At 69.6% G+C, this 57,671-nt stretch carries 52 protein-coding genes (1 of these 52 running past the window's edge); 27 read left to right on the top strand and 25 right to left on the bottom strand.

Features of this window, described 5'->3' with window-relative positions; all coding sequences use genetic code 11:
• The 6 genes from ACTWQH_RS18970 to ACTWQH_RS18945 form a co-directional block, all read left to right on the top strand.
• Positions 1–989: the 3' portion of a GlxA family transcriptional regulator gene (locus ACTWQH_RS18970; RefSeq protein ID WP_443287808.1), read on the top strand. Its footprint begins 61 nt before the window's first position; only the last 989 of its 1,050 coding nucleotides appear in the window; its start codon lies off the left edge, out of view; the stop codon is at positions 987–989.
• A 34-nt stretch (positions 990–1,023) separates the two neighbouring features.
• Positions 1,024–1,746, top strand: coding sequence for a hypothetical protein (locus tag ACTWQH_RS18965; protein WP_443287807.1), 723 nt, complete (start codon positions 1,024–1,026; stop codon positions 1,744–1,746).
• A gap of 196 nt (positions 1,747–1,942) precedes the next feature.
• The gene (locus tag ACTWQH_RS18960) at positions 1,943–2,545 is read left to right on the top strand and encodes a sigma-70 family RNA polymerase sigma factor (protein WP_443287806.1); all 603 of its coding nucleotides are present in this window, start codon (positions 1,943–1,945) and stop codon (positions 2,543–2,545) included.
• Positions 2,546–2,740: 195 nt separating this feature from the next.
• The gene (locus ACTWQH_RS18955; RefSeq protein WP_443287804.1) at positions 2,741–4,171 is read left to right on the top strand and encodes a PepSY-associated TM helix domain-containing protein; all 1,431 of its coding nucleotides are present in this window, start codon (positions 2,741–2,743) and stop codon (positions 4,169–4,171) included.
• A 52-nt stretch (positions 4,172–4,223) separates the two neighbouring features.
• On the top strand, positions 4,224–4,439 hold the full coding sequence (locus ACTWQH_RS18950) for a heavy-metal-associated domain-containing protein (protein ID WP_443287802.1): 216 nt from the start codon (positions 4,224–4,226) through the stop codon (positions 4,437–4,439).
• A 705-nt stretch (positions 4,440–5,144) separates the two neighbouring features.
• Positions 5,145–5,663, top strand: a complete 519-nt coding sequence (locus ACTWQH_RS18945) for an AAA family ATPase (protein WP_443287801.1) — start codon at positions 5,145–5,147, stop codon at positions 5,661–5,663.
• Positions 5,664–5,709: 46 nt separating this feature from the next.
• On the opposite strand, the gene ACTWQH_RS18940 is transcribed toward ACTWQH_RS18945, so the two are convergent.
• From ACTWQH_RS18940 to ACTWQH_RS18920, 5 genes are all read right to left on the bottom strand, one after another.
• A complete protein-coding gene (locus ACTWQH_RS18940) occupies positions 5,710–7,767 on the bottom strand; it encodes a family 43 glycosylhydrolase (RefSeq protein WP_443287800.1) in 2,058 nt (685 codons plus the stop codon).
• Positions 7,768–7,906: 139 nt separating this feature from the next.
• Positions 7,907–11,341: a putative Ig domain-containing protein gene (locus ACTWQH_RS18935; RefSeq protein WP_443287799.1), complete on the bottom strand. Its 3,435-nt coding sequence runs from the start codon at positions 11,339–11,341 to the stop codon at positions 7,907–7,909.
• A gap of 193 nt (positions 11,342–11,534) precedes the next feature.
• Entirely contained in the window at positions 11,535–12,494 is a 960-nt protein-coding gene (locus ACTWQH_RS18930; protein ID WP_443287798.1) for a carbohydrate ABC transporter permease, read from the bottom strand.
• A complete protein-coding gene (locus ACTWQH_RS18925; RefSeq protein ID WP_443287797.1) occupies positions 12,491–13,429 on the bottom strand; it encodes a carbohydrate ABC transporter permease in 939 nt (312 codons plus the stop codon). Before ACTWQH_RS18925 ends, ACTWQH_RS18930 begins: the two co-directional genes overlap by 4 nt.
• A gap of 10 nt (positions 13,430–13,439) precedes the next feature.
• Positions 13,440–14,768 carry an ABC transporter substrate-binding protein gene (locus ACTWQH_RS18920; protein WP_443287796.1) on the bottom strand — a complete coding sequence of 443 codons (1,329 nt, stop codon included), beginning with the start codon at positions 14,766–14,768 and terminating at the stop codon, positions 13,440–13,442.
• Between the two features lie 466 nt (positions 14,769–15,234).
• Here ACTWQH_RS18920 and ACTWQH_RS18915 point away from each other — a divergent pair, with 466 nt between their 5' ends.
• On the top strand, positions 15,235–16,329 hold the full coding sequence (locus ACTWQH_RS18915; protein ID WP_443287795.1) for a LacI family DNA-binding transcriptional regulator: 1,095 nt from the start codon (positions 15,235–15,237) through the stop codon (positions 16,327–16,329).
• A gap of 119 nt (positions 16,330–16,448) precedes the next feature.
• A complete protein-coding gene (locus ACTWQH_RS18910) occupies positions 16,449–17,465 on the top strand; it encodes a hydroxyacid dehydrogenase (RefSeq protein ID WP_443287794.1) in 1,017 nt (338 codons plus the stop codon).
• 109 nt (positions 17,466–17,574) lie between these two features.
• Here the strand turns inward: ACTWQH_RS18910 and ACTWQH_RS18905 are convergent, their stop codons facing one another.
• Entirely contained in the window at positions 17,575–17,829 is a 255-nt protein-coding gene (locus ACTWQH_RS18905) for a hypothetical protein (RefSeq protein ID WP_443287793.1), read from the bottom strand.
• 201 nt (positions 17,830–18,030) lie between these two features.
• On the opposite strand from ACTWQH_RS18905, the gene ACTWQH_RS18900 reads away from it, so the two are divergent.
• The 6 genes from ACTWQH_RS18900 to ACTWQH_RS18875 all read left to right on the top strand — a co-directional run bounded on the left by ACTWQH_RS18900 (position 18,031) and on the right by ACTWQH_RS18875 (position 25,338).
• Complete coding sequence (locus ACTWQH_RS18900; protein WP_443287792.1) at positions 18,031–19,311, top strand: alginate lyase family protein; 1,281 nt, start codon at positions 18,031–18,033, stop codon at positions 19,309–19,311.
• Positions 19,312–19,718: 407 nt separating this feature from the next.
• A complete protein-coding gene (locus tag ACTWQH_RS18895; RefSeq protein WP_443287791.1) occupies positions 19,719–20,132 on the top strand; it encodes an RIO1 family regulatory kinase/ATPase domain-containing protein in 414 nt (137 codons plus the stop codon).
• Between the two features lie 147 nt (positions 20,133–20,279).
• On the top strand, positions 20,280–22,067 hold the full coding sequence (locus tag ACTWQH_RS18890) for an ABC transporter ATP-binding protein (protein WP_443287790.1): 1,788 nt from the start codon (positions 20,280–20,282) through the stop codon (positions 22,065–22,067).
• Positions 22,064–23,938, top strand: coding sequence for an ABC transporter ATP-binding protein (locus tag ACTWQH_RS18885; protein ID WP_443287789.1), 1,875 nt, complete (start codon positions 22,064–22,066; stop codon positions 23,936–23,938). The genes ACTWQH_RS18890 and ACTWQH_RS18885 overlap by 4 nt, the downstream gene beginning before the upstream one ends.
• Before the next feature lie 192 nt (positions 23,939–24,130).
• Positions 24,131–24,643 carry a GNAT family N-acetyltransferase gene (locus tag ACTWQH_RS18880; RefSeq protein WP_443287788.1) on the top strand — a complete coding sequence of 171 codons (513 nt, stop codon included), beginning with the start codon at positions 24,131–24,133 and terminating at the stop codon, positions 24,641–24,643.
• Positions 24,644–24,723: 80 nt separating this feature from the next.
• Positions 24,724–25,338, top strand: coding sequence for a DinB family protein (locus ACTWQH_RS18875; RefSeq protein ID WP_443287787.1), 615 nt, complete (start codon positions 24,724–24,726; stop codon positions 25,336–25,338).
• A gap of 261 nt (positions 25,339–25,599) precedes the next feature.
• Here ACTWQH_RS18875 and ACTWQH_RS18870 read toward each other — a convergent pair whose 3' ends face one another.
• From ACTWQH_RS18870 to ACTWQH_RS18855, 4 genes are all read right to left on the bottom strand, one after another.
• Positions 25,600–26,532, bottom strand: a complete 933-nt coding sequence (locus tag ACTWQH_RS18870; protein WP_443287786.1) for an alpha/beta hydrolase family esterase — start codon at positions 26,530–26,532, stop codon at positions 25,600–25,602.
• Positions 26,533–26,887: 355 nt separating this feature from the next.
• Entirely contained in the window at positions 26,888–28,048 is a 1,161-nt protein-coding gene (locus tag ACTWQH_RS18865; protein ID WP_443287785.1) for a lactonase family protein, read from the bottom strand.
• An 82-nt stretch (positions 28,049–28,130) separates the two neighbouring features.
• Positions 28,131–28,349, bottom strand: a complete 219-nt coding sequence (locus ACTWQH_RS18860; RefSeq protein WP_443287784.1) for a hypothetical protein — start codon at positions 28,347–28,349, stop codon at positions 28,131–28,133.
• A gap of 75 nt (positions 28,350–28,424) precedes the next feature.
• Positions 28,425–28,556, bottom strand: a complete 132-nt coding sequence (locus ACTWQH_RS18855; protein ID WP_443287783.1) for a hypothetical protein — start codon at positions 28,554–28,556, stop codon at positions 28,425–28,427.
• A gap of 184 nt (positions 28,557–28,740) precedes the next feature.
• Here ACTWQH_RS18855 and ACTWQH_RS18850 point away from each other — a divergent pair, with 184 nt between their 5' ends.
• Complete coding sequence (locus ACTWQH_RS18850) at positions 28,741–28,938, top strand: hypothetical protein (RefSeq protein WP_443287782.1); 198 nt, start codon at positions 28,741–28,743, stop codon at positions 28,936–28,938.
• Between the two features lie 55 nt (positions 28,939–28,993).
• On the opposite strand, the gene ACTWQH_RS18845 is transcribed toward ACTWQH_RS18850, so the two are convergent.
• The 3 genes from ACTWQH_RS18845 to ACTWQH_RS18835 form a co-directional block, all read right to left on the bottom strand.
• Positions 28,994–29,539 carry a GrpB family protein gene (locus ACTWQH_RS18845; RefSeq protein WP_443287781.1) on the bottom strand — a complete coding sequence of 182 codons (546 nt, stop codon included), beginning with the start codon at positions 29,537–29,539 and terminating at the stop codon, positions 28,994–28,996.
• Positions 29,540–29,697: 158 nt separating this feature from the next.
• Positions 29,698–30,735: an endonuclease/exonuclease/phosphatase family protein gene (locus tag ACTWQH_RS18840; protein ID WP_443287831.1), complete on the bottom strand. Its 1,038-nt coding sequence runs from the start codon at positions 30,733–30,735 to the stop codon at positions 29,698–29,700.
• 23 nt (positions 30,736–30,758) lie between these two features.
• Positions 30,759–31,316 (bottom strand): M15 family metallopeptidase, encoded by a 558-nt coding sequence (locus ACTWQH_RS18835; RefSeq protein ID WP_443287780.1) that lies wholly within the window; start codon positions 31,314–31,316, stop codon positions 30,759–30,761.
• A gap of 165 nt (positions 31,317–31,481) precedes the next feature.
• Here ACTWQH_RS18835 and ACTWQH_RS18830 point away from each other — a divergent pair, with 165 nt between their 5' ends.
• From ACTWQH_RS18830 to ACTWQH_RS18820, 3 genes are all read left to right on the top strand, one after another.
• Positions 31,482–32,117 (top strand): response regulator transcription factor, encoded by a 636-nt coding sequence (locus tag ACTWQH_RS18830; RefSeq protein ID WP_443287779.1) that lies wholly within the window; start codon positions 31,482–31,484, stop codon positions 32,115–32,117.
• On the top strand, positions 32,110–33,219 hold the full coding sequence (locus ACTWQH_RS18825) for a sensor histidine kinase (protein ID WP_443287778.1): 1,110 nt from the start codon (positions 32,110–32,112) through the stop codon (positions 33,217–33,219). Before ACTWQH_RS18830 ends, ACTWQH_RS18825 begins: the two co-directional genes overlap by 8 nt.
• Before the next feature lie 120 nt (positions 33,220–33,339).
• Complete coding sequence (locus tag ACTWQH_RS18820) at positions 33,340–33,489, top strand: FCD domain-containing protein (protein ID WP_443287777.1); 150 nt, start codon at positions 33,340–33,342, stop codon at positions 33,487–33,489.
• Here ACTWQH_RS18820 and ACTWQH_RS18815 read toward each other — a convergent pair.
• The 7 genes from ACTWQH_RS18815 to ACTWQH_RS18785 all read right to left on the bottom strand — a co-directional run bounded on the left by ACTWQH_RS18815 (position 33,470) and on the right by ACTWQH_RS18785 (position 39,976).
• Positions 33,470–34,636: an iron-containing alcohol dehydrogenase gene (locus ACTWQH_RS18815; protein ID WP_443287776.1), complete on the bottom strand. Its 1,167-nt coding sequence runs from the start codon at positions 34,634–34,636 to the stop codon at positions 33,470–33,472. The two genes, ACTWQH_RS18820 and ACTWQH_RS18815, sit on opposite strands and share 20 nt — an antisense overlap.
• Before the next feature lie 32 nt (positions 34,637–34,668).
• Positions 34,669–35,553 carry an alpha/beta fold hydrolase gene (locus ACTWQH_RS18810; RefSeq protein WP_443287775.1) on the bottom strand — a complete coding sequence of 295 codons (885 nt, stop codon included), beginning with the start codon at positions 35,551–35,553 and terminating at the stop codon, positions 34,669–34,671.
• 10 nt (positions 35,554–35,563) lie between these two features.
• The gene (locus ACTWQH_RS18805) at positions 35,564–36,127 is read right to left on the bottom strand and encodes a DJ-1/PfpI family protein (protein WP_443287774.1); all 564 of its coding nucleotides are present in this window, start codon (positions 36,125–36,127) and stop codon (positions 35,564–35,566) included.
• 760 nt (positions 36,128–36,887) lie between these two features.
• A complete protein-coding gene (gene vanX / locus ACTWQH_RS18800; protein ID WP_443287773.1) occupies positions 36,888–37,496 on the bottom strand; it encodes a D-Ala-D-Ala dipeptidase VanX in 609 nt (202 codons plus the stop codon).
• A complete protein-coding gene (gene vanA-Sc, locus ACTWQH_RS18795) occupies positions 37,493–38,533 on the bottom strand; it encodes a D-alanine--(R)-lactate ligase VanA-Sc (protein WP_443287772.1) in 1,041 nt (346 codons plus the stop codon). Before vanA-Sc ends, vanX begins: the two co-directional genes overlap by 4 nt.
• Positions 38,526–39,482, bottom strand: coding sequence for a D-lactate dehydrogenase VanH (vanH, locus tag ACTWQH_RS18790; protein ID WP_443287830.1), 957 nt, complete (start codon positions 39,480–39,482; stop codon positions 38,526–38,528). Before vanH ends, vanA-Sc begins: the two co-directional genes overlap by 8 nt.
• A gap of 293 nt (positions 39,483–39,775) precedes the next feature.
• On the bottom strand, positions 39,776–39,976 hold the full coding sequence (locus tag ACTWQH_RS18785; protein ID WP_443287771.1) for a hypothetical protein: 201 nt from the start codon (positions 39,974–39,976) through the stop codon (positions 39,776–39,778).
• Between the two features lie 124 nt (positions 39,977–40,100).
• Between ACTWQH_RS18785 and ACTWQH_RS18780 the strand changes: the two genes are divergently transcribed.
• Together ACTWQH_RS18780 and ACTWQH_RS18775 are read left to right on the top strand one after the other, a co-directional pair.
• Positions 40,101–40,277 carry a hypothetical protein gene (locus ACTWQH_RS18780; protein ID WP_443287770.1) on the top strand — a complete coding sequence of 59 codons (177 nt, stop codon included), beginning with the start codon at positions 40,101–40,103 and terminating at the stop codon, positions 40,275–40,277.
• Positions 40,278–40,461: 184 nt separating this feature from the next.
• Positions 40,462–41,817, top strand: coding sequence for a UDP-N-acetylmuramoyl-tripeptide--D-alanyl-D-alanine ligase (locus tag ACTWQH_RS18775; RefSeq protein WP_443287769.1), 1,356 nt, complete (start codon positions 40,462–40,464; stop codon positions 41,815–41,817).
• A gap of 571 nt (positions 41,818–42,388) precedes the next feature.
• Here the strand turns inward: ACTWQH_RS18775 and ACTWQH_RS18770 are convergent.
• The gene (locus ACTWQH_RS18770; RefSeq protein ID WP_443287768.1) at positions 42,389–43,519 is read right to left on the bottom strand and encodes a lipid II:glycine glycyltransferase FemX; all 1,131 of its coding nucleotides are present in this window, start codon (positions 43,517–43,519) and stop codon (positions 42,389–42,391) included.
• A 311-nt stretch (positions 43,520–43,830) separates the two neighbouring features.
• Positions 43,831–44,103, bottom strand: a complete 273-nt coding sequence (locus tag ACTWQH_RS18765; RefSeq protein ID WP_443287767.1) for a hypothetical protein — start codon at positions 44,101–44,103, stop codon at positions 43,831–43,833.
• Between the two features lie 367 nt (positions 44,104–44,470).
• Here ACTWQH_RS18765 and ACTWQH_RS18760 point away from each other — a divergent pair, with 367 nt between their 5' ends.
• Together ACTWQH_RS18760 and ACTWQH_RS18755 are read left to right on the top strand one after the other, a co-directional pair.
• Positions 44,471–45,352, top strand: coding sequence for an SAM-dependent methyltransferase (locus ACTWQH_RS18760; protein ID WP_443287766.1), 882 nt, complete (start codon positions 44,471–44,473; stop codon positions 45,350–45,352).
• Between the two features lie 404 nt (positions 45,353–45,756).
• Entirely contained in the window at positions 45,757–46,302 is a 546-nt protein-coding gene (locus tag ACTWQH_RS18755; protein ID WP_443287765.1) for a DUF2231 domain-containing protein, read from the top strand.
• 121 nt (positions 46,303–46,423) lie between these two features.
• On the opposite strand, the gene ACTWQH_RS18750 is transcribed toward ACTWQH_RS18755, so the two are convergent.
• Positions 46,424–47,098 (bottom strand): calcium-binding protein, encoded by a 675-nt coding sequence (locus ACTWQH_RS18750; RefSeq protein ID WP_443287764.1) that lies wholly within the window; start codon positions 47,096–47,098, stop codon positions 46,424–46,426.
• A 593-nt stretch (positions 47,099–47,691) separates the two neighbouring features.
• Positions 47,692–48,153: a VOC family protein gene (locus tag ACTWQH_RS18745; RefSeq protein ID WP_443287763.1), complete on the bottom strand. Its 462-nt coding sequence runs from the start codon at positions 48,151–48,153 to the stop codon at positions 47,692–47,694.
• A 126-nt stretch (positions 48,154–48,279) separates the two neighbouring features.
• Between ACTWQH_RS18745 and ACTWQH_RS18740 the strand changes: the two genes are divergently transcribed.
• Positions 48,280–49,278: a helix-turn-helix transcriptional regulator gene (locus tag ACTWQH_RS18740; RefSeq protein WP_443287762.1), complete on the top strand. Its 999-nt coding sequence runs from the start codon at positions 48,280–48,282 to the stop codon at positions 49,276–49,278.
• Between the two features lie 350 nt (positions 49,279–49,628).
• Here ACTWQH_RS18740 and ACTWQH_RS18735 read toward each other — a convergent pair whose 3' ends face one another.
• Positions 49,629–50,600, bottom strand: a complete 972-nt coding sequence (locus tag ACTWQH_RS18735; RefSeq protein ID WP_443287761.1) for a multicopper oxidase domain-containing protein — start codon at positions 50,598–50,600, stop codon at positions 49,629–49,631.
• A 197-nt stretch (positions 50,601–50,797) separates the two neighbouring features.
• On the opposite strand from ACTWQH_RS18735, the gene ACTWQH_RS18730 reads away from it, so the two are divergent.
• The 4 genes from ACTWQH_RS18730 to ACTWQH_RS18715 form a co-directional block, all read left to right on the top strand.
• A complete protein-coding gene (locus ACTWQH_RS18730) occupies positions 50,798–53,221 on the top strand; it encodes a ThuA domain-containing protein (protein ID WP_443287760.1) in 2,424 nt (807 codons plus the stop codon).
• A gap of 53 nt (positions 53,222–53,274) precedes the next feature.
• Positions 53,275–55,227 carry an OmpL47-type beta-barrel domain-containing protein gene (locus ACTWQH_RS18725; protein WP_443287759.1) on the top strand — a complete coding sequence of 651 codons (1,953 nt, stop codon included), beginning with the start codon at positions 53,275–53,277 and terminating at the stop codon, positions 55,225–55,227.
• A gap of 333 nt (positions 55,228–55,560) precedes the next feature.
• Entirely contained in the window at positions 55,561–56,967 is a 1,407-nt protein-coding gene (locus tag ACTWQH_RS18720) for a hypothetical protein (protein ID WP_443287758.1), read from the top strand.
• 70 nt (positions 56,968–57,037) lie between these two features.
• A partial coding sequence (locus ACTWQH_RS18715) for an AMP-binding protein (RefSeq protein ID WP_443287757.1) occupies positions 57,038–57,671 on the top strand: 634 nt, incomplete at its 3' end.

The raw sequence follows: 57,671 nt of genomic DNA, 5'->3' as shown, positions 1-57,671 counted from the left end.
GCCAGGCGTTCGCGATGGCCCGCCTCCCCGACGGCTCGCGCCCCTACGACATCCGGGTGTGCGGCGACGCCCCGGTCACCGCCACGGCCGCGGGCCTCGCCTGCTTCGAGCTGATCCCGACCGACCCGCTCCGGGCCGCCCTGAACGCCGACACGCTGATCGTGCCCGGGGTCGCCCACGACGCCCAGACCCGGGAGCGGAACGATGAGGTGATCGACCTGCTGCGCGCCGCCGCGGCGCGGGGCGCCCGTGTGGCCTCCATCTGCACCGGGGCGTTCCTGCTGGCGGAGGCGGGGCTGCTGGACGGCAGCACCTCCACCACACACTGGAAGGCGGCGGCGCGTCTGGCCCGCGACTACCCCGAGGTGCGGGTGGACCCCGCGGTGCTGTTCGTGGACAACGGCCAGGTCCTCACCTCGGCGGGGGTCGCCGCCGGGCTCGACCTGTGCCTGCACATCATCAGCCGCGACCACGGCGCGGCGGTCGCCGCCGAGGTGGCGCGCGGCCTGGTCGTCCCCCTGCGGCGCGACGGCGACATGGCGCAGTACCCGCGCCACCCAGGTCCCGCCGACGGCACCCGGCGGGATGCGCTGCCGTCCACGCTGGAGTGGCTCCACCGCAACCTCCACCGGCCGCTCACCCTCGCCGTCATCGCCCGCCAGGCCGGGATGAGCGTGCGCCACCTGCACCGCCGTTTCCGCGCGCAGACCGGCACCACGCCGCTGCGGTGGCTGCTGTGGGCGAGGACCGAACGCGCCCGCGAGCTGCTGGAGACCACCGACCTCCCGATCGACCATGTCGCGGAGCTCAGCGGCTTCGGCTCCGCGGCCTCGTTGCGCGCCCGCTTCCGCGAGCAGTTGGGCACGACTCCGGGGGCCTACCGCAGGACCTTCCGGGCCTCCCATCGGCTGGCGGGGAAGACCATGGTGCGCAGTGTGGGGGGCGAGAAGGCGACCCGGGAATTGTCGCGGACTCGACAAAAATCGTGACGCGGGATCCCACGGATGCGAGGATGAGGCCGCCATGACTGCCGGGTGGTGCTCTCGCACGGTACGGGCCGCGGTGTTCGCGGTCGTCTGCGTGCTGCTCACCGACCTGGGCCACACGATGATGTCCGACGTGCCGGTGCCCTGGTGGGCCCTGGCCGCCGGGGCCGCGGCGACCGGCGGTACGGCATGGTGCCTGGCCGCCCGGGAACGCGGACTGCTCGCGGTCACGTCCGTCGCGGTCGTCGCCCAGGCGGTGCTCCACTCTTTCTTCTCGCTGGCACAGGCGCTGGTACGCCCGGCGCTGCCCGGCGATGCCTCCGTGGCCCGGCAGTGGGCGTGGTACCTGCTGTCCGGCTCGCCGGGAACCGGCTCCCCGCACGGCTCCATGGGGCCGATGCACGACATGGCGGGTATGGGCGGGGCAGACGGATTGGACACCACCGGTCCCGCGGGCCACATCGCGCACATGGGACATGCCGTGGGCGGCATGTCCTCCTCCGGCGTGCTGGCCGCCCACCTGCTCGCCGCGCTGCTGTGCGGCCTGTGGCTCGCGCACGGCGAGCGCGCCGCCTTCCGCCTCCTACGAGTCCTGGCGGGATGGCTCGTCGCACCGCTGAGGCTGTCGCTCGCGCCGCCCGCGCCCCCTGCCCGGCCGCTCCTCCGCGCCCGCCGGACCCCTTCGGACCGTGCGCCGCGCAGGCTCCTCGTCCACGCCATCACTTCTCGGGGGCCGCCCGCCGGGGCCGCTGTCGTCTGACGGCAGCCGCTTGACTTCAGGCCGGCACCGCCGCGGTTGCCGACGGCACCTGGCCACCCCCCGCCCCGGGCAGCAGGCCGTGCGCCGTCGTGTGCGTGCGGCCGCACTCCCTCACCGGGCCCGCCACGGATCTCGTGCGGGTCCGGATGCCGGATTACCCGGATCAACCGGATTACCCCGAGAAGGACATCACGTGATGAGTTCCGCCCTTCCCGCCTCGCGCGCGGACGCGATGGAGGAGGCGATAACGGCCTGGGCGCTCGCCGCCGGAGACGGCGACCCCGAGGCCGTCGAGCACTTCATCCTTGCCCTCCACCACGACGTCCGCCGCTACGTCACCTACCTCGGCGTGGACCCGCAGGCCGCCGACGACCTGGCTCAGGAAACCTTTCTTCGGGCGCTGCGCAGCCTGCACCGCTTCGAAGGCCGCTCCTCCGCCCGCAGCTGGCTGCTGTCCATCGCCCGTCGCGCGGTCATCGACAGCCTCCGCCACGCCGCGGCTCGGCCCCGCCTGTCGCACACCGACGACTGGCAGCGCGCCGCCGAGCGCGCCCAGCCACGGGGCCTGCCCGGCTTCGAGGACGGCATCGCGCTCGGCGAGCTGCTGGCCGCACTGCCCGACGAGCGCCGCGAGGCGTTCGTCCTCACCCAGCTGCTGGGGCTGCCCTACGCGGAGGCGGCCCGCGTCAGCGCCTGCCCCGTCGGCACGGTCCGCTCACGCGTGGCCCGCGCCCGCGCCTTTCTGATCCAGTCGCTGCACGACGCCGAACGCCGGGCGCCGGCGGACGCCGCCGCCTGACAGACCGCCAGCCCCCTGACCGGGCCGCGATCACGACCCGGTCAGGGGCATCACCCGCGAGCGGCGACACGGAAAGTCCCTAGGGTGTGAGCCACGTCACATTCCCGTTTCAGGAACCTTCCCAGCCGCTGGGCCGACTGGTGAGTGTCACGGTTTCCCCGGCCGTGCGTCCCCCCACGACGCAGGAGCATCCCCATGCCCGCCGAGCCCTCCACAGCAACCCCACCCCCCGAAACCGAAGCCGGGCAACAGGCCCCGGCTCCCGCACCCGCGACCCCGTCACCGCTTCGCGCGCTGCGCCCCCTCGTGCTGCGGCTGCACTTCTACGCGGGCGCGTTCGTCGCCCCCTTCCTGCTGGTGGCGGCGGCGACCGGACTGCTCTACGCGGGCTCGTTCCAGGCCGAGAAGATCCTCTACGACCACGAGCTGCGAGTCCCCGCCGGCGCCACGGAACTCCCGATCAGCCAGCAGGTCGCCGCCGCCCGCGAGGCCCACCCCGACGGCACGGTCAGCGCCATCCGCCCGTCCCCCGAACCCAGCGCCACCACCCGGGTGCTGCTCTCCGGCGTGGCGGGCGTGGACGAGGACCACACGCTGGCCGTCTTCGTGAACCCCTACACCGGGGAGGTGCGCGGCGCCCTGGAACAGTACGGCTCGACCGGGGCCCTGCCCCTGCGCACCTGGATCGACGAGCTCCACCGCGACCTCCACCTGGGCGAAACCGGCCGCCTCTACAGCGAACTGGCCGCCAGCTGGCTGTGGGTGATCGCCGGCGGCGGGCTGGTGCTGTGGCTCAGCCGCCGCCGCGCCCAGCGCAAGCTGCGCGGCAGCAGCGGACGGCGGCGCTCCCTCGCCCTGCACGGCTCGGTGGGCATCTGGGCGGCGACCGGGCTGTTCTTCCTGTCCGCGACGGGCCTGACCTGGTCCACCTACGCCGGGGCGAACATCGGCGACCTGCGCGAGGCTCTTGGCCAGACCACCCCGACGGTCACCGCCTCGGTCCCCGGCGGCGGGCACGAGGGCCACGAGGGCCACGGCTCGTCCGCCGAGACGGGCACGGCCCCCGGGTCCGCCTCCCCTGTCAGCCTGGACGCCGTCCTGGCGACCGCCCGCGCCCAGGGCCTGTCGGACCCCGTGGAGGTCGTCCCGCCTGCCGACAACTCCTCGGCGTACGTCGTCCAGCAGGTCCAGAGCAGTTGGCCGACCCAGCAGGACGCCATCGCCGTCGACCCCGTCACCGGCGAGGTGACCGACATCCTGCGCTTCGCCGACTACCCGCTGCTGGCCAAGCTCACCGGCTGGGGCATCGACGCCCACACCGGCGTCCTGTTCGGCCTCGCCAACCAGATCGTGCTGGCCGCGCTCGCCCTGTCGCTGATCTTCCTCCTCCTGTGGGGCTACCGCATGTGGTGGCAACGCGGCCGCGGCTCCGCCTTCGGCCGCCCCATCCCGCGAGGCGCCTGGGCCCAGGTCCCGCCGTACGTCCTGGTGCCCTGCGCCGCGGCGATCGCGACGCTCGGCTACTTCGTCCCCCTGCTCGGCATCCCCCTCGCCGCCTTCCTCACCCTGGACATCCTCCTGGGGACCATCGCCCGCCGCCGACGCGCCAGGCACACCCCAACCTGAACACCCCACCAGGGGCATCCGCACCCCACCCACCGACACACACCAAGGAGCCATGGTCGAGAAGCGCTACACCGTCACCGGAATGAGCTGCGGGCACCGCGCGGCCAGCATCACCGAGCAGGTCTCCCAGGTGCCCGGCGTCACCCAGGTCGCCGTCGACCTCGCGGCAAGCACCGTCACCATCAGCGGCACCCACCCGAATGACCCCTCGGTACGGACCGCGATCGCCGAGGTCGGATACGGCCTCACCGACCCGACTGCCACCTGAGAACGGGCCCTTTGCGTCGGGGCACCGAGCATCCACAGCTCACGGAAAGTGACAACAGTTACGCCACCGCGAAGACAGCCTCACCGCTCATCGTGATTGACCCCTGATCGCTTGCATTTCGCCCGTCTCAGGACGGGATGATCACCGGGGTGCGGCGAGTCCGCCGCTGGGCGCTCTGCCGTCAGCACGAATGAATGAATCATCCGCCTCAACGCCACGCTGGCGACAGTGAGCACCTCCTTGTCGACTCCTGAAGCCCGCCTGCGCGATCGTGGCCAACGCGTGGCCAACAGCAGATGAGACCAGGCACAACGATCCACGTAGAGGGCAAGAGAACGTGAGCCTCCTGATCCGTTGTCATCAGAAGAAACCGCAGGTCAGGCGCCGGTCGCCCTGGTGTCGGGGTTGGCAGTTCAAGTCCCCCTCCGGACACCAGCCATTTCCCCACGGGATGCCCGTGGGGATTTTTCGTGCGCGTTGCCGCTGGGGGTGGCGGTGACCGTGACGGACGCGGCGCTGATGGCGCAGCGCAGCCGCAGGTCCCGCGCCAGCCGAGCGACTCCATCGCGCGACATCGCGTCACCCGGCGTGGATGGGCGGCGGCGAGACCAGCTCACCACAAGAACGGCACCAAGCCACGGCGCACGCCAGCGTCCCCGGACTGACAACGGACATCGGTTGTCAGTCGTCGCGTACGGTTGGGCGATGTTCCTCTGGCCGAATGGCACGTTCGGCGTGGGCAAGACCACCACGGCACAGGAAGTCGTCTCCCGCGTCCCCGACGCCAGGCTCTTCGACGCGGAGAAGGTCGGCGAGATGCTGGGGCACGTCCTGGGAGCGCCGGAGGGGGACTTCCAGAACCTCCCGCCGTGGCGTGGCCTGGTCGTGGAGACCGCCCGGCAGATCCTCGACCACGCCGGGGGGACACTCGTGATCGCCCAGACCGTGCTTCGGGAGCCGTACTGGCGGGAGATCCGACTCGGCCTGACGAAGGCCGGCATCCCCGTCCGCCACTTCGTGCTCCACGCCGACCACGACACCCTCGTCCATCGCATCGAGACCGACACCAAGCCGGACATCGTTCCGGGCAGCCCGTGGCGCCTCGGGCACCTCGCGGCCTACCAGCAGGCCCTCCAACGGCTACGGCAAGAAGCCACAGTGATCGACACGACTCACATCCCGCCAACTCGCGCAGCGGGTCACGTTCTCGATCACGCCAGGTGACCCCGTGAAGGCCGTCCCATCGGCTCGTAGATATAGATCAAGCGTGTCACAGGTGCGCCGCGACGCGGTGGAAGGTCCATCGCTGGTGGGAGCCGCCGGTGTCGCGGTACTGGATCAGCGCGACACCGTCGGCCGTACTGCCTCCGCCGACGTCGAGCACCTTGCCACTGTTGCGGTTGACCACGAGGAACACGCCACCGGTCTGCGGGCGCAACTGCCACTGCTGGCTCGCCCGGCCGTCGGCGGTCGCCTGCACGACCAGCGCGCCGCCCGCCGACGAAGACCCCGCCACGTCGAGCACCTTGCCGCTGCCGACGCAGGTGATGGTGTGGTAGCCGTCCCCGGTGGACTGGAAGGCCCAGCGCTGGTTAGGTCTGCCGGTGTCGGGCCACTGGATCACGGCGGCGCCGTCCGCGTTCGACGCACCGGAGACGTCGGCGACCTTGCCACTGCGCACGCTGACGCACGTGTGGGCCCTGGTGGGTGCGATGGTGTACTGCACCGAGTCCACGTCGACGTGGCCGGTGCCGTTCGGGCTGTAGGTGTAGATGCCGACCCGGTCACCGCGGTAACCGCCCCAGGTGAGCTGGCAGGTGTCACCGAACGCGGTGAACGTGTTTCCGTCGAGGCTGTAGGAGAAGCGGCTGACCCCGTTCACGTCCCACGAGGTTCGCAGCCACACGGCGTTCTGTGTGATCGCCGGACCGTAGGTCAGGCCGCCGCCGACGTTGTGCGCGATCGTGGTGGTCGTCCCGGAGCGCCGGACACCCAGCCCGGCGTAGGTCGCCGCGTAGTGGCACAGCCCGGCGTGCTGGCCGTCGCCGAGGCCGGCCAGTTCGAGGCGGACCGTCACCGTCGCGCCGCCCGCCGTGCGCAGCACCCGCTGGGTGAGCGTGTTCCCGGCCTTGGTCAGGTTGTCGGCCGCCAGCGGTGCGAACGCCTTCAACCACAGGTAGCCGGGGCGTTCGGTCAACGACCACCGGTCCGCGCGCGGCTGGTGGTGCCACTCCCACTGCGGCCTGAGGCGGGTGTCGGTGAACAAGTCGCCGGTCACCACGGGGGGCAGCGCGTCGACCGGCATACCGGGTGTGCCGCCGGCGGGCACCTGGCCCGTCCACACCATGGTGCCGATGCCGTCCGCGCCCACCGAGCCCAGGATCGGCCAGCCGTCCACCCAGGTCACCGGCAGCAGGGACAGCACGCGCCCCTCCCAGCCGCCGTGGCCGTGGTGGGTCACAAAGAACCAAGCGCCGTTGGGAGCCTGCACCAGCCCGCCCTGGTTGGGCTCGCGGTCCACCGAGGCGTTGACGTGCAGCAGCTGCCGGGTCTCGAACGGGCCGTAGAGGCTGGAGCCGCGGTTCATCATGAGCACCCGGCCCTCGGACTTCACCTCGCTGAAGAGGTGGTAGTAGATACCGTCGATCTTGTACAGCTTGTTGGCCTCGCTGCCCCGCGACTGGTGGATGACCGTGGACGGGCCCACCAGCGACTTCCCGTCCTCGGACAGCTTGAACAGGTGCACCGTGTAGGCGTCGGCGTAGTGCGTGGTGGCCAGGTAGCCCTGGCCGTCGTCGTCCCAGAACGGGCACACGTCGTTCCAGCCGGTGGTCCGCCACAGCGCGTGCAACGGCTCCCACGGCCCGGTCGGCGACGGAGCCGACGTCATGAAGAAGCCTTCGTCGGGCGTGTTGAAGTACACCCAGTACCGCCCCGCGTGGTGGCGGATGGCCCCGGCCCACACGCCACGGCCGTAGCGGTTCATCCGGTCCCAGTTCAGCTCTGGTCCGATGCGGGTGACATCGTCGACCGCGCCGCCGAGCGTCCGCCAGTTGACCAGGTCCTTCGAGTGCAGGACGGCCATGCCGGGCGAGTACCCGAACGTGCTGGTGATGCCGTAGTAGTCGGCGCCGACCCGGATGCAGTCCCAGTCGCTGAGGTCGGCCGGGATGATGGGGTTGACGTAGGTGCCGTCGCCCTGGTCGCCCCACGTGCCAGCCGGAGGGGTGGCTGCCGCCGCCGTGCCTGGTGGCAGCAGGCCCCGCAGCAGAAAGGACCCGGTGCCGACCGCGGCGACCCGGCCGAGCTGTCGTCTGGTGATGTCCACGATTCTGTCCTTGGTCAGGAGCCATCACGTGCATTGGCGGAACGGACCTTGCGAGTGACTGCCCAGGTGAGGGCCAGGAATCCGTTAGCGCTCCGTGAGCGCTAACGGATTCGTCGGTCGTGCGCACCTTCGAGTCGACCTACGCGTCGACGATGTCGCCGTAGAGCTCGACCTCGGAGAGGTTGCCGTTCCAGTTCGCGGCGTTGTAGATCCGCAGGTACCGGTAGTGGTCCTCGCCCGAGGGCGTCTGGTAGCTCCAGCCGTTCGCGACGGCCCCGGTGAGCGGTTCGGTGAGGTCGGTCCAGGTCTGGCCGTCGTTCGACCCCTGCACGACCGTGCCGTTGGCCCGCTGCGGGTGGCTGGCCCGCGGCAGGATCAGAACCAGCTCGGGCCGCATGGCCGCGTCCGCGCCGAAGTCGATGTCGTAGTACGCGCCCGGTCCGGTGTTCAGGTCGCCGTATGTGTCGGGGTCGCCGTCGAAGAGCAGGTAGCCGACCTCGTCGGCGCCCAGTCCGTCGCCCGGCCACTGCTTGTCGGAGGCGGTGACGGTGGCCAGCCCGGCAACGTCGATGAAGCGTGCGTGGTCCACGATGTAGAGCTTCGATCCGTCGGTGGTGCCGTAGAAGGTCGGTCCGGCCCTGCCGTCGGAGCCGGTGTAGTCGACCGTGAGGGTGACCGGGCCGGCCTCGACGTCGTCGAGGGCGACCGAAGCGTTCCAGTTGACGCCGTCGTCCGAAGTGGCCGCCGCCGATGTGCCCATCACGCCGACGGTGAGTGAGTCGAGCGGCTCCTCCGCGGTGACCGAGACGTCGACGGTGTCGCCCATCGCGATCCTGCCCGCGACGGCCTGGTCGGAGCTGATCGAGGTCGCCTCGATCAGGTTGCCGATCTCGTGGCGTTCGCCGTAGATGTGGAACTCGGTCATCTCGAACAGGCCCCGCACGATCCCGTAGAGGACGTCCGGCTGCGGTTCGAGCATCTGGACCTTGATGTATCGGAACTGGTCGTCCTGGAGGTCCTCGGCGACGTCCAGGGTGTTGAAGTCCTGGGTGAACTCCGTGACCCCCGGGGTGAGCCGGGTCCAGTTGGTGCCGTCGTTGGAGCCGAACACCGTCGAGTTGGCGAGGCGGTCGGCGAAGATGTTGCTCTGGAATCCGAACTTCGTGGCCGAGACTCTGAAGTCGGGGCCGAAGTCGAAGGTGTGCGACAAGTTGACGGCCTGGGGGTAGACGGTGCCGGTCTGTTCGTCGCCATCGACCATGCTTTCGATACGGTCCCCGGTGGTGGAGGAGGCGACGAGCCCCGGGTAGTCGAGGCTGCCGTCCAGATCGGTCCTCGGCGAGAGCAGGCGCAGTCCGTCGACGGCCGCGACGAGGTCGGCCAGCGCTGCCAGGTATTCGGCGTCGGAACCGTGCTTGCGCAGATCCTCGGCGGTGTCGTCGGCGTCGGTGTAGGCGGCCTCGGTCGCGGACTCGTACACGGCCTTGGGGTCGTGCCCGTCCTCGGCGAGCGCCAAGGCGCCCTTGCGGTCGTCGGCGGCGGCCAGGGTGAGCTGGCGGGCGGCGGCGTTGGTGCCGTCGTCGGCGGCGACGGTGACCGTCCAGGAGCCGGCCTCGGCCGGAGTCCATGTCAGGGTGCCGGAATCCGGGCCGAGTTCGGCGCCGTCGGGGAGCCCGGTCGCGGTGTAGGCCGTGCCCTCTGCAGCGGTCGCGGCGAGGTCGACGGTGACGTCGGCGCCGGCCCAGCCGACGATCCGGTCGGCCGCGTCCTCGGGGAAGACCGGCCCGGTGAGCTCGGCTTCGGCGTTGATGTTGATGTGGTCGAGGTCGACGGTGGCACCTTCGGTCTCGATGAACAGGATGTCGTCCATGGGTCCGTCGACCGTGACATAGCGCCATTCGCCGCCGGTGTCCGGCACGATCATGGGGTAGTCGCGTTCCAGGCTTTGGCCGTTTCTGGCGGTGCGCAGGTGGATCACGGCGTCGCCTTCGGTGCGCACGAGGAAGCCGAGCCGCGGGCGGCCGGCCTGGCCGCTGAGGTAGGCGATCTTCGCGCCGTCGGCCATGCGCACGTAGCCGTCGCCGGTCTCGACGTCCCCGGCCAGGTGCGTGTAGCGGTCCTCGACCTCGTAGATGTTGGGGTTGTCGCCCAGCGGCGGGGTCGACTCCCCGGCCGCCTCGGCGGGCGCGAACAGCCACGCGTCACCGCCGCCGTCACCGCCGTCCCAGTGGTTGCTCACCGTTCCGCCGCGGTGGTACAGCGGGCCGGGGCGTTTGGCGTAGGCCTCGGCGAAGTAGGGGGCCATCGCCTCGACGTCCTTGCCGAGCGTGAACTTGTAGTAGTAATAGATCTCCCAGAAGCTCGCGGTCGCGTATCGGCCGCGGTAGCCGTCGGCGATGTGGTTGTAGGTGTCGCGGATCGTGCCGTCCGGCGAGATCGCGTAGCCAACCGGCGTCCACTCGGTGTCGTAGCCGAGCATGAACTGCCAGAAGTAGTCGGCGGCATGCAGGATGCGGTCGTCCAGGAACTCGTACGGCCCCACCGCGTCCTCGGCGGTCGAGACCGTTCCGTCGACCGGGTCCACCTTGGTGTCCTGGGCGAGCAGCATGCGGGCCAGGACCGCGAAGTTCGTGAGATCGCCGCCGCCGTGCGCCTGATCGCGGCCCATCTCGACATGCTGCACGTGCGGGTCGTCGATCGGCTCGCCGGTCCTGTCATTCGTGTCGACCCAGCGGAGCAGCCGCGCGATGGAACCGTTGAAACCCTCGTCCTTGGCCGTCGAGTTCACGGTGAACCACTCGACCTTCTCCTCGTACAGGGCGGTGTCGTCCATGAAGATCGCCCCGGCCATGGAGCCCATCAGCGGGTAGTTGTGCTGATTCATGAAATGGTCCGGAGAGGACATGAACGTCTCGATGGACGGCACGATGAGGTTCTCGGTGAGGGCCTGGGTGTCGGCCTCGGTCCACGGGTAGGCCTCGTCCTCGCCGCAGCTGGTGTAGCGCAGCAGCTCGGCGGCGGAGACCATGCGGAAGAGCGGGACGCCGGTGTATATGTGCGAGTCAGTGGTGTACTCGTACTTGGCGGGGTCCATCTGCGCCCAGATGCGGAGGATGCCCAGGGCGTTCGCGCGGTGGACCTCCTTCCCGGTGAGCACGTACATGACCGCCTGCGTGTAGGCCTTCAGACCGTCGGAGACGAAACGCCCCTTCATGCTCGCGTTGAACGCGTCGGAGGCAGGCTTGGTCGGGTCGGACCCGGCATTGGACGAGCTCACGTTCTCGCCGGCCGCGGAGGACCGCTTCATGGCCTCGAACGAGGAGGTCCACGGCTCAGCGCCCGCGGCGATCTGCCGGCGCGCGTTCTCCAGGACCGGCTCGGTCAGGCCGACGCCGGGGTGGGCGAACCCCTGATCGCTGACGGTCGACTGGAACGTCACGTCGCACGTGCCGAGATCCTGCCCGTCGGCTGACCGGCCTGCCGCGAAGAGGAGTCCGGTGACGAGCAGGAGCACTGCGGCGAACGCACCGAAGCGTCGGCCGTGGCCGCCTGCGGCGGCAGCAGTCTGATCCACAGAAGGCACCTTCTTCGTTGAAGTGAAGGATGTGAGTACGTGTAGGGAGAACGTGATGCGGCAGCCGCGGTGCGGGCTTGAACTCCTTGAACGCCACCACCAGGCCGAGCTGCTTTGAGGCCGCGGACGTTCGTGAGGCGAACGAGGGCATGCGGGGATGAGGGGGCGGACGCCCGCCGGCGGGCGTCCGCGGTCACTTCAGGCTGCCGAGACTCACCCCCGTGCGCCAGAATCGCTGCATCGAGACCATCAGCACCACCATCGGGATGAGCGAGATGATCGAGCCGACCACGACCATGCCGGTCAGGTCGACGGACTGGTCGCTCTTCACCTTCAGCCAGGAGTAGAGGCCGAGCATGACGGTCCACTTCTCACTGCTGCGCAAGAAGACCAGGGGGCCGAAGAAGGAGTTCCACATCCCGACGAATCCGAGCAGGAAAATGGTGGCCGCACCCGTGGACATCAGCCGGGCGCCGATCTGGAAGAAGATGCGGTACTCGCCCGCGCCGTCGATGCGGGCCGCCTCCAGCAGCTCGTGCGGAATGGCTCCCTCGGCGTACACCTTGGCGAGGTAGACCGAGAAGGCGTTGAAGAAGCTGGGGACGATGATCGCGGTCGGCGTGTCGATGATGCGCAGGTCGGTGTAGAGCAGGAAGGACGGAATGGTGAGCAGCGCGCCGGGCACCAGAAAGGAACCGATGATGCAGCCCATCAGGAAACCGCGTCCCCGGAAGCTGTACATCGCCAGGCCGTATCCGCACGCGACGGATATCAGCGTCATGCCTGCCGTGCCGACGATGCCGTAGAACAGGGTGTTCCACATCCACGTCACGAAGATCCCGTCCTGGTAGGTGAAGAGATCCTCGAGGTTCTGCATGAGGTTGAACTCGGCGAACCACAGGCCGTTGGAGGTGTAGAGGTCCCGTTGCGACTTGGTCGCGGAGACGATCAGCCACCAGACGGGGGCCAGGGAGTAGAGGGTGAACAGGACCAGGCCCGTGATGATCAGGGCCCGGGTCCGCCGGGTGGTCCGGGCCCCGTCCGCCGCCGTCCCGCGCGCGGCGCGGCGGCGGACGGGGGTTTTCCGCCGCCGTCCGGTCGATGGTGTGGTCGGCCCCGGCGGGGTGGCCTTCGGGTGGGTGGCGGTGGTCATGCGGTGGGCGCCTTGTTCGTGAGCCGGTAGAAGAGGGCCGAGACGGTGCCCACCACCAGAGCCAGGATGATCGACAGGGCGGCGGCGTAGTTGAACTCGCCCTGCGCGAAGGCCCAGTCGTAGATGGCCATGATCGGTGTGAAGTCGCGGGTGACCGTCTCCGGGGTCATCGAGCGGAACAGCACGGGGTCGCTGAAGATCTGGAGCGTTCCGATGATGGCCAGCACCGTGGTGAGCACCAGCGTGCGGCGGACCATCGGAATCTTGATCGACCACGCGACGCGCCATTCCGACGCGCCGTCGACGTACGCGCTGTCGTAGATCTCGCGCGGCACCGACCGCAGCGAGGCGTAGATGATCAGCATGTTGAAGCCGATCGCGCCCCACGCCATGAGATTCCCGATCGAGACCCAGATCATCTCGCCGCTGTAGAAGTTGGCGTCGATGCCGACGGCGTCGAGCATCGGCGTGAGCGGGCCGACGTCCGGGCTGTAGACGTAGACCCAGATCAGCGTGGCGACGATGCCCGGAATCATGTACGGAATGAGCAGCGGCAGCCGGAAGATGTTCGCGGCGCGCTGCGTGGCGGAGTCGAGCAGCAGCGCCAGGAGCACGCTGAGGATCTGGATCGCGGGAATGCAGACCAGCGCGAACAGCGCCACCCGCAGCATCGACGCCCAGAACCGGCCGTCCTCGAATCCCTCGATGAAGTTGTCGAAGCCGACGAACTCCACCGTCTTCTCGCCGAAGCCGAGGCCCGAGCTCTGCTCCCGGTAGAGGCTCTCCCGCAGCGCCATCACCAGGGGAACGACGGTGAAGACGACGAATCCGAGGAAGAACGGCAGGGTGAACGACGCGCCCTTGAGCGCCACCAGCCGGTGCCAGCGCGGCAACCGGCTGGTGGGCGGCTTTCGCTGATCGACGGAAACGGCCACGGCTTGAGCCTCAGCTTCCGACGACGTTGATGTTCTTGGAGCGCAGATCCTCCACCGTGAAGTCCTGCATCCGCTCCAGCAGCTCCACCATGGTGATCTCGCCGTTGACGGCCTTGGCCCACTGGTCCTGCAGCTCGGTGAAGACGCCGGTGTAGTTGGGCCCGACCACCCACGGGTCCCGGCCGGCCTCGACCGACTTCGTGATCACGTCGCGGGCCTCGTCGCGGTGCTCGCCGAAGAGGCGTTCGGGGACGGCGGAGTCGATCCACGGGGACGGGTCGGGCACGGCGCCCGGCCAGGCGTACGCGCCGGTCTTCGGGTCGAGCGTGGCGTTGATCGCCTCCTCGTTCGTGGCCTTCCAGACGGCGACCTCGACCGCCTCCTCCACGTGCTCGCAGCCCTCGGGCACGAGCTCGGCGCCGCCGTGCGCGGGCGTGACGAACTCCTCGGCGTCCGAGAACTGCGGCAGGTCGATGGGCTGCCAGTCGCCGATCGTGTTCTGGAAGTCGATCTCGTAGTTGGCGAGCTGCCAGGTCTGGGTGGGCAGGGAGACCATTCGTCCCGTGTCGAAGTACTCGATCAGCGCGGGCCGGTCCATGTAGGTCTGGTGGGCGACCAGGTCCTTGTCGATGAGCTGCTGCACGATGTCGGCGGCCTTGCGGGACTCCTCGGAGAGGAAGTCGACGCGCCAGGAGTCGCCGCCTTCGATCTCGTACCAGGAGCCGCCGGCCTGCTGCACCAGGTTGACGAGGGTGGAGGGGTCCTCGCCGGCGAGGTTCATCACGTACACCCCGTGCGGGCGCAGTTCCTCGCCCGCGGCGATGAGCTCGTCCCAGGTGGTGGGGACCTCGACGCCGTGCTCGTCGTACACGGCGCGGTTGATCATCATGAAGCTGGGGTTGAAGCCGGAGGGCACGCCGTAGTAGCGGTCGCCGACCTTGCCGCCGCGCATCGCCGCCTCGTTGAAGAGGCCGTCGTCGAGGTAGGGCTGGAGCGTGTCGGTGACGTCGCTCAGCAGGCCCTCGGAGGTGAGGGCGGGCACCTCGCCGACGTTCTGCACCAGGCAGGGGACGTCCTCGCCGGAGGCGACGGCGTTGCGGAGGTTGGCGGCGGTGCCGGGGAGGTCTACCTGCTTCACCAACCTCACCTGGATGTCGTCGTGGGTGGCGTTGAACTTGTCGACGACCGGCTGCACCAGCCGTTCCTCGTTCCAGGACCACATCTCGATGACGACCGGGCCGTCGCCCTGGTCGCCCTCGGCGCCGCCGCCGCACGCCGTCGCCAGCAGGGACAGGGTGACGGCGGCCGCGGACGCCAGCGTGATTCTCGCGGGTTGCATAGGACACTCCGGGATGGTGATGGGCCGTCAGGCGGGGCACTGCTGCTGGTGGCTTAGTTATCGTTATCTATCGCGTGCCATGGTCGAGCAACTTAGGCAAGGGGCTGGATCGCGTCAACCGTCTGGACAAAGGTTTTCTATCCTCGCCAACCGCTCGCGCGACTCGTTCCACGACTGGCAGGACGAGCGGCGCAGCCCGCTGACCGTCCTCGCCGACCGGCCCGAGAGCTGGGAGTCGATCGCCACGGGCACCGCCACCACCGCCACGACCACGACCGTCACCGACACGCCTGGTACCGGGTGGCCGGCACCCTCGCCGACGGCAGCCACCGCACCTCCGACCGGCCCGTGGCCGTCGCCACCACCACCGTCACCTGACGGCGGCAAACGGGCCCCCAGCGGACGGCACGTCCCTCCTTCCCCCATGCCGGACGTGCCGTCCGCCCACCCCATTACGCTGGGGCCCGTGACAAACGATTCCCGCGAGGGGGCGGCCAGCGCGCGCCGTGGGCGCGCCACGTTGAAGGACGTCGCCCGTCGGGCCGGGGTCTCGGTGCCGACCGTCTCCCGCGTCATCGCCGGCAACTATCCGGTCGCGCTGGGCACCAAGCGACGGGTGGAGAAGGCGCTGCGCGAGCTGGACTACGTCGCCAACACCCATGCCCGCGCGCTGCGCGGGCACGGCGCGGAGACCGTGGCGTTCGTCCTGAAGGAGGCGCGGGGCGAGGCGTTCGCGCAGTTCGCACACGGCATCGAGGAGGAGGCGTCCCGCCGGGGCCGGCTGTGCCTGCTGTGCGTCAGCGGCAGCGCCCCCGCCCAGGAGCTGCGGGCCCTGAACCTCATGCGCCAGCAGGGCGCCGAGGTCGTCATCGTCAGCGGCAGCGTCGTGGACGACGAGGCGTACCGACGGCGGATGGCTGAGATCGCGCGCTCCCTGGACCAGGCCGGCTCCCGGCTGGTGCTGTGCGGCCGCCCGCCGCTGGGCGAGGGCGTGCCCGTGACGGTCGTGGAGTACGACAACGAAGGCGGCGCGTACGCCGTCACCAGCCGTCTGCTGGCGGCCGGCCACCGCCGCGTCCTGCTGTTCGGCGGCGATGTCGCGCTCACCACCAGCGCCCAGCGCTTCGCCGGCTACCGCAGGGCGCTGACCGACTACGGCGTGCCATACGAGAAGGACCTGGTCGTCAAGGCGGCGTTCGACCGCGGCGACGCGTACCTGCGAATGCGGGAACGGCTCGCCGCCGCGCGCGACTTCACCGGCGTCTTCGCCCTCACCGACGTCGTCGCGGCCGGCGCGCTGCGGGCCCTGACCGAGGCCGGCCTTCAGGTGCCGGGGGACGTCTCGCTCGTTGGGTACGACGACGTGCCCCCGGCCACGGACCTCACGCCGCAGCTGACCACCGTGCACGTGCCGTACGAGGAGATGGGCCGCACCGCGGTCCGGCTCGCGCTCGACCACCGGGGCGGCGGCCGGGGCACGGGCGAGGACCACGTACTGCTCGGCACCCACGTGGTGGTCCGCGACTCCCTCGCGCCCCCGCCGCCGGCCGGCACGGCCTGAGCTCCGCGCTCGCTCCGCGCTCGCTCCGCGCGGGCCCGCCCGGGGCGCGGTTGACCCGGGCGGGGCACGCGCATACTGTAGAGAACGATTTCTACATGATCGGAAGGGGCTTCCGCCCTATGCCTGAGCGACCCTCCGCGCTGTTCGCCCTGGAGTCCCGTCACATCCCGCTGCTCTTCCCGCCGGAGGTCATGGCGCGGCTCACCGCCCTCGCCGACGTCGATCCGGACACCGTCGTCGACCTGCGGCATCCGGGCGCCGCCGCCGCTGCCCGGCGGCTGCTGGCCGACACGGAGGTGCTGATCACCGGCTGGGGCTGCCCGACGCTCACCGTGGACGTCCTCGACGCCGCGCCCAAGCTGCGCGCCGTGCTCCACACCGGTGGCTCGGTCAAGTACCTGCTGCCGCAGGAGGGCTGGGAGCGGGGGGTGCTGGTCTCCTCCGCCGCCGCCGCGAACGCGCTGCCGGTGGCGGAGTACACACTCGGCATGATCCTGCTGGCCGGCAAGGGCGTGTTCGAGCTGCGCGAGCGCCTGCGGGCCGAGCGCGGCTTCGTCCAGGGCGAGATCCACCCGCACGTCGGGAACGTCGGCCGCCGCGTCGGCCTCGTCGGTGCCTCCAACATCGGCCGGCGGGTGATCGAGTTGCTGCGGCCGTTCGACTTCGAGGTGCTGCTCCACGACCCGTACGTGGACCGGGCCGAGGCGGCGCGGCTGGGCGTGCGGCAGGTCTCGCTGACGACGCTGCTCGCGACCAGCGACATCGTCAGCGTCCACGCCCCCGCCACCCCCGCGACCCGCCACCTGATCGACCGCGCCGGGTTGGCGTCGATGCGCGACGGCGCGGTCCTGGTCAACACCTCGCGCGGCAGCCTCATCGACCACGACGCGCTCGCCGTCGAGCTCGTCTCCGGGCGGCTGTCGGCCGTCCTGGACGTCACCGAACCCGAGCCGCTGCCCGCCTCCTCACCCCTGTACGAGCTGCCGAACGTGCTGCTCACCCCGCACATCGCCGGCTCCCACGGCAACGAGCTGCGCCGCCTGGGCCTGATCGCCGTCGAGGAGCTGGAACGGCTGCTGGCGGGGCACGCCCTGCGGTACCGCGTCGACCACGGCGACCTCCATCGCGTCGCCTGACCGGACCCGGCGTCGGCGGCGCGGCGCAGGCGGCCCTGGACCCGGCGACCGGCGCGCAGTCGGCGGCCAGCGGGCGGCGGCCACCACGGGCACGGCGGGCGCAGTGCCTTCAGGCGACGTCGCGGTGGCGTTCGGCCGCGGTAAAGGCAAGAAACCCTTCCAGCGCCGCCTCGTCCTCGAAAGCGTCGGCGCGCAGTTCGTCCAGCGAGCGGATCGGCTTTGCGCCCTTCACGGCCAGCAGTTCCTCGACCGTCAGCGAGGGGCGAAGTGGCGGGCAGAGCGGCAGGTCGGGTTCCGGCGTGTGCTCACGGTGCGGACCTCCCTGCCGGGCGACCACACCATTGAGTCGCGCTCCCATGGCCATGGGTTTCGACGTCCATGGCGCCTCGACCCCCAACTCGCCGCCATCGACTGGCCCGGCGCCACTGGTCCACCCCGATCCGCGAAAGAGCTCGAAATCTTTCGAAATCCCTGCTTCTAGAGAACCTTTTCTGTGCGAGGAGGAACCATGAGGGTGGCACACGGGACGTGCCGACCCCCACACGCAACCGAAAGAGGGATTCTCATGAAGGGCACGCATCGCCCGGAGGAGGAGAACCCAGGCCGCCGCCGCATCCTGAAGGCCGCCGCCCTCGGCAGCGGCGCGCTGGCGATCCCCGGCGCCGTCTACGCCGTCCAGTCCGCCAGCGCCGCCGGCACCGAGGCACGGCGGCAGGCCGCCCGGCCGCTCCAGACGTTCACCCACCCCGGTGCGCTCCACACGCAGGAGGCGTTCGACCGGATGGCGGAGCACGTGGCCGCGGGCGACGAGCCGTGGATCTGGGGCTGGAACCGGCTCATCAACAACACGCACTCCCACCCCGGCTGGGTCCCCAACCCGCAGGAGACGATCATCCGCGGCTCCGGCGGCTCAGGGCCGGAGAACTACCCGATCCTCTACAACGACATCCACGCGGCGTACCAGAACGCGCTGCGCTGGAAGATCACCGGCGACACCGCCCACGGCGACACCGCGCGGGACATCTGCAACGCGTGGTCGGAGACGCTGACGTCCATTGACGCCGGCCCCTCCGACTCCCGTCTCGCGTCGGGTATCTACGGGTACCAGTTCGCCAACGTGGGCGAGATCATCCGTGACTACGAGGGCTTCGACCTGGTCCGGTTCCAGGACCTGATGCAGAACGTTTTCTACCCGCTGAATTCCGATTTCCTGGTCCGGCACAACGGCACCTGCGAGTCCCACTACTGGGCCAACTGGGACCTGTGCAACATGGCCTCGATCATGGCCATCGGGATCCTGCGCGACGACCAGGCCCAGTTCGACGAGGCGGTGGACTACTTCTACAACGGCCTGGGCACCGGCAACCTCGTGAACGCGGCCCCGTTCGTCTACGACGACGTCGGCCTGGCCCAGTGGCAGGAGAGCGGGCGCGACCAGGCCCACAGCATGATGGGCATCGGGCTGATGGGCACGCTCTGCGAGATGGCCTACAGCCAGGGCGTCGACCTCTACGCCGCGGACGACTACAGGTTCCGCAAGGCGTGCGAGTACGTGGCCCGGTACAACCTGGGCAACGACGACGTGCCGTTCACCACCTACGAGAACTGCGAGGGGGAGGTGCACACCGTCATCTCCGAAGGCGGCCGCGGCCAGGTGCGCCCGGTCTGGGAGCGGGTCTTCCACCACTACTGGGGCCGGCTGAACCAGGACTGCCCGAACATGCAGGAAATGGCCCTGGCCAACTCCCCGGAAGGCGGCGGCGGCGACTACGGCGGCACCAGCGGCGGCTTCGACGAACTGGGCTTCGGCACGCTCGCATACGTCGATCGCTTGGTGAGCGAATGACAGAAGACCCCACCGCCGGACAGGCTCCCACTCCCCGGTAAAGGGTGGCCCGCCATGCCGTTCCCCTGGGATACCGAACCGCGCACCGACGACAAGCCGCCGGTCTGCAAGGCCGTCAGCCTGCGAAGGTGAGAGGCCCACGACAATCGGCTGCCGCCTCATCGAGCCTCACCGCCCGGGCGACGGCGGCACGGCTTCGGCTGCCCGCACAGCACCCAGCAACCAAATCACGGTCCACCTCGATCAGCCCAGCGCGGAGGATAAGCCATCGTCCGCAGGCACGGTCGGTTGTGACTCGACCGTTACGAAGGTGTGCTGCGGCCAGCCCTCAGCGATTAGGGCTGAACGACCAGCGAAGTGGACGGAGGTGTCGCCGATGACTGCATCCCGTTCAGGAGATCGCTGCTGTGCGTGAATCCGACAACTTTTCTCCCATGCGTTCGCGAGGGAGGGCATATCGTAAGGAGCGCGCCGAGATCGGCGACGCGGAGCACGCCGCCGCTCCGCGCCTTGCTCAGGTGCGACCGTCGCCGCCCGAGCTCGATGGCCTGTGGGACCAGCTCGTCCGCAGCCTGTCGCTCTTGGCGGGGAACGGGCTCGCCCACGGTGATCTGTCGCGCTACAACGTGCTTGTGCACGATGGCCGACTCGTCCTCATCGACGTTCCCCAGATCGTCGATGTGATCAGTAATCCCCGCGGGCGTTTCTATCTGACGCGCGATGTGCGGAATATCGGGGCGTGGTTCATCGCCCGTGGTCTTGCCCCGGAGCGGGTGGGACGGCTCGCCGCCGGCCTGCTCGCTGACAGCGGCCTCGACTGACACCCACAAGCCCTCACACCCGTTGCCGCCGTCGCCGGGGAATAGGGCGTTCATCGTCGTCACCCCGTTGTCCGGGCAGCAAGCAGATTATTCCTTAAGGGGTATGTCACAGTGAATCCGCGATCCCATGTCGGCGAACGCTCCACCTTGCGTTCTCTCTTGCGCCTATGGCCGTACGTACGGCCCGTGCGCCTGCGCCTTCTTTTCGCCTCCCTTCTGGCGACCACCGCGTCGTGCCTCGGGCTCGTCATGCCGTTGGTCCTGAAGTGGATGGCCGACGGCCCACTCACAGACGGTGATCCGTCCGGTGTGTGGTGGGGCGGCCTGGCCCTGTTGCTGCTGGGAGTCGCCGAGGCGGCCATCTTCGGCGTGCGGCGCTGGCTGGTCGCGCGGCCACTGGCTGAGGTCGAGGCGTCGATGCGGGAGGCGCTGTACTACCACGTGCAACGGCTGCCGATCTCCTTCCACGACCGGTGGTCATCAGGCCAACTCCTCTCCCGGGCCACGTCAGACCTCGGCCTGATCCACGTCTTCCTGGCGCTCCCCCTGACGTTTCTTGTGGTGAACGCCACGACGATCCTCGTCGGCTGCCTCATCCTGCTGTCCCAGCAGTGGACACTCGGTTTGGTGCTGCTCGCACCGGCCGTACCGCTGATGGTGGTGAGCTCGCTCTTCGAGGCCCGTTACGCGCTCGCCTCGCGCCAGGCCCAGGACCACAGCGGCAACCTGACGACGGTCATCGAAGAATCCGTCATGGGCATCCGCGTCATCAAGGGCTTCGGTCGGCACGAGAGCCAGGCGCACGCGTTCTGGGAGCTGGCCCGCCGGGTCCGCGGCGCCGAGCTTCACAAGGCGCGCCTGCTGGCCGGCGTGTCAGCCCTGTTCGTGGCGTTGCCGGAGATCGCGGTCGGGGCGACGCTCGTGTTGGGGGCCCAACAGGTGGCCGACGGGTCACTGTCGCCCGGTACCTTGCTGGCGTTCCTGGCGACGGCCCTGGTCCTGCGGCCGGTGGTGGAGTCAACGGGCTCGTTGCTCGCCCTGAGCCACGAGGCGGCGACCGCCGTCGACCGCTACCTCGACGTCATGGCGCTCCCGATGCCGCCCGAACCCGAGCCCACGCTCACCCGGCGGCCGACGACTGAACCGGGACCTGCCGGACTCGCGTTGGAGAAGGTGGAGTTCCGCTACCCCGGCGCTCCGTCCGATGCTCCAGCCATCCTGCGCGGCGTCGACCTGCGCATCGCTCCCGGAGAGACCTTCGCCCTGGTCGGGGCGACCGGCAGCGGCAAGACGACCCTCGCCAGCCTGGTGCCGCGGCTGTACGAGCCGACCGGAGGTCGGATCACGGTGGACGGCCAGGACATCGCCGACATGCCGCGGGCCGAACTGCGCGGCTGTATCGCCGTCGCCTTCGAGGACTCGGCGCTCTTCTCCGCGACGATCGCCGAGAACGTGGCCATGGGAGCGGAGACGGCCACCGACGCGGACACCGCGCGGGCCCTTCGGGTGGCGCAGGCCGACGGCTTCGTCCGCCGCCTCCCCGACGGGCCGGCCACGATGGTGGGCGAGCAGGGGCTGACCCTCTCCGGCGGGCAGCGCCAGCGACTCGCCCTGGCCCGCGCCGTCGTCGGCCGGCCACGCCTGCTCGTCCTCGACGATCCCCTGTCGGCCCTGGACATCCACACCGAGGCCGCGGTCGAAGCCGCGCTGCGCGAGGTGCTCGGCACGACAACGGCGCTCCTCGTCGCCCACCGCCCCTCGACCGTGCTCCTCGCCGACCGGGTCGCCCTGCTCTCGCAGGGCCGGATCACCGCCGTCGGCACGCACCAAGAGCTGTTGAAGACGAACGCGGAGTACGCCTGGCTCATGTCCGGACTCGGGCCCCTGACGACGACCTCGGCGGCCGGCCGTAGGGAAGGCGGGAAGACGTCATGACCTCCTCGGTAACGACCTCTCAGCCCGCTGGCGCCCACCCGGGTGACACAGGCGAGCAGGAAGAATCGGCACAGGCCGCCACGGATCCCTTCGCCCAGGATGTCCTCCCCGCGCCCGCAGGCGCGTCGCGGGCACTGCTGCGGTCCCTGCTGCGCCCACACCGGCGCCGCGTCGCGGTGACCTGCCTCGTGCTGATCCTTCAGCGGGGGATCTCGCAGGTGAGCCCGCTGCTCGTCGCGTACACGATCGACCAGGCGGTCCCGGCTCTGCGGGAGAACGATCGCGGCCCGATCCTGGCCGTCTGCCTGGGCTACGTGCTGGTCGTGGCGGGCTCGGGGGCGTTGCAGTACGGATACGTCCGCCTCTCGGCATGCGTGGGCCAAGACGTGATCCTCGACCTCCTCGGGCGCATTTTCCGCCACTCCCAGTCCCTGAGCATCGACTTCCACGAGCGGTACACCTCCGGCCGGCTCACCTCCAGGGCCACCAGCGACGTCGGGGCGCTCCGCAGCCTGCTCACCAAAGGACTGGAGGACATCGTCAGCGCCGTGCTGACAACGGTCTACATCACCGGCCCCCTGCTGTACCTCGACTGGCAACTGGGCCTGGCCGCGGTGGCCGTGGGAGGGCCGCTGTACCTGACCGTCCGTACCTTCCGCCGCCGCGCCACGCGCGTCTACGGCGAACGGTCCAGCGCGATGGCCGCCGTCACCAGGAAGTTCGCCGAGACCTTCCACAACATCCGCGCGGTGCAGACCTTCCGCCTGGAGAGGTCCAACGACGAGTCCTTCCGGCTGATCAATCGCCAACACGCGCACCTCAACGGTGACGCCGCCCTGGAGATGGGCCGGTACGTGACATCGTCCCGGCTCGTCGCCAACGCCGGCATCGCCCTCCTCGTCATGTGGGGCGCCTACCGCGTCGCCTCCCACAGCCTGGAACTCGGTGCCTTCACCGCCGCCGTTCTCTACCTGCGCCGTCTGTACGACGACCCCCTCAAACTCGGAGGCGTCCTGGACGCCTACCAGTCAGCGGCCGCCTCCCTGGAGAAGATCGCGGCCCTCCTGGCCCAGCGGCCCTCCGTCCCCGAACCCGACGACCCCCAACAGCTACCGGCGAACGCCCCCGGTCGACGCGGCCGCCAGGTCGTCTTCGAGAACGTGGCCTTCACGTACCGCACCGGCGGCGAGGTCCTGCCCCGCCTCGACCTCTCCCTCGCCCCCGGGGAGACCGTGGCCGTCGTCGGGGCGACCGGCGCCGGCAAATCAACGCTGGCCAAGCTGCTGGCCCGGTTCCACGATCCCACGCACGGCCGGATCCTCCTCGACGGAGTAGATCTCCGTCACCTGGCCACGGCTGAGCTACGACGCGGCGTGGTGATGGTGACGCAAGACGCCTTCATCTTCTCCGGAACCATCGCCGAGAACATCGCCATCGGCCGCCCCCAGGCCGACCGGAAAGACATCGAACGGGTCGCCAGGGCGATCGGCGCACACGACTTCATCAGTGCGCTGCCGGACGGATACGACACGGACGTCCGCACCCGCGGCACCCTCATCTCCGCCGGGCAACGGCAACGGGTGGCACTCGCCCGTGCCTTGCTCGCCGATCCGACCGTGGTGATCCTCGACGAGGCCACATCCTCCCTGGACATCCCGGGCGAAAGGCTCGTCCAACACGCCATGAGCACGGTACTGGAGGGGCGCACAGCCCTCGTCATCGCACACCGACTCTCAACGGTCCGCATCGCCGACCGGGTCCTGGTGATGGCCGACGGGCGCATCGTCGAAGACGGCACACCCGACGACCTCGTCGAAAAACGAGGGAGGTTCGCGGACCTGCACACCGCATGGCAAGACGGCCTCACGTGAACGGGACCTGTCCCACACCAAGGCGAAGTCGTCCACGCACCGTACCCGCGGGGGTCGCCTGGTCGAGGTCGGGCGGGGCGCGGATCGCCCGCACGAGCACCACCTCCGGCTGTTGCCGACGGCGGCGACATCGGATGGCGACCGCGTGCGATCATTCCGGCCGAGCGGGGCTCTCCCAGGAAGGCAGGCGGTATGGCTCGGATAGCTGAGTGTCGTGACGAGGACGTGGCGGTGCTCGACGTGGTGCTGCCGTCGGAGTCGGCGACGGCGAATCACGCGCAGCGGTACGGCAGGCAGTGTGCCGGGGCCGGTACGTACCTGATCGCCTGGCGTGACGGGCGGCCGGTGGGGACGTGTGAGGTGCGCTGGGACGGGTGCGCGGCCGGAGAGGTGCGGGCCGTCGTGGGGGACTGCCCGGAGATCAACGGGCTGTTCGTGTGGCCGGAGTCGCTGCGTTCCCAGGGGATCGGTACGGCGTTCATCCGCACCGCCGAGGATCTGGCGCGGGGACGCGGGGTGTGGCGCATGGGCCTGGGCGTGGGAGAGGACAATGTCCGCGCGGCGGCGCTGTACCGGCGGCTGGGGTACCGGCCTGTCACCTCGTATGTGGACCGGTATGCCCACGGGGACGCCGAGGGCGTTGTCCAGCACGTAGCGAATCCCTGCACCTTCATGGTCAGCACGCTGAGCAGCCATCGGGAGTGACGCCCACAGGACGAGCGTGGCGCTCTGCCGAGTGCTGGTCGCGGGTTGACCCGCTGGAGGCGTGTGACAGGCTCGTGCCCGTGATCGACGATTTCGCGAAGGAGTACCTGCACAGCGAGCTGCGAGAGGTTCGCGCGGCGGTGCTCTGGAAGCTCGTCGGGCTCAGCGAGTACGACATACGCCGCCCGCTGACCACGACGGGCACCAACCTTCTCGGCCTGGTCAAGCACCTGTCGATCTGGGAGTCCAGGTACTTCGGCGAGGTCTTCGACCGGCCGTTCCCCGAAGCCATGCCCCGGTGGGACGACGCAGCGGAGCGCGGGGCCGACCTGTGGGTGACCGAGCACGAGACGCGCGAGGAGATCACCGGCCTCTACCGCCGCGTGGGGGAGCACTCGGACGCAACGATCAGTGCCCTCGCCATCGACGCGCCCGGCCACGTGCCCTGGTGGCCACGCCCCCACGTGAAGCTCTTCAACGTCCTGGTCCACATGCTCACCGAGACCAGCCGGCACGCCGGACACGCCGACATTCTGCGCGAGCAGCTCGACGGCTCCACAGGCCCGACAGCCGAATCCGCGACCCCGCAGCGCGACGCGGCCTTCTGGGAAGCCCGGCGCGCGAAGATCGAGCGGGCCGCCACAGCAGCCGCCGCCAAGCCCGATCGCGCTGGTTCCACCGACGCACACGCCTGAACCGGGACGGCGCTCTGCTCCCGCCTCGCAGGAGCGCCCCTCGGCGACCTTCTGACGCAGCCGGCCCGGCACCGAGTCGCCCGAACTCGCTCGCTCTTCCTCGATCGTCACATCCACCGTCAACGGTCCAAACCCCACGATCCGGACGCGCAGGGTCCGCGGTCAGCTGATGGCGTGGAAGGCCCAAGGGGGTGGATCCCGGCCGCGATCCACCCCCTGGGCCCGGTGCCTGTCGCGAGCTTGGGTGGCGTTCTCGCCCGCCTAGCCGGCCGGCGGGGCACTCTCGAACTGCGTGAAGAACTCCCAGACCTCACCCGGCACCCAGGTGTTCGGGCCGCTGTCACCGGGGGCGCCGTCCTGCGGGGCGGAGATGTGCCCGCCGTCGAACCAGGCGTACTGCACCGGATATCCCTCCGCACATCCCTCATAGGCGGTGGTGATGTGCGTCAGGCTGCCCGCCGCCGGCCTGGGCGGGTCCTGGGGGGTGCAGCCGTTGTTCGCGACGAACATGTCGCGCGCCGATTCTCCGATGCCCGGGCTGTCACTGATGCCGTGCACCCCGAAGTACGCGACGGGCTGGGTGCCGCCGTCGCACCCGCTGGGCCCGCCGCCGGACTGGACCACGACCGCGCGGAAGACGTCCGGCCGGGAACACGCGAGTGCGTAACTCATCGCACCGCCGTAGCTGAAGCCGATGGAGAACACCTGTGTTGTGTCGACGCAGAGGTCCGCCTCGATCATCGCGATGATGTCGTCGATGAAGATCACGTCTTCGCCACCGGTGTTGGCCCACCCGTTGTCGATGCCCTGGGGCGCGACGAAGATGGCGCTGTCGTCCGCCAGTCGCTGGAGCCCGTAGTAGGCCCAGGTGCCCGTTTCGACCGTCTGGCCCGTGGCGACGTCCTCGGCGGTGCCTCCGTACCAGTGCAGGCCGAAGATCAGCCGGTAGGGGTGGGCGTTGTCGTAGTTGTCGGGAACGTCCAGGATGAACGTGCGCTCCTTGCCGCCGCTCTGGATGGTGTGCGTGCCGTCCGTCAGTGTTGGGGCCTGCCCGCAACCGGCGGTGGCTTCAGCGCTGCCGGCGTCCGTGGGCGACACGGTTCCGGAAGGGCTGCTCAACGCCGTGCCACCCGTGGTCAGGACGAGAAGCGCCGCGGCCACGATGGCACCGATCACGTTCTTGGGCCTGACCATGACGCGACTTCTCCGTCGTTGCGCTGCCGGCATGTAACTCCTCCTTCGTCGGGGTGGGGGAACGCCGGTGGGCGGGCGGCGGGCATGCGTGTGCCGGCCCATCGGCGCCTCCCGAGGTGAGGTAAGAACTGCAAGCTCAGCCCGCCGCCGGCGGCCGAGCGGGGCGTCGCACACGGGAAGCGAGGCGGGAGCGCCGGCAGCGCGCCGCAGAACCTGACGACGCGACCGGTTGAGTGCGGGCTGGTCCCGCGGCCCGCCCGGCGGCTCCTGCTCGGCCGGCCGACCGGCCGCGGGGCGGGGCTCGTCCCGAGAGCCCTGCCCCGCTGGCCTTGGGCGAACCTCGTGCGCGGACCCGTCATGCCGCTGGTGCGGCCGGGATCGCGCACACCACCTGCGGGAAGGGCAGCGGCTCACCGGCCGGGGTCAGGGTGCCGGTGTCGGCGTCCCGGGCGAACACGGCGACCGAGCCGGAGTACTGGTTGGCGGCGTACAGCCAGCGCTCCTCGGAATCGAGGGCGATGTGGCGGGGCCAGCTTCCGCCGCACGACTGGCGCCCGAGGAGCCGCAGCTCGGTGCCGCCCGTCCCCTCGACCGCGAACGCCGCGATGATGTCCGGGCCCCGGACGGAGGCGTACACGAACCGGCCGTCGGAGGAGACCAGCACCTCGGCGGCCGTGTTGCCGTCCGGCGAGGTGCCGTCCGGCAGCAGGGAGACGGTGGACTGGGGCGTGAGGGCGCCGGTGGCCCGGTCGTACGCGCAGACGGTGAGGGTGCAGTCCAGCTCGCCCAGCACGTACGCGGCGTCCGCCTCGGGGTGCAGGGCCAGGTGCCGCGGGCCGGAGCCGGGCGCCATCTTGACCTCGTGCTCGCTGGTGAGCTGGCCCTGGGCGGGGTCGAAGGCGTAGACGTGGACGGTGTCGGTGCCCAGGTCGCACGCCAGGACGCGGTCCGGGGCGGCCGGGTCCGACAGCACCATGTGAGCGTGCGGGCCCTCCTGCCGGTCCGGGTTGGGGCCGGAGCCGGTGTACTGGACGACCTGGCTCACCTCCTGGGGCGTGCCGTCCTCGGCCAGCGTCACCACCGCGACGGATCCCGAGCCGTAGTTGGCGACGAACAGATGGCCGCCTCCCGCATGCAGATCGAGGTGGACCGCGCCGCTGCCACCGCTCGGGCAGCTGCCCAGCGTGCCCGTGACGGCGCCGTCCTGGCCGAGGGAGAGCGCCGAGACCTGACCCTCGGCGGTCTCATGGGCCGCGTACAGCACGCCCCCGGACGGGGCCAGGGTCAGCCAGGTCGGGGACGCGGCGGGCACCACGGTGTCGAGCTGGAGCCCGCCGGTGGCGTCGTCGGCGGTGGCGACGCCGATGCCTTCCTCCGTGCCACCGGTATAGGCCCCGAGGTACACGCGGAACGGTCCGGGGGCGGCGTGCGCCGACGGCAGCGGCAGGGCGACCGCTGCCGCGCCGAGCAGGGGAAGGCTGAGCGCGGCGCGGCGCGAGAGGGGTGGGGGTGTCATCGAGTGTCTCCAAGGTGTGGGGGTGGAGGTCCTGCAACACGCAACGAGCAAGGGGCAGCTGAGACGGCCGGCCGTGCCGCCGCTACTCGGTCTCGCCTGCCCGCTGCGACCCGACGCGGTGCACGCCGCCGGGCAAGTCCTTGACGTCGTACGGCTCGCCGTCGGGCGTGGCACCGACTGCGGTGACCGGCACGTCGAGCGTGCCGGTCTCCGCGGGCTCGCAGCTGCCGACCGAGGCCGGTTGGTGAACACCGGCTCGACGGCGTCCGGAGTGTTCACCAGCCCGGTGACGTGGTGCCATGGCGACTCCGTAAGAAACGTGGGGACTTCTTCTGCGAACGAGCGCTCCCGATGTGCCACGAGACCTTCCGAGACGCTACCCGCCCGCGCCTTCCGACGCCAGGGCACGGGCACGCTCCGGGACGCCGCCCAGCGGCGTGCCCGCGGAGCCGCCGGGGTCGGACACGATCCCGTCCAGGGTGATGAAGTCGATGACGATGACGCTCACGGCGACGGTCCTTTCGGTCAGGTGCTCACCGGTACGTACCGGCGGCACCCGCCGGACTCATCGCTCCCGGGGGAAATCGTCGACGGAGAACTGCTGCGGCAGCTCGAAGGCGTCGAAGACGCGCGGGCCGGCGAAGACGACGTTGTGCGTCACCAGGCCGCCGGTGACGGTGAGGACCTGGAGGTTGGCCTATGACGACGAGCAGGCGGAGCGGGTGCGTGACCGGCTGGGGCTCGCCCGTCCACGCGCGCGCCCCGCCGTCAAGGGCGCGCGGACCATGCGCGGCTGGGTGCGCGCCGCCGGGGCCGGCCTCAACGACGCCACACGGGACTGCTGGATCAAGACGGCGCTGACCTACTCCACGACACTGCCGGGCAAATGACGGGCAGCGCCGCCGTTCATCGTGCACCTACGGCACGCCCGCGGCGTCGCTTCGCTCAGGCATCACTCGGGCTCGGCACCCAGCCTTTGCGCTGGGCCCAGCCATCGGCGCGCCGGACGATCTCCCACACGAACGGATCCTTCGCCTCGACGTAGCCGCCCCGATCGTTGCGGAACTCCGCCGCGCACCGCCGCTTGACCTCGGCGTACTCGGCCACGGCGTCCGGATGGCACCGAAGGTAGTCGCGGAACAGCAGCGGGAACTGCTCGGAGAAACTGCCCAGCCGGCGCACGTGGACGTGGGTCCGGCGCCGCCCCGGAGCCTCCCGGAAATAGCGCTTGGTCCGCTCGGGATTGTCCGCCCGATATACGAAGCCGCACGCTTCCAGCGGCCCGCGGATGGCGGCCAACGGCTCGAAGGAGCGCACCGAGACCTGCACGTCGATCACCGGCTTGGCGGCAAGTCCCGGCACCGAGGTCGACCCGATGTGATCGATCCGCACCGCGACATCGCCCAGCGCCCGGCGCAAGCCCGCGCCCACCTCGGCGAAGATCGCCCTCCAGACGGGCTCGTAGTCCACGATCTCGACTGGGTCGGCCATTCCCCGATTATCCCCGGGTCGGACGGCGGGATATCGGTGACGGCGGCCCGCGCGCGGCCGGGTCCGGTATCGCTCAGCCCTGGCGGGCGCCTCCCGCCGGGGGACCGGGAGGCGCGGGACGGATCCGCAGGCCTTACGCGGTCTTCACCGGCTGGTGTTCACCAGCTGATCCCGGCCGCCACCGGCAGGTGGTCGCTGCCGGTGGCCGGCAGCACCCACGAGCTCTGCGGCTCCACGCCGCGGACCAGGATCTGGTCGATCCGCGCCACCGGGAACTCCGCCGGCCAGCTGAAGCCGAAGCCGTCCCCGGCCACGTCCTGGGCCGAGCGCATCTGCGAGGTGATGCCGGCGAGCGCGCGGTCGTCCATGGTGCCGTTCAGGTCGCCGAGCAGCACCACCCGCTTGTTCTGCTCGGCGGCGATGGCGTTGCCGAGCGCGTGCGCGCCGGCGTCCCGCTGGGCCGTCCAAAAGCCCGCCCTGGGGATCACCCGTACGGACCCCAGGTGGGCCACATACACCGCCAGCGGCCCCTGGTCCGTGGCCACCGTGGTGCGCAGCGCCCGGGTCGAGTCCATCTTGATGTCGACCGGCTGGGTGTCCGACAGCGGCAGCTTGCTCCACAGCCCGACCGTGCCCTGCACCGTGTGGTACGGGTACGCCTTCGCCAGCTCCTTCTCGAACGTGCCCCGGGCCTGCTGGGTCAGTTCCTGCAGGGCCAGCACGTCCGCCCCGGAGGCGGCCAGGTCGCGGGCGGTGCCGGCCGGGTCGGGGTTGTTGGCGCCGGCGTTGTGGCTGACCACGGTGAGGTCGTTGTTGCCCGGGTGGGACTTGTCGCTGAGCAGCCCTCCGAAGAGGTTCAGCCACACCAGGACCGGCAGCAGCAGCGCGGCCACCGCGGAGGCGGAGCGGCGCAGCAGCGCCCCGGCAAGAAGCAGCGGGATGAACAGGCCGAACCACGGCAGGAAGGTCTCCACCAGGCTGCCGAGGCTCCCGATCCGGTTCGGGATCTTCGCGTGCAGCAGCATGAACAGGCCCAGCAGCAGCGCCAGCGCCGCGAGGACCAGGCCGCGCTTCCAGGGCCCCGGCCGGGAGCCGATGCGGATCGCCCGGCGGATGCCCGCGCGCCAGGTACGGGGGCCCGTATCCAGGCGGCCGGCGCCGCCCTGTTCGGTCTCCGCCGTGTCCACCAGCACCATCGTCTGTCCTGGCTGACTGCCCGTCACTGCTGCATCCTCGGATCCTGGGTGGGGTCGGCATACATACGCGGGCAACCACGATCGATCGCATTGCTGCGCAGTTCGTAGTGCCAGGGTTCGTTCTTGTAGATCTGGCACAGCCCGTACTCGGCACCATGGTCGGAAAGCCACGCCGTCGCATCGGAGTGCCCGATGTCGACCGCGTCCCCCGACACGTGAGGAGACGTCGCGGCGGTGGCCACCCATCGGGCAGCCTCGGCTTCAGACCCGTGCTTGGAGACCGCCTCGCGAAGAAGCTGATTTTGGTACTCCGGGGAACGCCAGCCGCTATTGACGTATAACTCGACTCCGTCGTCCGCCGCATCCGTTGCAGCCTGGCGGAGGGCCTTGATCAGATCTGGATCGAGGTTGGCCACAGCCGGAATCGCGTCATCGAATACGGTCACACCGTCGGGGACGACACCGTCAGCCTCGCCAAGCGCCCCACGGTCTTCACTGCGAAAAGCATTCAAGGGTGATGCGGCCGAGAAGGACGAGGACTTCAGCAACGGGTAGCCAAGGGCTGCGGTGATCGCTCCCATGACGACTATCAGGCTGACAACAAGGAACCGGTGAATCCGGCGGGTCGTTGTTCGTGCTGATGGTGGCGTTCGAGTCATGCTGCCAGTCAAGGCAGCGTTGTGTTGCCAGCGCGTATGTGTTTTTCAATATGCCGACGATATGCGCCAGCTAGTAGCATTGATACTATGCGTGTGTTGATTGTTGAGGATGAACCCTGTCCGGCAGAAGCCATCCGCGATGACCTACGCCTGGCAGCGATCGCGGCCGACATCGACGATGACGGCGGCGCCGCTCTGGATCTCCTGAGCATCAATGCCTGCGACATCCCCGTCCTCGACCGCGACGTCCCCGGACTGTCCGGTGACGAGATCGCCAAACGAATCGTCGCCTCCGAGTTCGAACTCGGCGCCGACGAGTACCTCACCGAGCCGGTCGAACTGCAAGGGCTCGCGCTCAGGTTCAGAGCACTCGACCGCAGGCGCGCCCACAGCAGGCGTCTTGTGCGAGGGATCGCAGGTATGCGGCTGGACCCCTTCCGCCGGGAGGTCTTCCGCGACGGACGCTACGTCGCGCTCACCCGGAAACACTTCGCCGTGCTCGAAGTTCTCGTCGCTGCCGAAGGCGGTGTCATCAGTGCCGAAGCGTTGCTGGAACGGGCGTGGAATGAGGACGCCGACCCGTTCACCAACGCCGTGCGCATCACGGTCTCGGCGCTGCGCGAACGGTTAGGCGAACCCTGGCCGATCGCCACGGTGCCCGGCGTCGGCTACCGCATCGACACGGGACCAGACACCGGGCGTGGGGGAGGAGACCGTGGATAGAGCACCCGGGTTGAGCGTTCGCCTCAAACTCACCCTCAGCTACGCCGGATTCCTCATGCTTGCAGGTGCCTTGCTGCTCGCCGCCGTGTGGGTGTTCCTCCTGCGTTACGTCCCCGAGCGTGCGTTCATCGACCTCCATGACGCCCCCACTCATGGTGTTTTTCCCGTCCGGACCAACCTCCTGCGCGTTTTCGCTCCGAGGGCAGCCGCAGTGTTCGCATTCCTGCTGGTGTTCGGCCTCGTGGGAGGCTGGATCCTCGCCGGCCGTATGCTTGCCCCTCTGACTCGCATCGCGGACGCCACACGAATCGCCACGAACGGATCACTCGCCCACCGCATCCGGTTGCCGGGCCGCAAAGACGAGTTCCGCGAACTTGCCGACGCCTTCGACACGATGCTCGCACGGCTCGAAGCACACGTCGCCGAACAGCAGAGATTCGCGGCCAACGCCTCTCACGAGCTGCGCACCCCGCTGGCGGTCTCGAAGGCACTTCTCGACGTGGCCCGCGCCGATCCGAACCGCGACACCGGCGAACTCATCGACCGCCTCGACGCCGTCAACACCCGAGCGATCGACCTTGGTGAGGCACTGCTCCTGATCAGCCGCGCTGACCAGCGGGCCTTCACCCGAGAGCACGTCGACCTGTCCCTCGTGGCGGAAGAAGCCACCGAAACACTCCTTCCCCTCGCGGAAAAGCATGGCGTCACCATCGAGACCCGCGGCGACGTCACCCCCACGATCGGATCGTCGGCGCTCCTGCTGCAGCTGACGATGAACCTCGTGCAGAACGCCATCGTCCACAACCTGCCCGAACAGGGCACCGTGTGGGTCAACACCAGCGTCCGCCCCAGGACTGTGATGCTCACCGTCGAGAACACCGGCGAGAAGCTGACCCCACAGCTGGTCTCGACACTCACCGAACCATTCCAGCGCGGCACCGAGCGGATACACACCGACCACGCAGGCGTCGGCCTCGGCCTGGCAATCGTCAAAACCATCACCCAGGCACACGAAGGAACACTCACCCTCACCCCGCGCTTCGCCGGCGGGCTCCGCATCACTGTGGAACTACCCGCGACAGCCCCGCACACCGACAGCTAACGAGTCAGGAGATTGATGCGCCGCCACTACGGCGTATCCGCGACACGCCTGGGCGCGGGGAGCGCAGACCGTCTGGCTGAACCGGGCCGGCCGGAGCCACCCCTCCATGCCCGATGACGAGTGGCAGTCCCTCGCGGCGCTGCCGCGCTCGCCGACGAGCACCAGGACGTGCTCGACGTCATCGAGACGGGCGACGTCGAGGCCAGCGTCCTGCGGATGACCGCACACCTCGAGCGCGCGGTCCGCGACCTCACACGCGTGCCGCGCTGAGCCGATTCGGCTCGCCGTGCCAGGCCGCCATCAGGATCTGCTCCAGCGCGTCCACGTCGAGCCGCACGGGGTTGTTGTCGATGAGTCTCCTGATGCCGATCGAGGCCTCGGCCAGTCCGCGGACCTCACCGGCCTCGACACCGATCTCGGCCAGCGACGCGGGCAGTCCGACCCGCAGCCCCAGCTCGTGGACCGCTACCACGGGGTCGGCGCACTCCATCACCCCGGCCAGAGCGGCCATCTCGGCGAGGCGCGCCGGTCGGTTGAACTCCATGACGTAGGGGAGCAGGAGGCCGGTCCCGAGCCCGTGCGAAGTGTGGGTCGCCGCCCCGACCGCGAACTGGAGGGCGTGCGCAGCGGTGACGCCGGCGTTGCCGAAGGCGATGCCGGCGAGCAGGCTGCCGTAGAGCATCGCCGACCGGGCGTCCAGGTCGTCCCCGTCGTCGACGGCGCGGGCCAGGTTCGCGGAGATGCGGCCGGCTGCGGTCAGTGCGAGGGTGTCGGAGAGCAGGTTCTTGCCGACCTGCGGCCGGGCGAGCACCGAGGACGCGGTCGAGGGCTGGCGGATCGCCATGAAGGACTCCACGGCGTGGGCCAGCGCATCCATCCCCGAGTGAGCGGTCACCGTCCGCGGTGCGCTCACGGTCAGCAGCGGGTCGCAGAGCGCGTGCCGCGGGATGAGGTGCCGACTCGCGATGCCGACCTTCATCCGCGTCGTCGCATCGGTGATCACCGAGACCGGCGTGACCTCCGAGCCCGTCCCGGCCGTGGTGGGCACCGCGATCAGCGGCAGCACGGGACCCGGCACCGACTCCACGGGGTAGTAGCCGCTCAGCGGGCCTGGGTGGCTCGCCAACAGCGCAGTGACCTTCGCGAGGTCGATGGTGCTCCCGCCCCCGACGGCGACGACCACGTCCGGCCGGTACTCCGCGGCGCACTCGACCGCTTCCGTGATGGTGCTCTCCGGAACGTCCACGACAGCCTCGGAGAAGACGCGTACGTCGACACCCGCCTCGTGCAGCGACGTGCGCACCGAGTTGAACCCGGGCGATCCGGCGATGGTCGGATCGGTGACGACCAGCGCCCGGTCGCCGTACCCGGCGGCGAGCTGACCCGTCGCCGAGGCCATCCCGGTGCCGAAGATCACCTGGGCGGGTGTGCGCAGGATCGCAAAGTCGTCTATGGCTCCTCCAGGAAGGTCGTCAGGAGCCGGTGCAGCTCCGTCGGTCGTTCGGCCGGTGACGCGTGGCCGCACGCCCCGAACACGTGCGCCCTCACATCGGGCAGCAGGTGGAGAAGTCGCAGGGTGCTGGACTCCAGCGGCACGACGCGATCCTCCGCGCCGTGCACCAGGAGCGTGGGCGCCCGGATCTGCGCCAGCTCGTCGGTGGTCAGCGCGAGGTCACGAACCCATCGCTCGCGCGGCGGCCGGAACATGACGGCGAACGCCTCGCGCGGACCCGGCTCGAGCGTGGCGGCCAGCCGCGCCTCGACGGCCTCGTCGGTGCGGAACGCCTCGTCGACGTGCAGCAGCTCAAGGAGCCCGCGGGCCGCCGCGCGCCCGGGCCGGTACGCCCAGAGCTGGTCCAGACCCGGCGGTAACGGCATGTCGAGCCCGAGGGTGCCGATCCCCACCAGTCGGGTGACCGTCCGCGGCCGGGCGTGGGCCACCGACAGTGCGATGGCGCCGCCCATGGAGTTACCAACGACGGCGCAGCGGTCCAGCGCCAGCTCGTCCAGGAGCTCCAGGACCTGCGCCGTCCACACGCGGCGGCCGTAGGAGTGCTCCCCGTCGGACCCCGAACCTGGGAGCAGCCTGCTCCGGCCGAAGCCGACGAAGTCGGGCGCGATGACGCGGAAGTCGGGCGCCATCGCAGCCATGAGAGGCTCCCAGGCCGCGCCCGTGGTGCCCGCGCCGGAGCCGTGCAGCAGGACGACGGCCGGGCCGGAACCCGCCTCGCGCACAAAGGTCTCCCGCCCGGCGACCCGGACCGTCCGTCCCTCGATGTCGGGGCGCGTCGTCCTCGCGACGTCCGGGCGCGCGCCACCCACGGGAAAGCTCACGCGACGGCGGTCAGGCAGGGGCGCTGGAGCGCTCGAGGACCGACACGAACGCCCGCGACCACTCCGGCAGGTCTGGCCAGCCCCGGCAGGAGACCATGTTCCCGTCGACGACGTCGGGCTCGTCGACGACCGTCGCGCCGGCGATCTCCATGTCAACGGCCAAAGGCCCGAACGCAGCCGTCTTGCGACCCTTCAGGAGGCCGTACGCCGCAGGCACCTGCGGTCCGTGGCACACCGTGCCTACGGGCAGGTCCTGGGCGAAGAAGTACTCCGTGATGCGACGGACATCGGCGTCGACGCGGATGTACTCAGGAGCGCGACCACCGGGGATGATCAAGCCCGCGTACCCCGTCGGATCGACCTCCGAGAAGGCCAGGTCGACGGGAAGCTTGCGCCCGTTCTTCTCCGTGTAGGCGTCCGACTCCGGCTCGAAGTCGTGGATCACCAGCTGCACGTCCCGACGCGTCAACGCCGCGACGTCCACCTGGAAGCCCGCCTCGCGCATGCGGAAGATCGGGTACATCGCGTCCAGCTCCTCGGCTGCGTCGCCGACGAGCACAAGCACTTTCTTCATCGTTCCTCCGGTTCTCGGCAGCCCTGATCGCGCGCGCACGTCCTATCGCCGGTGTTCTTTGGGAGGGAACGTACGGCAAGCCCTGGCTCACTGCAAGACACAGAGCGAGCCACAACACGCCAGAAACCGGGGCCACTTCTCAACGTCCCACACACACCGAATCTCCTCAAACCGGGGCCAGCTGGAGCCGACACGGTGGGGCCGACGAACAACGTCACGGCCACCCCCTGGGGTCCAGGCGACCGTCTTCGAGGTCAAGGCCCGAGCACACGCGGCGATCAACAACTACTGGCTCGCCATGTCCAACCCGATGCGGACCTCGTACCTGCTCGACTCCGCGCTGATCGGGCCGGAGGGGACGGTGCCGGCCCGAGCGGACGAGCAGACCGAGTTGATCACCGCGAGCTGGATCGGGACGCGCCCGAGTTCGACATCGCCCTCATCAAGGCCCGACCCTGGCGGGCAAGCGCCAAGGAAGGCGACAGCCTGGGGCCGAAGCTCGCGTCGCGGCTCCGGAAGCGCTAGGCGCCCGAAAACGGTCCTCGCCGTCGACGGCACTCTGGTCCGACCAGGGACCACAACGTGGCCGCGAGGTCGAAGAACTAATGCTGCGCGACTGCCGCCTCCGCGGCGAGGGAGTCGCCGAAGCCATGGCTGACATCGCCCGCCTTCACAACCTCACCATCACCGGTTGACCCGCCGCGCCGCAGCAGATCTCACGCTTACCACCCAACCCACCAAGACCACTTCCGGACAACCCTCAGGTGATGGGAAAGTCAAAATAGGTGTCTGGATAAGGTTCGTCTTTGAGCGAGTAATGCCACCATTCGCAATCGTATGGGCTAAAACCGCAGGCCTCCATGATGGAACAGAGGTGTTGGCGGTTTCTCGCTTCGACTTGCGTGATTCCTTCTGCTCCATGATGTGAGATTGAATCCATCAGGTCGTGGTCACCGCCCATGGGAGCAAGTTCACCGGTAGCCAAGTGATAGAGCGTCAGGTCAACGGTGCTGCCCCGACTGTGGCCTGACTTGGCGGCCACGTATCCATATTCGAACATCTCCGCTCTGTCAATATTCGGATAGTGTCGTAATTTCGTCCGGCCATCCTCCGGTTGTTTTGACCAGCGCAGGAAGCAATCTACGGCGCGTTGAGGGCGATAGCCGTCCCACAGGAGCAAGCCAAAGCCAAGGGATGCGGCCTCTTCTCGCGCTCTTTCCAGTGCTGCGCACAAGTCCCTCGTGCCGACAATTCGATTGGCCAGGTATCCCTCCACCGGTTTGCCGGTAAAGTTGTCCCATGTGGCGTACTTGGCATCCCAACGTACGCCGGGTACAAACTCGTCTACAAAGACAAAGTCATCATTCATCGGACCTTTCCTTTCAATGTCAACGACACCGTCCGGTCGATCACTTCTGCAAGCGGCAAGCCTGCGGCTGCCATCATTCGCGGATAACGACTGTATGGGGTCATCCCAGGGAAAGTATTGACCTCGTTGAGGACCACCGTTCCATCTTCCTTGAGGAACATGTCCACCCGCGATAGTCCCCTGCATCCCAAAGCGCGATATGCAGCCTTTGCTGTGTCCTGAACGAGCGAGCGTGACTCTGCCGAAATGTCAGCGGGAACGATTGGAGTTGAGTTTTCCGAACCGCTTTCAGGATCAATCTCCTGATGGATTCTGAAAAAGCCATGAGATAGAGAGATCCGGTCTACCTCGCCTGCAATCAAGTCCAGGTCGTTCCCCAATATGGCACATCCGACCTCGCTGCCGACGACAGCCTCTTCAATCAGCACCTTCGGGTCATACTGTCTTGCGGTTTCCACCGCACTCGGCAGCTCTTCTTTTCGAGATACCTTACTGACGCCGAAAGATGACCCCGAACGGGCCGGCTTTACAAAGACGGGATACGTAAGCCGGGTGGCATCAATATTCTCGTTCGCCGTGATGGTCCAGAAATTGGGCGTATCAATTCCGGCGCTTCTGGCGACGAGGTAAGTAAGGGATTTGTCCATGCACAGGGCAGAACTTTGGACGTCGCAGCCTACGTAGGGGATGCCGGAGAGCTCCAGCAAACCCTGTATCGCACCATCCTCGCCGAGTTTCCCGTGCAGAACGGGCAACACGATGTCCAAACCGATCATTCCGTATCGTCCCTGCTCCAGGACAAGCAATCCCTGCACGCTTCTGTCCGGTGACAGCACGGCCGGACGGCAATTGCCGTTCTCCCAATTTGCGTCGGGGCCGTCACAGAGCCGCCAGGCACCGCTCTTCGTGATCCCGATGTAGAACGGTTCATACTTTTCTGTATCGAGGTTTCTTGCGATCTCTTCGGCAGATTTGACGGAGACGGGATGTTCTTCGGAGCAGCCCCCGAATATGATTCCGACCTTCAGTCTATCCATGCTGATTTCTCCTTTCAAATGTCAGGCAGTTGGTAATAGAGTTTTCAACAATGTCGCTCAGGGCGTGGTCTGTGTAATAGGCCGTGTGCGGAGTGATGAGCGCATTCGGCAGTTTTTGTAGCCGCAACAGTTTGCTCTCAATGGGTTTGTTTCTGCAGTCGGCGTAGAATATTCCTTCCTCTCCTTCGAGGACATCCAACGCCGCGCCGCCCAATCTGCCGCTTTCCAATGCTGGAATAAGGGCCTCGGTATCAAGAAGTGAACCGCGTCCAGTATTGATGACGAACGCGCCGTGCTTCATCTGATCGATACGTTGACGATTCAGGAGATGGTGTGTATCCGCGTTAAGCGGTGTATGCAGCGTTACAATGTCGCTCAGCTGTAGCAATTCATCGAGAGGAACGTAATCGGCGGCGGTCTTCTGACGACTGTCATGGGCCAGTATTCGGCAGCCGAAACCGTGCAGCCTGTCCATGACTGCTGCGCCGATGCGTCCTGTTCCAATTACCCCAATGGTCAGATCGCGTAGTTCTTTCCCGCATACATCATTCAATCTGTAATCATGACTATCTACGCGGCGGATGATGGATTGTGTATTTCGCACCGCCATCAGCATGAGCATCAGTGTGTAGTCAGCCACGCTATCGGGCGAATAGGCGACATTCTCAACGGAAATGCCGACGCTCTCCGCGTATTGTGCATCGAGATGGTTATGCCCAATACTCCTTGTGGAGACGTACCTTACGCCGACTTGACTGAGCGCAAGAAGAGTAGGATTTGTGATCTGCGTTTTATGGCCGACGCTGATGCACCGGTTTCCGAATGCCAGATCAATATTGGCTTCAGATGCCGCTGCTTCTGTGATGGTTGGCACTATGCCGAAGCGAGGCGCCATCTCCCGGAACAAAGCGGCCTCGTCCTGCCCGCATCCATAAATTGTGATTCCCATTGTTGGGACGGACGAGGACTCCAGCGATCGGGTGCGGCGGGCCGCCGTTCGTGCTGGTTTGCTGTCGGTCATGCCTCAAGTCAAGGCGGCATGGTGTTGCCAGCACGTATGTGTTTTTCGATATACCGACAATATGTTACTAGGGGGTAGTATCGGGGGGATGCGTGTGCTGATCGTCGAGGTCGAGCCCCTGCTCAGAGAGCCGCACCGCCCTCACCCACCCACGGCGTGATCCTTCTCAGATCCTGGATCCATGAGCGACCGGTAGCGATCGACGGCCGAGGCGATTTGGGTCAGCCGACGAGGTCTGCGAGGCCGAGGGCGGTGTTGCGCAGGCCGGCCATGACGCGAGGGCTGCCGGTGTGGATCTCCGAGGCGTCCTCGCCGATAGTGACGTTGCGTTGGGGGTGCAGGGCCTCGATGCCCCGAGTGGTCGCGGATGTGTTCGGCGAGGTGGTGCGGGTGGTGTCCAAGCTGGCGGCGAGCACGTGCACGGCGCGGGTCTGAGCTGTGCGTGAGCCGCGCAGGGTCTTGCCGTCGACCGCTGTCGCACATCGCTTACGCGGGCCCGAGGCGCCTTCGCCGCCGCCGGCGGCGGCAGCGGCGGGTGGGGCGACCGTGTCCGTGTCCGTGTACTGCTGCCGAAGCCGGGCCCACGGTGGCATCGCGTGCGTCGCGTCCGACCAGAACCCGGTCGACGTCATCCGCGAGCTGCGCTGCATCCAACGGTGCCTGTCCCCGGCCGAGGTTGAGGCGTTGATCGCCGACTACGAGGGCGTGCGGCTCCATGAGTAGAGCCTTCGTCCTCGACGATCAACACACGTATGCTGTCGATGTGACCGACCGGTAGCATATTGTCGGCATATCAAAAACACCATACGTGCTGGCAACGCCGCGCTGCCTTGACTGAAGGCATGACCCACAGCGAACCAGCCCTCGTCAGCCTGCTCCCGCTCGCCGGCCCTCGCGCCGCCCGGGCATGATCCCGCTGAGCCTCGGCGAGATCGCCACGGTCGTCGGCGGGACGGTCGAGGGCGACGGCGCCGTGACGGTGACCGCGCCGGCCGTGCTCGACGGCCGGCAGGCCGAGCCGGGCGGCCTCTTCGTCGCCTTCGCCGGCGAGCACGTCGATGGCCACGACTACGCCGACCAGGCCGGCCGGGCCGGCGCGGTGGCCGTGCTCGGCTCCCGACCCACGCCGCTGCCCACCGTCGTCGTCGAGGACGCCCAGGCCGCGCTGCAGGCGCTCGCCGCCCACGTCGTGGCCCGGCTGCGCGACGGACTGACCGTCGTCGCGCTGACCGGCTCCCAGGGCAAGACCGGCACCAAGGACCTGCTGGCGGCCGTCCTGTCGAGCGCCGCGCCGACGATCGCCACGATCGGCACGCTCAACAACGGGCTCGGCGTGCCACTCACCATGCTGCGCGCCGACGCGGCCACCCGGTTCCTCGTCCTCGAGATGGGAGCCAGCCACATCGGCGACATCGCCGAACTCACCGGCCTGGTCGCACCCGACATCGGCGTCGTACTCAACGTCGGCCAGGCCCACATCGGCAAGTTCGGGTCGCGCCAGGCCATCGCCGGGACCAAGGGCGAGCTGGTGCAGGGGCTGGCGCCCGCCGGCACCGCCGTCCTCAACGCCGACGATCCCCGGGTGATCGCGATGCGCTCGCTCACCGACGGCCCGGTGCTGACCTTCGGCCGGGCGGAGCACGCCGACGTGCGGGCGCTCGACCTGGCGCTGGACCGGCTCGGGCGGCCGTCCTTCACGCTGCGGTCCGCCGGCGCCTCGGCTCCCGTCGCGCTGCCGCTCGTGGGCGCCCACCAGGCGATCAACGCGTCGGCTGCCGCGGCGGCGGGGCTGGCGGCCGGCGTACCCCTCGACGTGACCGCGGCGGCGCTGGCCACCGCCTCGCTGTCGAAGTGGCGCATGGAGCTGCGCGACCTCGCCGGCGGCGCGACGCTGCTCAACGACTCCTACAACGCCAACCCCGACTCGACCCGCGCCGCCCTCGACGCGCTGGCGGCGATCGAGGGCATGCGCCGCATCGCCGTCCTCGGCGAGATGCGCGAGCTCGGCGACGACAGCGAGGCCGAGCACCGCGCCGTCGGCGAGTACGCCGCCTCCCGGGCCGACGTGGTGGCCGCGGTCGGCGACGCCGCCCGGCCGATCGCCGACGGCGCGGGAGATCGTGCGGTGGCGCTGGCCGACAACGACGCGGCCGTCGACTGGCTGCGCGGCCACCTCGCCGCCGGCGATGTGGTGCTCGTCAAAGCCTCCCGCGGGGGGCGCCTCGACGAGGTCGCCGCCGCGCTCACTGAGTTGGCGGGGTGAGCCAGAAAGATCCGCGTCGCCGTGCCGTTCGGGGGCCGCTGCCCGAAGACCGCACAGCGCCGAAGGCCCCGGTGGCGGAGTGGACGCTCGACGACGTGGTCAGGATCCTGGATGAGGTCGCCCCCTTGCCGGCACCGGCCCATCGGGAGGTGCCGCACCACGCCCTCCCGCCGGGCGTGGCGCCGCGTCGAGGTGAGCCGCGCCAGCACGACCGTGCGCCGGGCCGCCGGGCCGCCGGGGCCAGCAGGAGTGTCAGATCCTCGGGGGGAGTCGGTGTGGACCACCCTGCCGTGCGGCCGCCGGTCGAGCGGCGCCGTCCACGGGTGCCAGGGGGGCAAGGACGGGCAGGCCGCCGTCGTAGCGCTGGGCGACCCCGGGCAGTTCCTCGTAGCCGCCGACCGCGAGCGCGTCGGCCTTCAGCCAGTCGGCGCGTCGGCCGGGCCGGCCGGGCCGGGCCGGGTCGGCGGAGGCCCTAGCCGTTGCCCTTGGCGACCGGCACCAGGCCGGGCGTCTGGTCGGCGACCTCGCGCAGGTGGGCGCGCCAGCGGTCGCCGTCCACATGAGTCCGGGCTCATCGCCCGCGCCGCCTCATGGACCCGCGCCGCCTCATGTAGAGGTCGAAGCCCCGGTAGACCATCGGCCGCAGCGGCAGGTCCCACTCGCCGACGTACCTCACCGCCTGGCCGCCGGTGCCGACCTTGAACTGGATCAGCCCGACGTGCGGGTCGTCCGCGTCGAGGGTGGGGGTGATGCCGCGCAGGTCGTAGACGTCGCAGCCGGCCGCCAGCGAGTCGCGGATCATCGCCCACTGGCAGGCGTTGGAGCCGCGCACCTCGCGCTTCTCCGTGGAGGAGGCGCCGTAGGAGTACACCGCGTGGGCGCCGACGCGGACCAGGATGGTGGCGGCGACCAGGTCGCCCTGGTGGCGGGCCAGGTAGAGCTTGATCCGCTCGGGATCCTCGGCGCTCATCGCCGCGAACATGGTCTCGAAGTAGCGCAACGGCCGGGGCGTGAACCGGTCGCGTTCGGCGGTGTGGACGTAGAGGTCGTGGAACGCCTTCAAGTCCTCACCGACCGTGACCTGAACGCCCTCCTTGGCCGCCTTCTTGATGTTGCGGCGCCAGAGCTGGTTCATGCCCCTGAGCAGGTCCTCCTCGGTCCTGCCGGCCAGCGGAATCTCATACTTGAACTGCGGGTGCCCGACCCCGAAGCCGTCCTCCGGGCTCTGCGGCAGCCAGCCGGCGTCCCTGAGCTGGCTGGTCACGCGGGCGCCCACCGGGTCGGCCTGCTGGCCGGGCATCTCGGTGAGCCGCTTGATGCCCGGGTCGGCGACGCCCTCCTTGACCTGGGCGGCGCTCCAGGTTTTCGTGGGCACCGGCGGGCCGAGCCGGATCGCGAACGCGCCGTGCGCCTTGAGATAGGCCGCCAGCGGGTCGAGCCACGCGTCGATCTCGCCGGTCCAGTCGATGACCGGGCCCTCGGGCAGGTAGGCCAGCGTGAAGCGATCGAGCCGCGGCACCGGGCGGTGCAGGACGAGCCCGGCACCGACCATCTGCCGGCCGTCGTACCAGCCGAGGGACTCGCTGCGCCACTCGGTCTTGACGCGGCCCCATGCCGGGGTCTGCAGGAAGCTGACCGACCGCTGTGTCTGCACGAACGCCAAGTGCTTGGCGGCGCTGATCGGCCCGACGGTCAGACTCACACCCGAGACCCTAGCCCCTCGGTGGTGCGCAGTTCGGCTCACTGGTCCGCCATCCTCATTTCAGCGTTCTCGGACAGGGTGCTGGTGCACCCCGATCAGTGGGCGGACCGGCAGGCACGTCCCGGTACCAAGGCCACCCGACGATGAGGGTGCCTCCCCCCTGGAACTAGCAGCCCGGCCTACAGCACGAGCAGAGCACTGCACACCGTCCTGCCCGAGGGAGCGCCGGGCGGCCGAGGAGGACGTGGAGGACGAGGACGCCAGAGACGGGGCTGCTGTTCGTGCCGGTTCGCTGTCGGACATGCCTCCAGTCAAGGCAGCGTGGTGTTGCCGGCGCGTATGCGATTTTCGATATGCCGACGATATGCGCCGGGGTCCGGCGCCACCCGGGTCTCGGCCGACGCGGTGATGATGTCGGCCGAGACGGAGATCATGAGGCGCTGATCGACGAGGTGTACGCGGCATACGACCTGCTGGTGCCGATCGAGACGCTGCTGACGGCCTTCCCGGTCACGCAGGCGATGGTGGCCCGGCACAGGCGCCAAGGCGGCCCCGAACGGTTGGGAGGCGTTCGACGGCGACACCGCGCCACCTCTACCGATATACCGACACCCTCGCGGCCGAGCGCTGGAGCTGCGCGGTGGTACGAGACGCGGCTGCCGGAGCGGGCCTCGTTCCGGCGGATCCGCGTCCACGACCGCCGGCTCAGCCTTTCGGAGATCCGGTTCCACTTCTACAGGCCCGACGGGTCCTGACATCTCGCGTGACGCCCGCCGTTCCCTGGCTGAGCCCCAGGGCACGGCCTCCGCGACGTCTCAGGCGACGCCCTACCGCGAGTGGAACCGGGATCGTGCACGCCGGACGCCGAGTCGGCTGGACGAACCTGTGACAGACTGCCGTCAGCGCATCTCTGAGCAGAAATGATAGTTCCGCGAGAGGAGTTGACGTCACATGGCCGCAGGTTGGGCGTCGGACGGGAGCCCTGAGGCCGGAGACGGCGACGACGCCTACGACTGGACCTGGGCCACGTCGGGGCCCGAGGTGCCCCCGCCACCTGAGATCGACACCTCCAAGCCCAGCATCGCCCGGGTCTACGACGCGGCCCTCGGCGGCAAGGACAACTACGCCGTGGACCGGGCCGTGATCGAGGAGGCGCTGAAGATCGTGCCGGGGGTGGCCACGGAGGGGGCCCGGGTGAACCGGCGCCTGCTGATCCGCGGTGTGCGGTACCTCGCCGAGCAGGGCATCGACCAGTTCCTGGACATCGGCTCGGGCCTGCCGACCGTGCAGAACACCCACCAGGTCGCCCAGGCCGTCAACCCCGACGCCCGCGTGGTGTACGTGGACAACGATCCCATCGTGCTCGCCCACGGGCAGGCGCTGCTGGCGACCAACGCGTCCACCAAGGTGGTCACCGCCGATCTCCTGGACCCGCCGGGAATACTGGACCATCCCGAGATCGACGGATTTCTCGACTTCTCCCGCCCGATCGCCCTGGTGCTGCTGGCCATCGTGCACCACGTGCTGGACGAGGAGGACCCCTTCGGCGTCGTCAATGCCTACAAGGACCGGCTCGCCCCGGGCAGTTATCTCTTCGTCAGCCACTTCTCGAACGCCTTCCCCGAGGCACGTGCCATGGAGGAGAACCTCATCCGGGCCCTGGGCAGGGGGCAGTTGCGCAGCGAGGCGGAGATCACGGCGTTCTTCGACGGCTTCGAGCTGCTGGAGCCCGGTGTGGTGCCGGCTCCGCTGTGGCGGCCCGACAAGCCGGTCACCGAGCCGCTGGACAAGAGCGGGCTGCTCTTCCTCGGCGGCATGGCGCGCAAGCCGTAGCCTGGCCGCGTGGCCGGGGCCGAGGACGTCCCGGCCCGCCGCCCGACGGGCATCATCTCCGTCTCCTCCGCCCCCACGGACGACCGGAGCCACCAGCCTCACAGCCGTGGATATCGCCCGTTCTGGTCGATCCGCCCAGCCCTGTGGTCTGGGCATGGTCAGGCATCGCCCTGATCGACACCGCGACGCCGTGCTGGGGGACGCTGCTGCCGCTCTGCCGCAGCAGCGGCGACGGTTCGAGGCTGCGACACCTGGTAAGCGAATGCTCGCTATCCGTGACGACGTGAGGGATGTCGCAGTCCGGGCCGTCGACGACGCGGATCCGGGTACTCGGCAGCGGATTCATGCAGGCGCGCGCGTAAGGCATACCACTGACGCGCCAGAGACATGGAAAGGCGGTCGCCATGGCCGAGCCGTTGCATCGGAGGGCGAAGCAGCCGGTCAACGCCGTGCTCGCCGGTCCGTACGGGCACCCGTTCCATCCGATCCTGGTCACGGTGCCGATCGGCGCCTGGATCGCCAGTTTCGTCTTCGACATCGCCTCTCATGTCGCGGACGACCCCGGTTTCCTCTCCCGAGGGGCGATGTGGCTGATCGCGGTCGGCGCGATCGGAGCGGTGGCGGCGGCGCTGGTCGGCCTTCTGGATCTCCTCGCCATTCCGGCCGGCACCCGCGCCTTCCGCGTGGGCCTGCTCCACATGACGCTGAACCTGCTGGTGACGGCCGCCTACGCGGTCAACTTCCTGTGGCGGCAGGCGGGGGAGGGGCCGTCGGGCAGCGTCGAGCCGGGACAGGTCGTCCTCAGCGCGGCGGGCCTGGCGGTCCTGGGCGTCTCGGGGGCGCTGGGCGGGATGCTCGCCTACCACTACGGCGTGCGCGTCGCCGATGAGGAGACGCAGATCGAGGGATTCCTCCCCGGCGGGGAAGGGCGGGGAGACGGCTCGGCCTGACGCGCTTGCCGCCGCCCGGTGCGCCGGGGGTGACGGCGTACGACCCCGGGTTCGTGCGGCGGGGTGGGTGGTGGCCCCTGCCGGTGGGTGGCCGACAGGGGCGGGCCGTGCGGTGTGGCGTTCAGTCCTGGACTTCGTCGTCGGTGCCGGGGCCGCCGTCGATCTGGTCGGTGCCGGAGCCGCCGTAGAGGGTGTCGTCCCCGTCGTCGCCGTGGATCACGTCGTCGCCGCCCTCGCCGTAGACCAGGTCGTCGCCGCCTCCGGCGTGTATCTCGTCGGCCTGGCCGTCGCCGAAGTAGCTGTCCTCGCCGTAGATGACGTCGTAGCCGCCGTGGGAGTGGATGGTGTCGGAGCCCGGGCCGCCCAGCAGGCCGGCGGCCTGTCCGGTGGTGGTGGAGGTGGCGTCGAGCACGTCGTTGCCGGGCCCGCCCTCTGCGTGCTGCTCCTCGGGGCTGCGGGCGTCGAGGGTGTCATCCATGTCGCCCAGGGTGACGTCGAGGTTCATGAGGTTGGGGTCCGTGGTCTCCACGGTGCAGGTCACCCGGGTGAGGTCGGCCGCGTCGGGGTGGGTGCAGTTCTGGCCGGCCTCGATGGGGATGGTGTCGTCGATGACGAACTCGGTGTCGTTCGCGCCGGTGGCGACGGTGACCTCGTTCGTCTCGCCGCTGCCGGCCACGTAGACGACGTCCGGGAGGGCGGCGTTCAGCGCGCCTTCCTCGACATAGGACCCGGGCCCCCTGCTGGGCCGACGCGGGTGCCGGCCACAGGACGACGCTCGTGCCTGCCAGGGTGGCAACGCCGAGGAGGGTCACGTACTTTCGCATGAGTGTCCCTTCGTCTCGGTTGATCGTCATGCGGCGTCTTGGGTGGTCGCGCACGCACGCACGCACGCGCGTAGGGCACGTCGTCACCGGCGCGGGTCCCGTTGCGGCGGCTGTTCGCGGCACCCGTGCCACGGGACAACGTCGCAAGTGCCGGTCGGCACGGCGACGCGGGGATCGCCAGGCGCGAGCATCTGACGCCGCGTCCGCGCGTCGTCCACGCCCTGCGGCGCGGCGGACGCGATGGGCGGATCGTCAGCGGTGGCGGTGACCGTCCACGTCAGGCGCGTGGGGCCGGCGTCTCCTGGGCCGACGCCGGAGGCGCCCACGAAACGGTGCCCGCGCCTGCGAGGCGAACGCCTCCCGGGGCGGTGAGGGACCTTCGCATGTCTCCGCTGATGGCTCTTGGTGCCCTGTGGTTGCGATGTCCCAGCCCTCCGCATCGTGTGACCGACGCGCCAAGCCGCCCGCTGAGATGACGGGCAGCCGGAGCCAAAGGTTGCGGCGCGCGGGGCGCGAGTCGATCCGGCGTTCCTGAGCCGCGACAGTAGCCGCGTCCGCAGCCGCGTCAGTCCAGGCAGAACTCGTTGCCCTCGGGGTCGGTCATCACGATGAAGCCCCCGTCCATCGGAGGATCGGGCTCGAAGCGACGTACCCGCGTCGCTCCCAGCGCGACGAGCCGGTCGCACTCGGCCTCCAGCGCCGCCATCCGCTGATCTCCCTGCAGCCCGGGAGCCGCCCGGACGTCGAGGTGGACGCGGTTCTTGACGACCTTGTCCTCCGGCACCTGCTGGAAGAACAGCCGCGGTCCGTGCCCGTCCGGGTCCTCGATGGCCGATTTCGTGTTGCGCTCCTCCTCTGGTACGCCGACCCGCGCGAGAAAGTCGTCCCAGGCGGCCATCGGGTCGGCACCCTCGGGCAGGTCGACTCCGGGCGGGGCGGGGTGGACGTAGCCCAGTACGTCGCGCCAGAAGGACGACAGCGCCCGCGGGTCGTGGGCGTCGAAGGTGACCTGGATGTGGCGGCTCATCGGCTGCTCCGTTCGTAGCGGGTCTCGTGTGCAGGCAGACCTCGGTCGAGTTCGTCCGCGTCCATGGAGCCACCCTGACACCTCCAGCGGACAGAATCGGTCCGCATCTCTGGCAGGGTGGGCGGCATGGACGCAGCAAACGGCCACGAGCGGGGTACGACGGAGCGGGTCCTCACCCTGCTCGGGCTGCTGCAGCAGCGGCGGGTCTGGACCGGCCCCGAGCTCGCCGACCGGCTCGGGGTCACGCCGCGCACGATACGGCGCGATGTCGAGCGGCTGCGCACGCTCGGCTATCCGGTACATGCCAGCCAGGGGATCGGCGGCGGCTACCGGCTCGGCCCGGGGCAGGACCTTCCGCCGCTGCTTCTCGACGACGAGGAGGCGACCGCCACCGCCGTCTCCCTGCTCGCCGGCGCGGGCGGCGCGGTCGCCGGCGCCGGCGACGCCGCACTCCGGGCGCTGGCCAAGCTCGACCGGGTGCTGCCCACCCGGCTGCGGCACGAGGTGCGCGCGCTCTCCGGCTCGGTGGATTTCTTCGGCGGAGGCCGCACGCCGGTCGACCCCGGGGTGCTCATGACGCTGGCGCGAGCCTGCCGCGACGAGGTGGAGGCCGGCTTCGACTACCCGTCCGGGAACGAGGTGCGACGGCGGCGCGTCGAGCCCTACCGCCTGGTCGCCTCCGACCGGCGCTGGTACCTCCTCGCCTACGACCTCGACCGCGACGACTGGCGCAGCTTCCGTGTCGACCGGATGACCGAGGTGTCCGCACGGGCCTGGCGCTTCCGCCCGCGCGCGGCGCCCGACGCGGCGACGCACGTGCAGGAGGGCGTGGCGAGCCGGGTCTATCCGCACCAGGCGCGCTTCCTCGTGCACGCGTCGGCCGACACGGTGCGCGCGCAGATCCCGGCGTCGGCGGCCGTCGTCCGGCGGCGGGGGAGCGAGCGCTGCGAGGTGGTCAGCGGCGCCGGCAGCCTCGACTTCGTGCTCATGCACGTGCTCCTGCTGGGGCACGACTTCGAGGTTGTCGACCCTCCGGAACTCGGCACGCGCTGCCGGGTGCTGGCGGAGCGACTTCTGTCGGCCGGCGCGACGATCCCACCGGTGCCGGACGGGGAGGAGCGATGAGCCACGCCGCGCTGGAAGGCGTCGTAAGCAGACGTCGGAGACTTTCTGCAGCCCTCAGGGTTTCTGCCGGTGGCCGTCGGTTTCTGGGGTGCCAGAACGGGGTTGGTTCGGGCAGAGGTTCGTAGCTGGCGGGGGAGGGGGTGTTCCCGTGGGCGGGGAGTCCGGGCGGCCTGGTGCGTCGAGGCCGGTGACGATCGCGTTGATCGCGTTGATCGCGTTGATCGCGTTGATCGCGGAGTCGGCGGGGTGTCGGCGCGGACCCGGAGCGCGCCACGGTGATCGAGCGCGCCTCCGGGGCGGAACGCGAACTTCGGCCCTGGACCCTGAGCCGAGCAGGTCCGGGCCGTGATCTAGTGCGGATCGCCGGGCACCGAGCCGTCCTGGCGGGTCACGGTGAAGATACCGGCCATCCCCATGTCCGAGTGGCTCTGGACGTGGCAGTGGTACATCCAGTGGCCGGGGCCGACGTGTTCGCCGGCGATCACCTGGAAGCCGAACGAATCGCCCGGTCCGGTGATCTTGTTGTCGATGATCGGGCTCGGGTCGTCGGGGCCGGTCAGCATGCCGGTGCGGTTGTCCGCCCAGCGGTGACCGTGCACGTGGAAGGTGTGGTAGTACTCGCCGTGCGTGATCATGATGATCTCGCAGCGCTCGCCGAGCTTCGCGGTGAATTGCGGGGGATCGTCCGCCGGCCGGTTGTTGATCATCATGTCGTTGAAGACGATCGTGAACTGCCTGTCCGGCAGCACATCGCCCCGGCGGCGGACGACCAACGGCCCGTACAGGCCGTTCCGCACGCCGACGGTGCCGTGGTCGGTGCCGACGACGTGGTCGTGGTAGTGCCAGTAGCCGGCGCTGCCGGGCGACCAGGTGCCGTCGGCGCGTCGGCCCGGCTCGTGGGTGTGCCAGGTGTACAGCCGGGTCTCCCCGGGCGGCACGGTGCTGTCGGTGTGCGCGGTGCCGTCGCTGTCGATGGCGTAGTCCACGCCGTGGACGTGCAGGCTGACGGGCTCGTCGAGGTTGTTGACCAGGTCGATCTGCAGGGTGTCGCCCTCGTACATCTCCAGCAGGGGGCCGGGAATGCTCGCTTCGCCGGGTTCGAGGCCGTAGCCCATCTGACCGTCGGGGAGCGGCTCGGCGTACAGGGTGATGCGGCGGATCTCGGCCTGGCGCCGGTCGGCGTTGGCCCGGGTGGCCGCCGCGGCCGCCGCACCTGTCGTGGCCTCGGCGGCCCCGGCGGCCGCGACGAGGCCCGCGGGAGCGAACGCCGCCGCCGCGGCCCTGCCGGTGAACGATCGCCGGGAGAAGCCTGGTCGGCCCACGGGTGCGTCCTCCTCGCTCCTGGCTCGCGGATCACTGGCGCCTCTGAGTCCGCGTCATGGTATGGCCATGCCAAGAGTTTCGCCACCCACGGGGCAAAGGTTGTGGATCCACGGTAAAAGGCATTGGCGTGTTGGGGAAAGTGCTCTACCTTGCTGGCGTTTTCTGCTGTCGTCCGCGAGGAAGCGGGGCAAGAGTGATGGGCCGCAAGTCATGGGCGGTCGCGCTGGCCGCGACCACGATGCTGACGACGACGCTGCTGGCCGGGACGGGGACGCACGCCGCCGCGCGCGCCGACACCGACGCGATTCCCGGCAGCGCCGACGCCCGGATCCTGGTCTTCCACGACGCCGACGCGCCGGCGGAGCGGACCCAGGCCGGTGTCGAGGCCATCGAGGCCCTGTCGGACACCGGCCCGGCCGAGCAGCACTTCCAGGTAGAGACGACCAGCGACCCCACGGCGTTCAACCCCACCGACCTGCTCGACTACAACGCCGTCGTGTTCCTCTCCGCCACCGGCGAGGTGCTGAACGACCGCCAGGAGTCGGCCCTCCAGAACTACATACGCTCCGGCGGCGGCTTCGCCGGCCTGCACGACGCGGCCCGGGCACAGCCCGCCTCCACCTGGTTCACCGGCCTCATCGGCGCCCGCCCCGAGGCGTCCGGCCCCGCCCAGGCCCAGACGGCCGTGGTCGAGGTCGGCGACCGCCTCCACCCCGCGACCTTCAGCCTGCCGCTGGAGTGGACCCGCCGCGACGTCTGGTTCAACTGGGAGAACAGCCCCAGCGGCCAGGTGCACACCGTGGCCCGCGTCCGGGAGAGCACCTACGCCCCGGGTGAGGGCGCCGAGGGCTGGGACCACCCCATCTCCTGGTGCCGGGACTACGACGGCGGCCGGTCCTTCTACACCGGCATGGGCGGCACGGCGCAGAGCTTCGCCGAGGAGAACTTCCGCGAGCACCTGCGCGGCGCGCTGCTGTGGACCAGCCGCCTGACCCGCGCCGACTGCCAGGCCACCATCACCGGCAACTACCAGGCCGAACGCCTCACCCAGCCCAACCAGCCCGACGCCCTGGACCAGATCGGCGAGCCGCACGGCCTCGACATCGCGCAGGACGGCCGCGTCTACTACATCGGGCGCGGCGGACGCTGGCCCACCGCGCCCGTCGTCACCGACTGGAACAACCCGCAGATCGGGCTCGGCGGCGGCACCATCCACATGTACGACCCCGCCACCGGCGACGTCACGCGCGTCGGCACCCTTGAGGTGTTCGGCAACAAGGGCGGCGGCGAGGAGCTGGTGAAGAACGAGGAGGGCCTCCTGGGCATCGCGCTCGACCCCGGCTTCCTCGACAACAACTGGATCTACCTGCACTACACGCCGCACTCGGAGATCAATCGCGAGACGCACATGGCGCAACGCCGGGTCTCCCGCTTCACCCTCGATCCGGCCACCGGAAGGCTCAACCCGTCCTCCGAGAAGGTGCTGCTCTCCTGGCCGGTGCAGATACACAGCTGCTGCCACGCCGGCGGCGGCATGGACTTCGACTCCGAGGGCAACCTCTACATCGCCACCGGGGACAACAACTCCTCCGGCTTCAGCGACGGCTATTCGGGGAACAACCCGGAACCCACCTTCCAGGGCACCGCGTTCGCCGACGCGCGCCGCACCGCAGGCAACACCAACAACCTCAACGGCAAGATCCTGCGTATCCACCCCGAGGACGACGGGACATACACCATCCCCGAGGGCAACCTCTTCACCGGCCAGGAGGAGGGAGGCGGCCTGACGCGGCCGGAGATCTACGTGATGGGCGTGCGCAACCCCGCGCGCATCGCGATCGACCCGGAGACGGACTGGCTGTACGCCGGATGGGTCGGGCCGGACGCCGCCGAGCCCAGCACCACCTGGGGCCCGGCGAAGTACGACAGCTTCGCCGTCATCACCGAGGCGAGCAACCGCGGCTGGCCGTACTGCATGGGCAACAACCAGCCCTACCGCGACCGCAACCTCCCCAACCCCGAGCAGCCGCTGGGCTGGTACGACTGCGAGCAGCCGGTGAACTCCTCGCCGCACAACGACGGGCTGACCCAGGTGCCGCCCGTCTCGCCGAACAACATCTGGTACGCGCCGCAGGGCGGCGCCCCGGACTACCCGCGCGACGCCGACGGCATCCCCAGCTACCGCCCGGCCGACCAGACCCTGCGCCTGCCCTGGCTCACCGGCGGCGCCCAGGCCGCGATCACCGGCCCGGTCTACCGCTACGACGACACCGGCGGCGGCGGAGCGGGCCAGGGCCGGTGGCCCGAGTACTGGGACGGCAAGTGGTTCGTCGGCGACTTCTACGACGAGGGACAGCCGCGCCACGCCGTCACGATGGACCCCGGCAACGCCGCCGACGGCGGCCTCCCCGTCCACGCCGAGAGCCTCGACCAGATCGTCCCGGCCGGCGAGGGTGGCATCCGCAACCTGATGGACTGGAAGTTCGCCCCCGACGGATCCCTGTACGTCCTGGACTACGGCCGCGGCTTCTTCACCGCCGACGCCGCGTCCGCGCTGTGGCGCGTCACCTACCACGGCGGACCCCCCACCCCGCTGCCCGCCGACCTGGCCCGCCCGTGAATCCCCACGACCCACGACGTCAAGGAAGGGTGGAACGAGCGATGACGCGAGCGATGACCCGAAGCGCACCCACCACGCGAACGACGCGGCGCCTGATGGCCCTGCTGGTCGTCCTGTGCCTTGCGGCCCTCCACCAGACGCTCCTGCCGTCCGCCCAGGCACGGACCCCGTCCGACGGCGGCGCCCCCCGCGCCGCGGCCCAGCAGACGCTGACGTGGACCGCCGACAGCGACACCACCCGCTACAAGTCGGCCCCGGCCACCGCGGTCGCCGGCGAGGCCACCATCGTCTTCGAGAACAGCGTGGCCACCGGCAACACCACCGGCATGCTGCACACCCTGACCTTCACGACCACCGACCCGGAATACAACGACGACGTCGACGTCAACATCGCCGCCTCGCCCGACGACACCAACGGCGGACGCCACGAGGAGACGGTCACCCTCACTCCGGGGGTCTACCATTACTTCTGCTCCATCCCCGGCCACGGCCAGATGCAGGGCGAGCTCGTCGTCACCGAGGGCGGGGGAGGCGAGGACACCACGCCGCCGGAGGTCTCCGCGACCGTCGACGGCGACCAGAACGACGCCGGCCAGTATGTCGGCAGCGCCACGGTGATCCTGAGCGCGACCGACGCCGGCTCCGGCGTCGACCGCATCGAATACGCCGTGGACGACGGCGACTTCGCCCCCTACGAGGCGCCGATCCTGCTGAACACCGCGGGCACCCACACCGTGACCCACCGGGCGTTCGACAAGGCCGGCAACGCCTCGGACGAACAGACAGTCACTGTCGAGGTGGTCCAGCCCTCCGGCGAGGACACCACGCCCCCGGAGGCTTCCGCCACCGTCGACGGCGAGCGGAACGACGCCGGCGACTACCTCGGCATGGCCACCGTCACCCTCACCGCGACCGACGCCGGATCCGGCGTGGACACCATCGAATACGCCCTGAACGGCGGGGCGTTCACCGAGTACACCCTGCCGGTGATGCTCCACAGCGTCGGCGACTACACGGTGAGCTACCGCGCCACGGACAACGCCGGGAACTCCTCCGAGGCGGAGACGGTCACCTTCACCATCGTCGAGGACGGCGGCGACCCGCCGCCGGCGGACTGCCCCGAGTCCGACGACCGCCCGCTCGTCATGGTCGGCGACGAGCACACCGGCGTGCCCAACCGCAGCGGCCCGGACGGCTGCACGGCCAACGAGCGCATCGAGGACGAGGCCGCCTGGTCCTCCCACGGCTCCTTCCTCACCCACGTGCGCGAGGTGACCGAGCCGCTGCTCGCCGACGGGGTGATCGACACCGCCGGCCGCACCGCGATCATCGAGGCCGCCGACCGCTCCGACATCGGCGAGCCCGGCAACCAGAACGGCTACGAGCGGATATTCACCGGGACCGCCCAGTCCCTCGACCGCTGGGCCCACGTCGGCGGCGGAGCCTTCGGATTGAACGAGGACGGATCCATCACCAGCAGCCCCACGGCCGACGGCCTGGGCATGCTGTGGTTCCCCGAGCAGCGATACGGCGACTTCTCGCTGCGCCTGAAGTTCCGCGACGACGCGAGCGGCGACCACCGCGCCAACAGCGGAGTCTTCGTCCGCTTCCCCCGGGTGCACGGCCACCCGGAGGAGCCCCGGCCGGAGTGGGTGGCCATCACGTACGGCCACGAGGTGCAGATATACGACGACGCCGCGGGCGACCAGTACAAGACCGGGTCGATCTACGGATTCGACCTCGTCACCCGGGGAGAGGCCATGACCACGCCCGGAGGCGTGTGGAACGACCTGGAGATCCGGGTGATCGACCAGCACTACTACGTCTACCGCAACGGCGTGCTGATCAACGAGTTCGAGAACGCCCCCGGCCAGCTCTTCTCCCCGCCACGCGCGGACGACCCCGGCACCGACGGGCGCCAGCACGCCAGCGGCTACATCGGGCTGCAGACCCACAGCGCCGCCGACGTGATCTCCTACCGCGACATCCGCATCAAGCCGCTGTAGTCAGCCGGCCGACCGGACGGACGGCTACACGGCACGACAACGCGCAACCGGCCCCGCCGCGCACCGCGGCGGGGCCGGTTCGGGCTGCGACCAGCACCCGACGATATGTGATGCACAGATTACATCCAGCTATCGCTTGATTGCCGAATTCTGGCGGGCACGAGGTCACGCAAGGTTCACATAAGGGTTTGTATACACAGTGGATACATGCTCTAACCGAGGCAATCGGCGCGCAACGCCTGCTTCAGCAGGTGGGGGAGAGGCCACGGGACGGTCGTCCCGCCCCGAAGCGGGCGTACATCCGCCGAGTCCTCTCGACCAAGGGGGAAAACCGTGTCAGCGAAGCCCGCCTCCGAGTCCGACAACGCAGCCGCCACCCCGATGCGCAACGAGCGTGGCGTCATCGCCGAGCACTACTACTCGCTGCAGAGCCTCAGCTCCATCGAAGCCGCTCGCGAATCCATGATCGCCGAACCCGGCACCAAGGAGGCGCTGCTCGTCGGGCTCTACCAGTCCACGGAGATCGCCCTCCACAACCTCACCGACCTCCTCACCCGCGCCAGCGACTGCCTGAGCGAGGGCGACGTCGAACGCGGCGTGACGCTCCTCCACTGGGTACGCAGCTTCCACCGCGTGCTCGTCCGCCTCAGCCTCGCCTCACTCCGCGTCAGCGCCGACTGGCCCGGAGACGCGCCACGCTGGGCCGCCGACACGACGCCCGGCTTCAGCGACTTCCTGCCCGCGCTCCGCCGCTTCGACGAGGTGCTCTCGCGCCTCGCCGACGAGGGCAAGGTCGACCTGCATGCGGCGATAGGCGAACGCTCCCTGGAAGACCCCTGGTTCGCGGTCCTGCACTGCGCCCGCATCGCCAACCACGACGCCCGCGTGTGGAGCGCCAACCTCGCCGGAGCCGCACACCCGGCGCCCGGCGTCGACCCCGAACGGATCCTCTCCTCGGCCAACCTCCGGCACGCCGTGGACGAGCACCAGCTCAGCGGCCACACCTACTTCACCCAGTTCCGTGCCCTCCACCAGATCCCCGAACTCCTGGTGCGGGAGATCAACGACCGCATAGAGACAGCCATCCGCGCCACGCGCGGCGGCGACATCGCCGCCGCGGTCCAGACGCTCGACGGCGCCACGGAGCTGTTCGACCCGATCGAGGCATGCCTGCCGCCGATCGTCGACAACCTGAGCACCCACGACTACCACCAGATCCGCGAGAACCTCGGCCTGACCAGCGGCAGCCACTCGGTCAGCATGCGCTTCCACCTCTTCACCGACCTGTACGAGCAGTTGGTAGAGGCCCTGGCACCGCTCGCGGACAAGCCGGCCGGATCCGGCGACCCCTTCCTGCCGCGCCTGCGGCAGCACGCGGCAAACCTCCGCATCTTCATCTTCGCCTGGCGCGACATGCACCTCCACCTCCCCCGGAACAACCTCGGCGGGCAGGAGACCAAGTCCCTCACGGGCGCACCCGACGCCATCCGCACCGTCCGCAAGATGCGCGACAACGCCGTGTCGGCCGATCCCATGAGCCGCCACAACCAGTACCTCCGGGTGCCGACGAGCGCCACCGGCCCGCTGGCCGACTACCTCGACAGCCCCGACTCGTCGGACACGCTGCTGCTCGCCGTGACCGGCCAGACCACGCAGGCCAACTTCCGGGACGTGCAGGAACGCCGCAGCTTCTTCTCCCAGCCAACCCCCTTCACGAAGCCCCCACGCCGCGACGTCTAGCAGGAATCGGGTCCCCCTCCCCTTCTCCCTGCCACCGGCCTCACCATTTCAGCTTCGATGGAGTGTCTTCATGTCTCACCCTCGCGAATCGTCAGCCGCCGATCTTCCGCCCGATGAGTCCCCGGCCCGTGATGAGGGCATCCGGCCTGCGACGCTGCCGGAGCTGTTCGAGGCGCAGGTGATGGCGGCGCCTGCCGCGCCGGCGGTGGAGTCGGAGGGGGTGGCCTGGAGCTATGGCGAGCTGAACGAGCGGGCCAACCGGATCGCCCACTGGCTGATGGGCCGGGGTATCGGTCCGGAGCGGGTGGTCGGGGTGGCCATGCCGCGCTGCGCGGAGCAGGTGGCGGTGGTGCTGGGGATCGTGAAGGCGGGGGCTGCGTATCTGCCGATCGACCCGGCGTACCCGGCGGAGCGGATCCGGTATATCGCCGAGGACGCGGGGCCCGAGCTGATCCTGACCAGCTCGGGCACGCCCCTCGGCCTCTCCGGCGACCCCGCCGGGGCCACGGTCGCGATCGACGCTCCCGAGACCCACGCGTCATTGCGGGCGAGCCTTGCGACGAATCCCAGCGTGCGCCTGGATCCGGCGCGTCCGGCGTATGTGATTTACACGTCGGGTTCGACGGGGCGGCCGAAGGGTGTTTCGGTTACTCATGCGGGGTTGGTGGGTTTTGGGGAGACGCTGATCGGCCGGGCGGATGTGG

The organism is Streptomyces sp. 6N223 (assembly GCF_052246635.1).
Classification (GTDB): domain Bacteria; phylum Actinomycetota; class Actinomycetes; order Streptomycetales; family Streptomycetaceae; genus Streptomyces.
This window is presented reverse-complemented; position numbering and strand designations above follow the sequence as displayed.

Excerpts from the sequence above, each read along its gene's own strand:
- ACTWQH_RS18730 (WP_443287760.1), top strand. The coding sequence starts at position 50,798 with ATGGGCCGCAAGTCATGGGCGGTCGCGCTGGCCGCGACCACGATGCTG.
- ACTWQH_RS18945 (WP_443287801.1), top strand. The coding sequence starts at position 5,145 with ATGTTCCTCTGGCCGAATGGCACGTTCGGCGTGGGCAAGACCACCACG.
- ACTWQH_RS18755 (WP_443287765.1), top strand. The coding sequence starts at position 45,757 with ATGGCCGAGCCGTTGCATCGGAGGGCGAAGCAGCCGGTCAACGCCGTG.
- ACTWQH_RS18900 (WP_443287792.1), top strand. The coding sequence starts at position 18,031 with ATGAAGGGCACGCATCGCCCGGAGGAGGAGAACCCAGGCCGCCGCCGC.
- vanH (WP_443287830.1), bottom strand. The coding sequence starts at position 39,482 with ATGGGAATCACAATTTATGGATGCGGGCAGGACGAGGCCGCTTTGTTC.
- ACTWQH_RS18805 (WP_443287774.1), bottom strand. The coding sequence starts at position 36,127 with ATGAAGAAAGTGCTTGTGCTCGTCGGCGACGCAGCCGAGGAGCTGGAC.
- ACTWQH_RS18775 (WP_443287769.1), top strand. The coding sequence starts at position 40,462 with ATGATCCCGCTGAGCCTCGGCGAGATCGCCACGGTCGTCGGCGGGACG.
- vanX (WP_443287773.1), bottom strand. The coding sequence starts at position 37,496 with ATGAATGATGACTTTGTCTTTGTAGACGAGTTTGTACCCGGCGTACGT.
- ACTWQH_RS18745 (WP_443287763.1), bottom strand. The coding sequence starts at position 48,153 with ATGAGCCGCCACATCCAGGTCACCTTCGACGCCCACGACCCGCGGGCG.
- ACTWQH_RS18870 (WP_443287786.1), bottom strand. The coding sequence starts at position 26,532 with ATGGTCAGGCCCAAGAACGTGATCGGTGCCATCGTGGCCGCGGCGCTT.
- vanA-Sc (WP_443287772.1), bottom strand. The coding sequence starts at position 38,533 with ATGGATAGACTGAAGGTCGGAATCATATTCGGGGGCTGCTCCGAAGAA.
- ACTWQH_RS18955 (WP_443287804.1), top strand. The coding sequence starts at position 2,741 with ATGCCCGCCGAGCCCTCCACAGCAACCCCACCCCCCGAAACCGAAGCC.
- ACTWQH_RS18930 (WP_443287798.1), bottom strand. The coding sequence starts at position 12,494 with ATGACCACCGCCACCCACCCGAAGGCCACCCCGCCGGGGCCGACCACA.
- ACTWQH_RS18880 (WP_443287788.1), top strand. The coding sequence starts at position 24,131 with ATGGCTCGGATAGCTGAGTGTCGTGACGAGGACGTGGCGGTGCTCGAC.
- ACTWQH_RS18905 (WP_443287793.1), bottom strand. The coding sequence starts at position 17,829 with ATGGCCATGGGAGCGCGACTCAATGGTGTGGTCGCCCGGCAGGGAGGT.
- ACTWQH_RS18960 (WP_443287806.1), top strand. The coding sequence starts at position 1,943 with ATGAGTTCCGCCCTTCCCGCCTCGCGCGCGGACGCGATGGAGGAGGCG.
- ACTWQH_RS18910 (WP_443287794.1), top strand. The coding sequence starts at position 16,449 with ATGCCTGAGCGACCCTCCGCGCTGTTCGCCCTGGAGTCCCGTCACATC.
- ACTWQH_RS18725 (WP_443287759.1), top strand. The coding sequence starts at position 53,275 with ATGACCCGAAGCGCACCCACCACGCGAACGACGCGGCGCCTGATGGCC.
- ACTWQH_RS18950 (WP_443287802.1), top strand. The coding sequence starts at position 4,224 with ATGGTCGAGAAGCGCTACACCGTCACCGGAATGAGCTGCGGGCACCGC.
- ACTWQH_RS18760 (WP_443287766.1), top strand. The coding sequence starts at position 44,471 with ATGGCCGCAGGTTGGGCGTCGGACGGGAGCCCTGAGGCCGGAGACGGC.
- ACTWQH_RS18740 (WP_443287762.1), top strand. The coding sequence starts at position 48,280 with ATGGACGCAGCAAACGGCCACGAGCGGGGTACGACGGAGCGGGTCCTC.
- ACTWQH_RS18965 (WP_443287807.1), top strand. The coding sequence starts at position 1,024 with ATGACTGCCGGGTGGTGCTCTCGCACGGTACGGGCCGCGGTGTTCGCG.
- ACTWQH_RS18860 (WP_443287784.1), bottom strand. The coding sequence starts at position 28,349 with ATGGCACCACGTCACCGGGCTGGTGAACACTCCGGACGCCGTCGAGCC.
- ACTWQH_RS18920 (WP_443287796.1), bottom strand. The coding sequence starts at position 14,768 with ATGCAACCCGCGAGAATCACGCTGGCGTCCGCGGCCGCCGTCACCCTG.
- ACTWQH_RS18830 (WP_443287779.1), top strand. The coding sequence starts at position 31,482 with ATGCGTGTGTTGATTGTTGAGGATGAACCCTGTCCGGCAGAAGCCATC.
- ACTWQH_RS18845 (WP_443287781.1), bottom strand. The coding sequence starts at position 29,539 with ATGGCCGACCCAGTCGAGATCGTGGACTACGAGCCCGTCTGGAGGGCG.
- ACTWQH_RS18865 (WP_443287785.1), bottom strand. The coding sequence starts at position 28,048 with ATGACACCCCCACCCCTCTCGCGCCGCGCCGCGCTCAGCCTTCCCCTG.
- ACTWQH_RS18835 (WP_443287780.1), bottom strand. The coding sequence starts at position 31,316 with ATGGGAGCGATCACCGCAGCCCTTGGCTACCCGTTGCTGAAGTCCTCG.
- ACTWQH_RS18840 (WP_443287831.1), bottom strand. The coding sequence starts at position 30,735 with ATGGTGCTGGTGGACACGGCGGAGACCGAACAGGGCGGCGCCGGCCGC.
- ACTWQH_RS18885 (WP_443287789.1), top strand. The coding sequence starts at position 22,064 with ATGACCTCCTCGGTAACGACCTCTCAGCCCGCTGGCGCCCACCCGGGT.